Source organism: Pseudomonas marginalis (assembly GCF_008692035.1).
In the GTDB taxonomy this organism is placed as follows: domain Bacteria; phylum Pseudomonadota; class Gammaproteobacteria; order Pseudomonadales; family Pseudomonadaceae; genus Aquipseudomonas; species Aquipseudomonas marginalis.
On record NZ_VTFG01000001.1, the window covers coordinates 4,117,210 to 4,172,855 of the forward strand.

Consider the following 55,646-nt stretch of genomic DNA (forward strand, 5'->3'; position numbering starts at 1 on the left):
TGAACCTGGCGAGATCACAGTACCCGCGCGCAAGCTGATGGACATCTGCAAAAGCCTGCCGAACGACGCGCTGATCGACATCAAGGTTGATGAGCAGAAGTTGGTGGTCAAGGCGGGTCGCAGTCGTTTCACGCTGTCTACGTTGCCGGCCAATGATTTCCCGACTGTGGAAGAAGGCCCTGGCTCACTGACCTGCAGCCTGGAGCAAAGCAAACTGCGTCGTCTGATTGAGCGCACCAGCTTCGCCATGGCCCAGCAGGACGTACGTTACTACCTCAACGGTATGTTGCTGGAGGTGTCGGAAGGCATCATTCGCGCCGTGGCCACTGACGGTCACCGTCTGGCGATGTGCTCGATGCGCGCCGATATCGGTCAACCTGACCGTCACCAGGTGATCGTGCCGCGTAAGGGTATTCTCGAACTGGCGCGCCTGCTCACCGAGCCGGATGGCAATGTCAGCATCGTGCTGGGTCAGCACCATATCCGCGCGACCACCGGCGAGTTCACCTTCACCTCCAAGCTGGTCGACGGCAAGTTCCCGGATTACGAGCGCGTTCTGCCTAAAGGCGGCGACAAGCTGGTGATCGGTGATCGCCAGGCCCTGCGTGAAGCGTTCAGCCGTACTGCGATCCTGTCCAACGAGAAGTACCGGGGCATTCGTCTGCAGCTGGCCAACGGTCAGTTGAAAATCCAGGCCAATAACCCGGAGCAGGAAGAAGCGGAAGAGGAAGTGGGCGTCGACTACAACGGCGGTTCTTTGGAAATCGGCTTCAACGTGAGCTACTTGCTGGACGTGCTGGGTGTGATGACCACCGAACAGGTTCGCCTGATCCTGTCCGACTCCAACAGCAGTGCCCTGGTGCAGGAATCCGATAATGACGACTCGGCTTACGTTGTTATGCCGATGCGCCTGTAATCATGCCCAGCAGAAGCTAGATGTCCCTTAGTCGCGTCTCGGTCACCGCGGTGCGCAATCTGCACCCGGTGACCTTCTCCCCCTCCCCCCGCATCAATATCCTCCACGGCGCCAACGGCAGTGGCAAAACCAGCGTGCTGGAAGCCATCCACCTGCTCGGGCTTGCCCGTTCCTTTCGCAGTGCCCGCTTGTTGCCGGTGATTCAGTACGAACAACTGGCTTGCACGGTATTTGGCCAAGTCGAACTGGCAGAGGGTGGGCACAGCAGCCTGGGGATTTCTCGTGATCGCGGCGGTGAGTTCCAGATTCGCATCGACGGGCAAAATGCTCGCAGTGCCGCACAACTGGCAGAGATCCTGCCGTTGCAACTGATCAACCCTGACAGCTTCCGCTTGTTGGAAGGCGCGCCGAAGATCCGCAGGCAGTTCCTCGACTGGGGAGTGTTCCACGTGGAACCGCGATTCATGGCCACGTGGCAGCGCCTGCAGAAGGCCCTGCGGCAGCGGAACTCATGGCTGCGGCATGGTACACTTGACGCCGCTTCGCAAGCGGCCTGGGACCGGGAATTGTGCCTGGCCAGCGATGAAATAGATGAATACCGCCGTGCCTATATCAAAGCCTTGAAACCAGTCTTTGAGCAGACCTTGAGTGAGTTGTTGGATCTCGAGGGGCTGACGCTGAGTTACTACCGTGGCTGGGACAAAGACCGTGAGCTGAGTGCAGTGCTCGCGACGTCCCTGCAGCGGGATCAGCAAATTGGCCATACCCAGGCCGGACCCCAACGGGCTGATTTGCGTCTTAGATTAGGCGCACACAATGCTGCGGATATCTTGTCCCGCGGCCAGCAGAAGTTGGTGGTGTGTGCACTGCGGATCGCCCAGGGGCATCTGGTTAGCCAAGCCCGACGTGGTCAGTGTATTTATCTGGTGGATGACTTGCCGTCTGAACTCGACGAGCAACACCGCCGTGCGTTATGCCGCTTGTTGGAAGATTTACGCTGCCAGGTGTTTATCACCTGTGTAGACCACGAATTATTGAGGGAAGGCTGGCAGACGGAAACGCCAGTCGCTTTGTTCCACGTGGAACAAGGCCGTATCACCCAGACCCACGACCATCGGGAGTGAAGGCATGAGCGAAGAAAACACGTACGACTCGACCAGCATTAAAGTGCTGAAAGGTTTGGATGCCGTACGCAAACGTCCCGGTATGTACATTGGCGACACTGATGACGGTAGCGGTCTGCACCACATGGTGTTCGAGGTGGTCGACAACTCCATCGACGAAGCTTTGGCCGGTCACTGCGACGACATCAGCATCATCATCCATCCGGACGAATCCATTACCGTGCGCGATAACGGTCGCGGCATCCCGGTAGATGTGCACAAAGAAGAAGGTGTTTCGGCGGCAGAGGTCATCATGACCGTGCTCCACGCCGGTGGTAAGTTCGACGACAACTCCTACAAAGTCTCCGGTGGTCTGCACGGTGTGGGTGTGTCGGTGGTGAACGCTCTGTCCGAAGAGCTGATCCTGACGGTTCGCCGCAGTGGCAAGATCTGGGAGCAGACCTACGTCCACGGTGTACCGCAGGAACCGATGAAAATCGTTGGCGACAGCGAAACCACTGGTACCCAGATCCACTTCAAGCCCTCGGCTGATACCTTCAAGAACATCCACTTCAGCTGGGACATCCTGGCCAAGCGGATTCGTGAATTGTCCTTCCTCAACTCCGGTGTCGGCATCGTCCTCAAGGATGAGCGCAGCGGCAAGGAAGAGCTATTCAAATACGAAGGTGGCTTGCGTGCGTTCGTTGAATACCTGAACACCAACAAGACTGCGGTCAACCAGGTGTTCCACTTCAACATCCAGCGTGAAGACGGCATCGGCGTGGAAATCGCCCTGCAATGGAACGACAGCTTCAACGAGAACCTGTTGTGCTTCACCAACAACATTCCACAGCGTGACGGTGGTACTCACCTGGTGGGTTTCCGTTCGGCGCTGACGCGTAACCTGAACACCTATATCGAAGCCGAAGGCCTGGCGAAGAAGCATAAGGTCGCCACCACCGGTGACGATGCCCGTGAAGGCCTGACCGCAATCATCTCGGTGAAAGTGCCGGACCCTAAGTTCAGCTCCCAGACCAAAGACAAGCTGGTGTCTTCCGAAGTGAAAACTGCGGTTGAACAGGAGATGGGTAAGTACTTCTCCGACTTCCTGCTGGAAAACCCGAACGAAGCCAAGCTGGTTGTCGGCAAGATGATCGACGCCGCACGTGCCCGTGAAGCGGCGCGTAAAGCCCGTGAGATGACCCGCCGTAAAGGTGCGCTGGATATTGCCGGCTTGCCAGGCAAACTGGCTGACTGCCAGGAGAAGGACCCTGCCCTCTCCGAACTGTACCTGGTGGAGGGTGACTCTGCTGGCGGTTCCGCCAAGCAGGGTCGTAACCGTCGCACCCAGGCCATCCTGCCGTTGAAGGGTAAGATCCTCAACGTCGAAAAGGCTCGTTTCGACAAGATGATTTCCTCCCAGGAAGTCGGCACCTTGATCACGGCACTCGGCTGCGGTATTGGCCGAGACGAGTACAACATCGACAAGCTTCGCTATCACAACATCATCATCATGACCGATGCTGACGTCGACGGTTCGCACATCCGTACCCTGCTGCTGACCTTCTTCTTCCGTCAGTTGCCCGAGCTGATCGAGCGTGGCTACATCTACATCGCCCAGCCGCCGTTGTACAAAGTGAAGAAAGGCAAGCAAGAGCAATACATCAAAGACGACGACGCCATGGAAGAGTACATGACGCAGTCGGCCCTGGAAGATGCCAGCCTGCACTTGAACGACGAAGCCCCGGGTATCTCCGGCGAGGCGCTGGAGCGTCTGGTTAACGACTTCCGTATGGTGATGAAGACACTCAAGCGCCTGTCGCGCCTGTACCCACAGGAATTGACCGAGCACTTCATCTACCTGCCGTCCGTAAGCCTGGAGCAGTTGGGCGACCACGCACACATGCAGGAATGGCTGGCCCAGTACGAAGTGCGCCTGCGCACTGTCGAAAAATCCGGCCTGGTGTACAAAGCCAGCCTGCGTGAAGACCGTGAACGTAACGTCTGGCTGCCAGAGGTCGAATTGATCTCCCACGGCCTGTCGAACTACGTCACCTTCAACCGCGACTTCTTCGGCAGCAACGACTACAAGACCGTTGTGACCCTCGGCGCGCAACTGAGCACCCTGCTGGACGACGGTGCTTATATTCAGCGTGGCGAGCGTAAGAAAGCGGTCAAGGAGTTCAAGGAAGCCCTGGACTGGTTGATGGCGGAAAGCACCAAGCGCCACACGATCCAGCGATACAAAGGTCTGGGCGAAATGAACCCGGATCAGCTGTGGGAAACCACCATGGACCCAGCTCAGCGTCGTATGCTGCGCGTAACCATCGAGGACGCCATTGGCGCAGACCAGATCTTCAACACCCTGATGGGTGATGCGGTCGAACCTCGCCGTGACTTCATCGAGAGCAATGCCCTGGCAGTGTCTAACCTGGACTTCTGATTCCGGTGTAGGTTGAAAGGATAGTTGCGATGTTTCACAAATAAATGTTCGACCAGCCCCTAGGGTTAGGTTGCCATTTTTGAAAAGGGCCCGCTTACAGCGGGCCTTTTTTTTGGTTCACGGAATCCTGGGAAACACAGAAACAAGAACGCCGATCTGATTGATGAACCCCGGCTAATCCAAAGAATTCAAAACCCAGGCAGTTATAACAGCGCCACCTTGTTTACTGCGCTGGACCATCTTCAGGGACGCTTGATCAGTTGCATAAAGTGCCAACGCTGCTATCAGTAAGGCTCCTCGGGTGCGAGCGCGCTACACTGGCAAAAATAGCTCGGGACGGGGTTCTGGAAGATGACGCTGGTAACGGATGAAGAGTTTGATGCTGCTTTGGCTGTGATGCAAAAGCTGCTTTGGGCTGATCCCCAGGATAGAGAGCGACTGCAAACGCTTGGCCTTAATCTCATCCCTTGCAATTTTTACTCAAGTACACCATCGATTTCCGAAACGTATAGCTCCTATGAATACAACGAATCAGAACCACCGTATCTGCACAGTGTCCTGTTTGATCAGGAAAAACTCCGGGCGGAGTTGATCAAGCTGATTCCGTACGCGGTGGATTTCAATCCTGCTGAAGTGGATGATCACGAAACTTGTACCTCCTATTTCTGGAAAAACGGCCAATTCACATGCAGTGATGCCATGGCCTATTACGCCTATGTCAGGCAGATCCGCCCGAAGACCATTGTGGAGATAGGCAGTGGGTTCTCATCACTGATTGCCCTGGAGGCGCTGGGCAAAAACGGAACGGGACGGTTGCACTGCATAGAACCTTTTCCGAGGCCCTTTATCACGTCGCTGAGCAACGAGGGCGCCCTTCAATTGGAAACGATACGTGCCCAGGATTTGACCGTTGAGATGTTGAATTCCACGCTGCAAGATGGCGATATCCTGTTTATCGATTCCACCCACACGGTCAAAACAGGTAGCGATTGCCTGCATATTTACCTTCGCTTGCTACCGAAAATAACCAGGAAAATATTTGTCCATGTTCATGATGTTTTTCTGCCCTTTGGTCTTCCACAGAAGTGGTTGATCGATCACCAGATCTACTGGACCGAACAGTATTTACTGCTGGCGCTGTTGATTGACAACCCACGCACGAAACTGTTGTTCGGCAATGCGTACCACAAACATTTCAACGATGATCTTTTGACCAAACTCATGCAGGGTCGATCTGAAAGCGGCGGGGCCAGTTTCTGGTTTGAGTTTGATGGGCGCATATCCACTACGGATTTAACCAGAGCAGGCGTCGAAGACCTCTAGAGTTGCGTATCCAGCGCCTTGAGTGGCTTTCGAACACTGAGGGCTCATCATCTATTTTGTGAGTCCACACCAGGCACAACACCAAAATAAAAAAGGCCAAAGCATAACGTTGGCCTTTTTTATTGCGTGGGAAATCAACTTCTGCAAAATGCTCCACGTGGAACATCGTGGTTTTTATCCATGAGAAGAAGCCGCCGCCACACTCTCCAACCGATACCCATACCCATAGATCGTCAACAGCTGCCAACCCCTGTCAGCAGTAAGCCCCAGCTTGTTGCGTAGCCGATAGATATGCGTATCCAGTGGCCGCGAGGACACCATTTCTTCATGGGTCCAGAACCGCTCATAAAGGTACTCGCGTGACAGCGGCCGAGCCAGGTTGGCGAACAAGCAGCTCGCCAGGCGGTATTCGCGCTCGGTAAGGTTGATCGGTTTGCCTGCGCGTGTGACGGTCAACTCTGCATCGTCGAAGGTCAGGTCGTTGAAACTCTGCACTTCAGGGGTTGCCGATCTCTGCAGGCCATGCCGACGTAGAACGGCTGTCACTCGTGCCTTCAGTTCGTTAGGTCGAAAGGGTTTGCTGACGTAGTCGTCGGCCCCGCTGTTCAATGCGCTGACGATATCGCTTTCGGCATCACGGCTGGTGAGCATGATGACTGCAGGTGGCGACTCCATGTGTTCACGGGTCCAGCGCAATAAGGCAATACCGGTGATGTCGGGCAGTTGCCAGTCGAGTATCAGCAGGTCGAAGGTCTCCCGGCGCAATTGTCGCAGCAGGTCTTCGCCGCGCTCGAAGCAATGCAGTGTCCAGGGTTGTTCGGCGGTGCTGGGGATTTGTCGCAGTGTCTGTTCCACCCGTCGCAATTCAGCGGGTTCGTCATCCAGTATTGCGACACGCATGGGGGGGTCCTTTCTTCTTGAAGAGTACGGCAGTCGTATTGAGGGGCACGTACTGCGCAGATGCCGGTCAATGAATCTGAAGAATTGTGCTCAGGTTCGTCGACCCCTTGGATCTCTCGGTACGCTGGGATCAATAAGCGAATACGCCATTGAAAGCCCTCCATACCTATGTGGGAAAGATACCGGCTCCAGGCGTTAAGGAAAAGGATCAGCCGACGCATGCGCTGTCGTAAACTCCTGTGCCCCGATAGTGGATGCCCTTTGGACTCCCCGCCGTTATGAACATCCAGCAGGAAATTTTTTCCACCGTGTCGAAAATGAGCTTCACTGGGCTCAATGCGTCGTTCTATCACGTACGCGTGTCGGCTTACGCCGTGCAACGCCTGAGGAGGAATCGGGGGTCTATGCCATCTTCTATCGCACGCCAACAACTCAAGCGCGTTGATCCATGATGCTCTGGGGAAAGGCCGAAAAGCGCCAACCCACCCATGCCCAGCGCCTGTTCCACGGTCTGGTACGTGAGTGGTTATGGATCGGTTTGCTGCTGTTGCCAATCACTGCCTACCTCTCGATGAGTCCTGGCCTGGCCTTGAACAACCCGCTATACGACAGCCTTCGACGTCTGGCGCCCCTGCCGGTGGATCCGCGCATCCTGCTGGTAACCATCGATGACCCTAGCCTGAAGAAACTCGGCCAGTGGCCCTGGCCGCGCAGTGTGCACGCCGACCTGATCGATCGCCTGAGCGCGGCGCAGCCGGCCGGTATCCTGTTTGATGTGATCTTCAGCGAGCCCGGTAACCCGGTCAATGACAAGCGCCTGGCCGACGCGGTGTGCAACGCCGGCAACGTATTGTTGCCCTTGGCTCGTGACGATTCGGCCAGCTACAGCCAGTCTGGGGCACAAATGCTGTCGCTGCTCAAATGTGCCAAGGGTGTCGGGCATATCAATGTGGAGGCGGATAGCGATGGCGTGGTCCGCAGGCTGTATATGCGCGAGGGGCCAGCCGGTGCCACGGCGCTTCAGTTAGCGTGGCTGGCTTTCGCGATGAGCGGGCAATCGGCCGAGATGCCCGGGGAACCTCTGCCATCGATCACCCAGGATTGGCACCGGGAGCATGCGGTCCGTATCCCGTTTATTGCTGCCGACACCCATTTCCCGAGCGTCTCTTATGTCAGCGTATTACGTGGTGAGGTCCCTCCTGAGCGGTTGCGGGGCCGTCTGATTCTGGTGGGGGCGACAGCGTCGGGCATGGGCGATCGCTTTGTCACACCGCTCTCTCCTATGGCTGGCACCACAGCAGGTGTGGAGATCCAGGCCAATGTGCTCAATGGCTTGCTGCAAGATCGAAGTATTGTGGACTTGCCCGGCTGGCTGGCCGCACTGATCGCAACGTCCCTGGTGGCGATGTTGCTGGGCCTGCTGCTCTACCGCCCACGCTATGCGCTTTGGATGACCCTGGGGTGCATGTGCATGGCCTTGGTGGGTTCAGCGGCCTTGTTGCGCCTGGGCTACTGGTGGTCGCCTGCGGCCTGCTTGATCGGTTTGCTGCTCAGCTACCTGATCTGGAACTGGCGGCGTCTCAGCGTGATCCTGGCCTACTTCGGCTGGGAATTGGCGCGCCTGGATAACGAACCCAAAGTCTTGCCCGAGCGCCGCCGTGCACCCGCCAATAAGGGTGACGTATTGCAGGGCCGTATCTTTGCCTTGGAGCAAGCCGTCAGTCGTACGCGGGACACGCGACGGTTTATGGCTGATGGATTGGAATGCCTGCCGGTGGCGACACTGATCACAGACACCCAGGGTAATGTCCTGTTGGCCAACCGCATCGCCCGGGAAGTGTTCGGCAATGACTTGATCAACCATAACCTTCTGGAGCAACTGGCCGACCTGGGTTATCCGCCGCTGCACAATGGCGTACGCCCTACCCTCTCGACACTGGAACTCGTTGAGTTTCGTGATATCCACCAACGCAGCCTGCGCATGGAGCTTGCCCCCTTGCTGCCGGCCGAAGGGGATGTCGCGCTGGGATGGCTGCTGAGCCTCACCGACCTGAGCAAGGAGCGCGAGGCCCAGCAGCATCGGGAAACCATGCTGCGCTTCCTCTCCCACGACTTGCGCGCCCCCCACTCGGCGATCCTCGCCCTGTTGGATGTGCACGACAGTGAGTCGCCGATATTTGCACAGATAGAGCAACAAGTACGCCGCGCCTTGAGCCTGACCGAATCATTTGTGCAACTGGCGAGGGCTGAGGCCGATGGCTACCAGTTCGAGCCTACGCTGTTCGCCATGTTGGTAATGGATGCCTTTGATCAAGTGGCCGTGATCGCCCAGCTCAAGGGGATTCACCTGGTCCACGATCTGGACGAGGCCGACGAAGGGATGGTGTCAGCCGATCAATCGCTGCTCACCCGCGCATTGTTCAATGTGCTGGAGAACGCGATCAAATATTCCCCGTCCGGTACCACTGTCCGGCTGCGACACAGCAGCGCGCAAGGCTGGCTGGAATGCCGCATCAGCGACCAGGGCCCAGGCATAGCCGCCGAGGATTTGCCTGAACTGTTCAGCCAGTACAAGCGCTTTGACTCGGCCCAAGGCAGCGAAGGGCTGGGGTTGGGACTGAGCATGGTCAAGGCGGTGGTGGAGCGTCATGGGGGCCGTATCGAGTGTGAAAGCACCGTGGGCAAAGGCACCACTTTCCGCCTGCAGTTGCCCTTGCTGGACGACTGCTAAAACGTACTTTTCCGCTGTGCATAAAAAACCGGTCTCAAGGACCGGTTTTTTAATGAAGGAAAAAACTTATGCACGTTTTTTGCGATTTTAATGGATTTGGAAATATCTAACTAAATCAACTTATTAGGACCAAAAAAAGCCAATTCGCCAACAAAGCGTACACAGGTTATCCACAGATGCTCATACCACCGGCGTCTCCACCACAATCGGCTCTGGCGGTAGGGAACCCATGGCCCGCTGCTGCTCTTCATTCCATGCCTGGGCACGGTCATTCAGCGCGGCAATGGCGCGTGGGCCTTCCCCTTCTGCGTACATTGGCTCGCCTATCACCACAGTGATGGTGCCTGCGCGTTTTGCCCAACCCGCCTTCGGCCAGAACTTGCCGGCGTTATGCGCAATCGGCAGCACCGGCAGGTTGGCGTTAACTGCCAATGCGGTACCGCCGCGAGAGAACTTGCCTACTGTCCCAAAGGGTACCCGCGTACCTTCCGGGAAGATCAGCACCCACACGCCATCCTTGAGCAGTTCATCGCCCTTCTTGGCGACGTGCTTGAGCGCCGCCTTGGGGTTGTCACGGTCGATGGCGATCGGGCGCAACATGGCCATGGCCCAGCCGAAGAACGGCACGTACAGCAGCTCGCGCTTGAGCACCTGGCTCAACGGCGAGAAGTAAGCCGAGAGGAAGAAGGTCTCCCAGGTGCTCTGGTGGTTCGACAGAATCACGCATGGCTGGTCCGGTACGTTTTCAGCGCCCTTGATCTCGAAACGAATGTTCAGGAACACCTTGGTCAGCCACAACGCGCAGCGGCACCAATAGACGTTGATAAAGCGATAGCGCGCCTTGAACGGCAGGAACGGCGCAATAAAAAAGCTCAGGGTGCACCAGAGAAACGAACTGGTGCCCAGCAGCAGGTAAAAGAAAAAGGTTCTGATGGCCTGCAAAATCGACATGGCGGCATTTACCGTTGCGGGACATGGCCCGCCTGTTAAAAGCGCACTCCCGAACAGTCCTTGGCCAGGAAGTCGAGGGCGGCTAGTTGTTGATAAGTTCTGCGGCAACCGCCGCCAGATCGTCAAAAATCAAGGTGCCTACCGGCAGGTTTTTCGCCTGGGTCTTTTCGCCTTTCCCGGTCTTTACCAAAACTGGCTGAGAGTCGACGGCTTTGGCCGCCTCCAGGTCACCGAGGCTGTCCCCGACGAACCATATCCCAGCCAAGGGCACCTTGTAATGTTCTGCAATGGTTTTCAACATGCCAGGCTTGGGTTTGCGGCAATCGCAGCCCTCATCCGGCCCGTGAGGGCAGTACACCACCAGCCCCACTTCCCCGCCCTGCTCCGCCACCAGCGTGCGCAAGCGCGTGTGCATGGCGTCCAGGGTGGCGATGTCGTAATAGCCGCGGGCGATGCCGGACTGGTTGGTGGCGATGGCCACCGTCCAGCCGGCTTTGCTCAACTGCGCGATGGCCTCGATCGAACCGGGCAGTGGAATCCATTCCGCCACCGACTTGATGTAAGCGTCGGAGTCGTAGTTGATCACCCCGTCCCGATCGAGAATCAGCAGTTTCAACATGGTCAGCTCAGTGTCGAAATGTCAGCGATGTTGACGAACAGGCCACGCAGACGCGCCAGCATGGCGTAGCGGTTTTTCCGCACGCCGGCATCTTCGGCATTGATCATCACCGCTTCGAAGAACGCATCCACCGGCTCACGCAAGGTCGCCAGGCGTGCCAGGGCTTCGGCGTAATTGCGTTCGGCGATCAGCGGCTTCACCGCGTTCTCTGCCTTGGCAATGGCAGAATTCAGCGAGAACTCCTTGGCGTCGGCGAACAGGCCTGGGTCGACATCGGCGTTGCCCAGGCCTTCGGCCTTGCCCAGCAGGTTCGACACACGCTTGTTCACAGCGGCCAGGGCGTCGGCTTCCGGCAGCTTACGGAACGCCTGTACGGCTTGTACGCGTTGATCGAAGTCCAGCGCCGAACCCGGTTGCAGGGCACGTACCGACAGGTAGACGGAAACGTCCACGCCTTCGTCTTCATAACGCGCACGCAGGCGGTCGAACACGAACTCCAGCACTTGCTCGGCCAGGCCGGCTTGCTTGACCTTGCCACCGAACTGGCCGACCGCGAACACCACGGCCTGGGTCAGGTCGAGGTCGAGTTTCTTGTCGATCAGGATACGCAGCACGCCGAGGGCCGCGCGACGCAGGGCATACGGGTCTTTGCTACCGGTAGGCAGCATGCCGATACCGAAGATACCGACGAGGGTATCCAGCTTGTCGGCGATGGCCACGGCCGCACCGGTCAGGGTGGTCGGCAGCTCGGCGCCGGCGCCACGCGGCATGTACTGCTCGTTCAGCGCCAGCGCGACATCGTCCGCCTCGCCATCGTTGAGGGCGTAGTAGTAACCGGCAACGCCCTGCATCTCCGGGAACTCGCCGACCATTTCGGTGGCCAGGTCGCACTTGGACAGCAAGCCTGCACGCGCAGCCCAGGCGGCATCACCGCCGATGCGTGGGGCAATGTAGGCCGCCAGCTTGGAAACGCGCACGGCCTTGTCGTAGACGCTGCCAAGTTTTTCCTGGAACACCACGTTCTGCAGGCGCAGGTTGAAGTCTTCCAGCTTCTGCTTCTTGTCTTGCTTGAAGAAGAACTCGGCGTCAGTCAGGCGCGGACGCACGACTTTCTCGTTACCGGCGATGATCTGCTGCGGGTCCTTGCTTTCGATGTTGGCCACGGTGATAAAGCGCGGCAGCAACTTGCCGTCCACGTCCAGCAGGCAGAAATACTTCTGGTTGTCCTGCATGGTGGTGATCAGCGCTTCCTGCGGCACATCGAGGAAACGTTCTTCGAACGAGCACACCAGCGGCACCGGCCATTCAACCAGCGCGGTCACTTCGTCGAGCAGGCTTGGCGGCACGATGGCGGTGCCTTCCTGCAGGCGGGCGAGTTCTTCGGTGCGTTTGCTGATCAGCTCGCGACGCTCGTTGGCATCGGCCAGCACGTAGGCAGCACGCAGATCGGCGGCATAGTTAGCCGGCGAAGTGATGCGCACCGCTTGTGGATGGTGGAAGCGATGGCCACGGGAATCACGGCCAGCTTTCTGGGCGAGGATGGTGCAATCGATGACCTGGTCACCGAGCAGCATCACCAGCCACTGGGTCGGGCGCACGAACTCTTCCTTGCGCGCGCCCCAGCGCATGCGCTTGGGAATCGGCAGGTCGTTCAGGGAGTCTTCGACGATGGTCGGCAACAGGCTGGCGGTGGGCTTGCCTGTGATGACCTGGCTGAAACGCAGTTTCGGGCCGCTCTGATCAATCTCGCTCAGCTCGACGCCACACTTCTTGGCGAAGCCCAGTGCGGCTTGGGTCGGGTTGCCTTCGGCGTCGAAAGCCGCCTGGCGTGGCGGGCCGTCGAGGTTGATGCTGCGGTCCGGCTGCTGGGTTTCCAGCGCGGTCAGCAACACGGCCAGGCGGCGCGGTGCGGCGTAGACTTTTTTCGCTTCAAATTTCAGGCCGGCGCTCTGCAGGCCTTTTTCGATACCGGCCAGGAACGCATCGGCCAGGGTATTGAGTGCCTTGGGTGGCAGCTCTTCGGTGCCCAGTTCAACCAGGAAATCTTGAGCACTCATTGTGCAGCCTCCAGCTTAGCCAACACTTCATCACGCAGGTCCGGGGTGGCCATCGGGAAGCCCAGCTTGGCGCGAGCCAGCAGGTAGGCTTGAGCGACGGAACGCGCCAGGGTGCGTACACGCAGGATGTATTGCTGGCGCGCGGTTACCGAGATGGCACGACGGGCGTCCAGCAGATTGAAGGTATGGGAGGCCTTCAACACCATTTCATAGCTCGGCAACGGCAGCGGCTGGTCGAGTTCGATCAGGCGCTTGGCTTCGCTTTCATAGAAGTCGAACAGTTCGAACAGCTTGTCGACGTTGGCGTGTTCGAAGTTGTAGGTCGATTGCTCCACTTCGTTCTGGTGGAACACATCGCCATAGGTCACTTTGCCGAACGGGCCGTCAGCCCACACCAGGTCGTAGACCGAATCCACGCCCTGCAGGTACATGGCCAGGCGCTCGAGGCCGTAGGTGATCTCACCGGTTACCGGGTAGCACTCGATGCCACCGGCCTGCTGGAAGTAGGTGAACTGGGTGACTTCCATGCCATTGAGCCAGACTTCCCAGCCCAGGCCCCAGGCGCCGAGGGTGGGCGACTCCCAGTTGTCTTCGACGAAACGGATGTCGTGCACCAGCGGGTCGAGGCCCACGTGCTTGAGCGAGCCCAGGTACAGTTCCTGGAAGTTGTCCGGGTTCGGCTTCAGGACTACCTGGAACTGATAGTAGTGCTGCAGACGGTTCGGGTTTTCGCCGTAGCGGCCGTCAGTCGGGCGACGACTGGGCTGCACATAAGCGGCGTTCCAGGTTTCCGGGCCGATGGCCCGCAGGAATGTAGCGGTGTGGAAAGTGCCGGCGCCTACTTCCATATCGTAGGGCTGAAGTACCACACAACCTTGCTCGGCCCAGTATTGCTGGAGGGCGAGGATCAAGTCTTGGAAGGTACGCACGGCTGGCGTAGGCTGGCTCACGAAATTCACCTGTTACTTGGGCTGCGATTTAAAGAGCGGGAGTATACCCGATTCGGCCGCGCCACCATCCCCTGGAGCCTTATGCCACGCTGCTTTTGGTGTTCTGAAGATCCGCTGTACATGGCTTATCACGATCAGGAGTGGGGAACGCCGCTGCGCGATGCGCAGGGTTTGTTCGAGTTGCTTTTGCTCGAAGGGTTCCAGGCGGGCCTGTCCTGGATCACCGTTTTACGCAAACGCGAGCATTATCGAAAGGTCTTGTTTGGTTTTGATGCCCTGCGTCTGGCACAGCTGACCGATGCCGAGATCGAAGCGCTGATGCTTGACCCTGGCATTGTGCGTAACCGCCTCAAGCTCAATGCCACCCGGCGCAACGCCGCAGCCTGGCTGGCGCTTGAAGATCCGGTGGGGTGGCTCTGGTCGTTTGTCGGCGGCGTGCCCAAGGTCAACCATTTCAAGGACCGCAGCGAAGTGCCGGCTATTACGCCGGAGGCTGAAGCCATGAGCAAAGCACTCAAGAAAGCCGGCTTCACCTTTGTCGGCCCGACCATCTGTTACGCGTTCATGCAGGCCTCGGGCATGGTCATGGACCATACCCAGGACTGCGACCGTTACGCGGACTTGGTCAACGCCGGTTAGAATGGCGGCTTTGCGCACCACACACGATCAGGAGTGACCTGTGGAAAAGTTTAAAGGCGCCTTGCTGGTAGGCGCTCTTCGGTTGTTTGCCCTATTGCCCTGGCGCGCGGTTCAAGCGGTCGGCACGGCCATCGGCTGGATCATGTGGAAAACCCCTAACCGCTCCCGTGACACGGTGCGGATCAACCTCTCTAAATGCTTCCCGGACATGGACCCCGACGCGCGCGAGCGCCTGGTTGGCCAGAGCCTGAAGGACATCGGCAAGTCCCTGACCGAAAGCGCCTGCGCCTGGATCTGGCCAGCCCAGCGCTCCATCGACCTGGTGCGTGAAGTCGAAGGCCTCGAGGTGCTGCACGAAGCCCTGGCCTCGGGCAAAGGTGTGGTCGGCATCACCAGCCACCTGGGCAACTGGGAGGTGTTGAACCACTTCTATTGCAGCCAGTGCAAACCGATCATTTTTTACCGTCCGCCCAAGCTCAAGGCGGTGGATGAATTGCTGCGCAAGCAGCGCGTACAACTGGGTAACCGCGTGGCGGCGTCCACCAAGGAAGGCATCCTCAGTGTGATCAAGGAAGTGCGCAAAGGCGGCCAGGTGGGTATTCCGGCCGACCCGGAGCCCGCGGAGTCCGCCGGGATCTTCGTGCCGTTCTTCGCCACCCAGGCGCTCACCAGCAAGTTCGTGCCGAACATGCTCGCCGGCCACAAGGCGGTCGGTGTGTTCCTGCATGCCCTGCGGCTGCCGGACGGTTCGGGCTACAAAGTGATCCTGGAAGCGGCGCCGGAAGACATGTACAGCACCGACACCGCCACGTCCTGCGCGGCGATGAGCAAAGTGGTGGAGCGTTATGTCGGCGCCTACCCGAGCCAGTACATGTGGAGCATGAAGCGCTTCAAGAAACGCCCGCCGGGTGAGGCGCGGTGGTACTGACCCAGAGCCAATCCAAAACCAAATGTGGGAGGGGGCTTGCTCCCGATAGCAGTGTGTCAGCCAATGCATAGTTGACTGAACCACCGCTATCGGGAGCAAGCCCCCTCCCACATTTTCGATCTGCTTAGCTTTGGCGCTCGAGTTTCTTCAGGAACACCGTCATCTCTTTCTCGGCCTGCTTGTCGCCATGGGCCTGGGCCGCTTCGATGCCCTTCTCCCACGCCTGTCGCGCCGCGGCGTTATCACCCTGCCCCAGCTGCGCCTTGCCCAACAACTTCCACGCCGCCGAATACTTCGTATCGAACTCGACGCATTTGTGCAAATGCTCCGCCGCCTTGGCATTGTCCTTCAGGTCCAGATAACCCTTGCCCAACCCAAAGCGCAGCAGGGAATTATCCACACCCTTGGCGAGCATTTTTTCCAGGGATTCGAGCATGTCGGTCACTCCGGTTGATCAGAAAAAGCTCAATCCCACGTGGAACAGCTTCTCCACATCGCGGATATGTTTTTTATCCACCAGGAACAGGATCACGTGGTCACCCGTGGCGATCACCGTGTCGTCGTGGGCGATGATCACTTCCTCATCACGAATGATTGCGCCAATGGTGGTGCCCGGCGGCAGGCCTATATCGCGGATGGCCTTGCCGATCACTTTGCTCGACTTCGAATCACCGTGGGCAATCGCTTCGATGGCCTCCGCCGCGCCCCGGCGCAGGGAGTGCACGCTGACGATATCGCCACGGCGCACGTGGGCAAGCAAGGTGCCGATGGTGGCCAGTTGCGGGCTGATGGCGATGTCGATATCGCCGCCCTGGATCAGGTCGACGTAGGCCGGGTTGTTGATGATGGTCATGACCTTCTTGGCCCCCAGCCGCTTGGCCAGCAGCGACGACATGATGTTGGCCTCGTCATCGTTGGTCAGGGCCAGGAAAATATCCGCATCGGCGATGTTTTCTTCCATCAGCAGGTCGCGGTCCGAGGCACTGCCTTGCAGTACGACCGTGCTGTCCAGGGTGTCGGACAAATGCCGGCAGCGTGCCGGGCTCATCTCGATGATTTTCACCTGGTAGCGACTCTCGATCGCTTCGGCCAGACGCTCGCCAATCTGCCCGCCGCCGGCGATGACGATGCGTTTGTAGCTCTCATCGAGCCGACGCATTTCACTCATGACGGCACGAATATTCGCTTTGGCAGCGATGAAGAATACTTCGTCATCGGCCTCGATCACCGTATCGCCCTGGGGCAGGATCGGCCGGTCACGTCGGAAAATCGCGGCTACGCGGGTTTCCACATTCGGCATGTGTTCACGCAGTTGACGCAACTGCTGACCCACCAGCGGCCCACCGTAGTAGGCCTTCACGGCCACCAGTTGCGCCTTGCCGCCGGCGAAGTCGATCACCTGCAAGGCGCCGGGGATTTCGATCAGGCGCTTGATGTAGTGGGTGACGACCTGTTCCGGGCTGATCAGCACGTCCACGGGGATAGCGTCGTTATCAAACAGACCGGCGCGGGTCAGGTAGGCGGCTTCACGCACCCGGGCGATCTTGGTCGGGGTGTGGAACAGGGTGTGGGCGACCTGGCAGGCGACCATATTGGTCTCGTCGCTGTTGGTGACCGCGACCAGCATGTCGGCGTCGTCGGCACCCGCCTGACGCAGCACGGTGGGAAACGACGCCCGGCCTTGTACGGTGCGGATATCCAGGCGGTCGCCCAGGTTGCGCAGGCGCTCGGCATCGGTGTCGACCACGGTGATGTCATTGGCTTCACTGGCCAAATGTTCGGCCAGTGTGCCGCCAACCTGCCCTGCTCCAAGGATGATGATTTTCATCCGGTCACTCCCTTAAACCCGTTCAGCCGCGCGCGGCGGCGATCTTGATCAGTTTGGCGTAGTAGAAACCATCATGCCCGCCTTCCTGCGCAAGTAACTGGCGGCCATGGGGCTGCTTGATACCGGCGGCCGTGGCGAGGTCCAGTTCCCGTGCGCCGCTGGTGCGGACGAGAAAGGCTTCGATCACCTCGGTGTTTTCGGTGGGCAAGGTGGAGCAGGTGGCGTAAAGCAGGATGCCGCCGACTTCGAGGGTCGGCCACAGTGCGTCGAGCAGTTCGCCTTGCAGCACCGCCAGGGCGGCGATGTCGTCGGGTTGGCGGGTGAGCTTGATGTCCGGGTGACGGCGGATCACACCGGTGGCGGAACACGGCGCGTCAAGCAGGATGCGTTGGAACGGTTTGCCGTCCCACCAGGTGGCGGTGTCGCGGCCGTCGGCAGCGATCAGCTCGGCGCTGAGGCCCAGGCGCGCGAGGTTCTCCCGTACACGCACCAGACGCTTGGCTTCCAGATCGACCGCCACTACACCGGCCAGGTCCTTTTCGACTTCGAGGATGTGACACGTCTTACCGCCCGGAGCACAGCAGGCGTCCAGTACACGCTGACCGGGAGCCAGGTCGAGCAGGTCGGCGGCCAGTTGCGCGGCCTCGTCCTGCACACTGATCCAGCCTTCGGCGAAGCCCGGCAGACTGCGCACGTCGGTGGCCGCTTCCAGCACGATGCCGTCGCTGCTGTACACGCATGGCGTGGCGTTGATCCCTGCGCTCGTCAGCAAGTGCAGGTACGCATCACGGCTGTGATGGCGACGGTTGACCCGCAGGATCATCGGAGGGTGGGCGTTGTTGGCCGCGCAAATGGCTTCCCATTGCTCTGGCCAGAAGGCCTTCAGGGATTTTTGCAGCCAGCGCGGGTGAGCAGTGCGCACCACCGGGTCATGTTCCAACTCGGCCAGCAGCGCTTCGCTTTCGCGCTGGGCGCGGCGCAGTACCGCGTTGAGCAGGGCCTTGGCCCAGGGCTTTTTCAGCTTGTCGGCGCAACCGACGGTTTCACCGATGGCGGCGTGGGCCGGCACGCGGGTGTAGAGCAGCTGATAGAGACCGACCAGCAGCAGCGCCTCGATATCAGCATCGGCCGCCTTGAAAGGTTTTTGCAGCAGCTTGGCTGCCAGCGCCGACAACCGTGGTTGCCAGCGGGCGGTGCCGAAGGCCAGGTCCTGGGTGAAACCACGATCGCGGTCTTCGACCTTGTCCAACTGCGTGGGCAGCGAACTGTTCAGCGAAGCCTTGCCGTTGAGTACGGCGGCCAGGGCCTTGGCGGCGGCCAGACGCGGGTTCATTGGGCTGCCACCCCGAGGATCGTGCCCAGGGAAAATTTCTCACGGCGACTGTTGTACAAATCGCTGAAATTAAGCGCCTTGCCACCGGGCAATTGCAGACGGGTCAGGCACAGCGCCTGTTCGCCGCAAGCGACCAGCAGCCCCTCCTTGCTGGCACCGATGATTTCACCGGGTGCGCCTTTGCCGTCGGCCAAGGTCGCGGCCAACACTTTCAAGGCTTCGCCATTGAGGGTGCTGTGGCAGATCGGCCACGGGTTGAAGGCACGCACCAGGCGTTCCAGCTCCACAGCCGGGCGGCTCCAGTCGATGCGGGCTTCGTCCTTGTTCAGCTTGTGGGCGTAGGTGGCCAGGCTGTCGTCCTGCACCTCACCTTGCAGGGTGCCAGCGGCGAGACCGGCAATGGCCTGGATCACGGCGGGCGGGCCCATCTCGGCGAGGCGGTCGTGCAGGCTGCCACCGGTGTCTTGGGCCGTGATCGGAGTGGTGACTTTGAGCAGCATCGGGCCGGTGTCCAAACCCGCCTCCATGCGCATCACCGTCACGCCGCTTTCGCTGTCGCCTGCCTCCACGGCACGCTGGATCGGCGCCGCACCGCGCCAGCGTGGCAGCAGTGAGGCGTGGCTGTTGATACAGCCCAGGCGTGGAATATCCAGCACGACCTGGGGCAGGATCAAACCGTAGGCCACCACCACCAGCAAGTCCGGTTGCAGCGCCGCCAGTTCAGCCTGGGCCTCGGCGTTGCGCAGGGTCGGCGGTTGCAGCACGGGGATGTTGTGCTCAAGCGCCAACTGCTTGACCGGGCTCGGCATCAGTTTTTGCCCGCGACCGGCCGGGCGATCCGGCTGGGTGTACACCGCGACGATGTCATAAGGGCTGGCAAGCAGGGCCTTGAGGTGTTCGGCGGCAAATTCAGGCGTGCCGGCAAAAACAATGCGCAATGGCTCGGTCATGGGAGGTCTCGGTTAAAAGCAGTCACAAAAGAAAAAGGCTTGCCGCAGCAAGCCTTTGGAAGGAGGGCATCAAGCTTGCTGGCGATGCTTTTTTTCCAGCTTCTTCTTGATCCGGTCGCGTTTGAGCGTGGACAGGTAATCGACAAACAGCTTGCCATTGAGGTGGTCGCATTCGTGCTGGATGCACACGGCCAGCAGGCCTTCGGCAATCAGTTCGAACGGTTTGCCGTCGCGGTCGAGGGCCTTGATCTTCACGCGCAGCGGGCGCTCGACGTTCTCGTAGAACTCCGGTACCGAGAGGCAGCCTTCCTGGTATTCGCCCATCTCGTCGGTCAACGGTTCGAACTCGGGGTTGATATACACCCGCGGTTCGCTGCGATCTTCCGACAGGTCCATGACCACGACGCGCAGATGCACGTTGACCTGGGTGGCGGCGAGGCCGATACCAGGCGCTTCATACATTGTTTCAAACATGTCATCGACCAGCTGACGAACCTTGTCGTCCACTACGGCCACCGGCTTGGCGATTGTGCGCAGGCGCGAGTCGGGGAATTCGAGGATGTTCAAAATAGCCATAAGCGTAATTGCTGCACATGTGAGGTAAAGGCAAATCGGCAGTGGGAATGGACCCATACGGCCGGTGTGAAACGCCCGAAAGCCGCGAAGGCCCTGGCATTTCACGCGAACGCACATAATAAAGGAGATTCACCCCATGAGGAAATCGCTACTTATCCCCCCATTTCGAGACTGCCCCTCGACCGTAATAAATAGCCTGCTAAATAAGTTACCAACAGAGTTATCCACAGCTTGTTCCGGTCAAGGATGATCAGATGCTTTCGAAAAACTGCAATGAAATTTCCCCTTCAGAACTGGAAGCCCGCCTACGCCTGCACAGGCTGCCGGAGGTAGGCCCGAAGCGTTTTAGGTTGTTGATCGAAGCGTTCGGCAGCGCTTCAAAGGCCATCGGTGCCCCGGCCAGCGCGTGGCGCTCCTTGGGGTTGTCACCCATCAGCGCCGATGCCCGTCGTAGCCATGAGATCCGCGACGGCGCCAGTGAGGCGTTGGCCTGGTTGGAACGTCCGGACCAGCATTTGCTGATGTGGGACCAACCTGAGTACCCGGCACTGCTCGCCCAGATAGATGATGCCCCGCCGCTTTTATTTGTCGCCGGCGACCCCGGGATCCTGGAAAAACCGCAACTGGCGATGGTCGGCAGCCGCCGTGCATCCCGCCCCGGCATGGACACGGCCGCCGCATTTTCCCGCAGCCTGGCGAGGGCCGGTTTTGTCATCACCAGTGGCCTTGCGCTGGGAATCGACGGTGCGGCCCATCAAGCCGCTTTGGATGTGGGGGGTCATACAATCGGCGTACTCGGCACGGGCCTGGAAAATCTTTATCCACAGCGCCATCGACGGCTTGCGGCGGCGATGATTGCCCAAGGCAGCGCCGTGGTTTCCGAGTTTCCGCTGGACGCCGCGCCCCAGGCCGGTAACTTCCCCCGGCGCAACCGCATCATCAGCGGCCTGTCCCTGGGCGTGCTGGTGGTGGAGGCCAGCATGGCCAGCGGCTCGCTGATCACCGCCAAGCTCGCGGCCGAGCAAGGGCGCGAGGTGTATGCAATCCCGGGCTCCATCCATCATCCGGGGGCCAAGGGATGTCACCAGTTGATCCGTGATGGGGCGATGCTGGTGGAAACCATTGAACACATCCTCGAAGGCTTGCGTGGCTGGCAGGCATTGTCGCGCCCGGCGCCGATGCCTGTGATACATCCGTTGGTGGCGCTGTTGCACGCGGCGCCCCATACCAGCGAAGCCCTGGCGCTTGCCAGTGGGCGGCCGTTGGCCCAGGTGTTGGCGACCCTCACGGAGTTGGAGCTTGAGGGCCTGGTGATCTGCGAAAGCGGGCGCTGGCTTGCGCGTGGCCAGCTTTTGTAGCGGCCAGTTTTTTGGAACTAGGTTTTGTAAAGAAGATCGGTAAACTGCCCAGAGCTTTAGTCCGGAGAGTAAACAATGGTCAACAGGTGGCGTGTGCTGGAAGCCGCACGAGAAATTCGCGCAGGCGCGGTGATTGCCTATCCAACCGAAGCGGTCTGGGGCTTGGGTTGCGATCCCTGGAACGAAGAAGCGGTGGATCGGCTGCTGGCGATCAAGAACCGTTCGGTGGACAAGGGCCTGATCCTGGTGGCAGACAATATTCGCCAGTTCGACTTTCTGTTCGAAGACTTCCCGGATACCTGGATCGAACGCATGGCCAGCACCTGGCCCGGGCCGAATACGTGGCTGGTGCCGCATCAGGATTTGTTGCCGGAGTGGGTCACCGGTGTGCACGACACGGTGGCGCTGCGGGTGAGCGATCATCCGCTGGTACGGGACTTGTGCGCGCTGGTGGGACCGTTGATTTCCACCTCAGCCAACCCCCAGGGCCGCCCGGCGGCGCGCACGCGGATTCGTGTGGAGCAGTACTTCCGCGGGCAGGTGGATCTGGTGCTGGGTGGTGCCCTGGGTGGGCGCAAGAACCCGAGCCTGATTCGCGATTTGGCAACGGGTGAGGTGGTGCGGCCTTCCTGAGACCGCGTCGCACCCATCGCGGGCAAGCGCCCTCTCACATTTGAACCGTGTCCGTCATGACAACACGGTCAAATGTGGGAGGGGGCTTGCCCCCGAAGAGGCCCTCAAGGCAACAGAATGGTCGACCCAGTGGTACGCCGCCCCGACAACTCCGTCTGTGCCTTCGCCGCGTCTGCCAGCGAATACCGCTGGTTGATATCAATGCGCACCTTGCCGCTCTTGATCATCGAAAACAGATCATCCGCCATCACCTGCAGGTTCGCCGGATTGTTGGCGTAGGTCGCCAGGGTCGGCCGTGTCACGTATAGCGAGCCTTTGGCCGCGAGTATCCCCAGGTTCACCCCATCCACCGCGCCCGACGCATTGCCAAAGCTCACCACCAGGCCACGTGGCGCCACGCTGTCCAATGAGGTCAGCCAGGTGTCCTTGCCGACCCCGTCGTAGACCACGGGCACCTTTTTGCCGTCAGTCAACTCCAGCACGCGCTGTGCGACATTTTCCTTGCTGTAGTCGATGGTTTCCCATGCGCCGAGGGATCTGGCCAGGGCGGCTTTTTCTGGCGAGCTCACGGTACCGATCAGCTTCACACCCAGTGCCTTGGCCCATTGGCAGGCCAGGGAGCCCACGCCACCGGCGGCGGCGTGGAACAGGATGGTCTCGCCACCTTTGAGCTCATAGGTCTGGCGCAGCAGGTATTGCACGGTCAGGCCCTTGAGCATCGCGCCGGCGGCTTGTTCGAAGCTGATGTCGTCCGGCAGGTGCACCAGGTTGGCGGCGGGCAGCACGTGCAACTCGCTGTAGGCCCCAAGTGGGCCGCTGCCGTAGGCCACGCGGTCACCGACTTTAAATTGCGTGACTTCGCTGCCCACCGCATCAACCACACCGGCGCCTTCTGCGCCCAGCCCCGATGGCAGGGCCGGCGGCGCGTAAAGGCCACTGCGGAAATAGGTATCGATGAAATTCAGGCCAATCGCCTCGTTACGCACTCGAACCTGCTGCGGGCCGGGCTCTGCCGGTGTGTAGTCCACATATTCAAGTACGTCGGGGCCGCCATGGGCGCTGAACTGGATACGTTTGGCCATCTGCACTTCTCCTGAGGTCGAATTCGCGTAGCCCCCTATCGGACTCCTAAGCTTGATCTTCGTCAACTGCGGCGCTCCTAAGTGCAGTGCTATCCAAGTGCAGTGGTATCCTGTGCGCCCATTTGCCGCCGACGCCCCACGGCTTCGCGTAGCTTTGCCCGATTCAAGGTGATGTCATGACTACTCGCACCGAGGCTGTCAAAGCCTACCTGCTCGACCTGCAAGACCGCATTTGCAGCGCCCTGGAAACCTTCGAGACGGACACTCGCTTTATCGAAGACGCCTGGACCCGGCCTGCCGGCGGCGGCGGTCGCACCCGTGTGATCGAGAACGGCTCGGTCATCGAAAAGGGCGGCGTTAACTTTTCCCACGTGTTCGGCAGCGGCCTCCCACCGTCAGCCAGTGCGCATCGCCCCGAGCTGGCCGGTCGCGGGTTTGAAGCCCTGGGCGTGTCGCTGGTGATTCATCCGCACAACCCACACGTGCCGACGTCCCACGCCAACGTGCGTTTTTTCATCGCCGAAAAAGAAGGCGAAGAGCCGGTGTGGTGGTTCGGTGGCGGCTTCGACCTCACGCCCTACTATGGCAACGAAGAAGACTGCATTCACTGGCACCGCGTGGCCGAGCAGGCCTGCGCGCCGTTTGGCCCGGACGTTTACTCGCGCTACAAGGCCTGGTGCGATACCTACTTCCACATCAAGCACCGCAACGAGCCCCGTGGTATTGGCGGCCTGTTTTTCGATGACTTGAACGAGTGGGACTTCGACACCTGCTTCGCGTTTATCCGCGCCATCGGCGATGCCTACATCGACGCCTACCTGCCGATTGTGCAGCGCCGCAAAGCCGCCGCGTATACCGAACAGCAACGCCAGTTCCAGGAATTCCGTCGCGGCCGCTACGTTGAATTCAACCTGGTGTATGACCGTGGCACCCTGTTCGGCCTGCAGTCGGGCGGGCGCACAGAGTCGATCCTGATGTCGCTGCCACCCCAGGTGCGCTGGAGCTACGACTGGAAAGCCGAGGCCGGCAGCGAAGAAGCGCGCCTCACCGACTACTTCCTGCAAGACCGCGACTGGCTGGGCATCGCCGCGCCCAAGGCGGCTGTTTGATGGATCGTTATGTGGTGTTCGGCAACCCCATCGGCCACAGCAAGTCGCCGCTGATTCACCGTATGTTCGCCGAGCAGACTGGCGAACTACTGGACTACAGCACCTTGCTCGCGCCCCTTGAGGATTTCACCGGCTGTGCCCGTGAATTTTTCCAACAGGGCCGAGGTGCCAACGTCACCGTGCCGTTCAAGGAAGACGCCTACCGCCTGGCCAACAGCCTCACCGAACGGGGCCAGCGCGCCGGGGCGGTGAACACCTTGAGCAAACTGGCCGACGGTACGTTGCTCGGCGACAACACCGACGGCGCCGGCCTGGTGCGTGACCTGACGGTAAACGCCGGCTTGAATCTGCAAGGCAAACGCATCCTGTTGCTGGGCGCGGGTGGCGCGGTAAGGGGCGCGTTGGAGCCGTTGCTGGCTGAACGGCCCGCTTCGTTGATCATCGCCAACCGCACCGTGGAAAAAGCCGAATTGCTCGCCGAGCTGTTCGACGACCTAGGCCCGGTGTCCGCCAGTGGTTTCGACTGGCTGCGTGAGCCGGTGGACGTGATCATCAATGCCACGTCCGCCAGCCTGTCAGGCGATGTACCGCCGATTGCCGGCAGCCTGATCGCACCGGGCAAGACATTTTGCTACGACATGATGTACGCCAAGGAACCCACCGCGTTCTGCCGTTGGGCCAGTGAGCAAGGCGCAGCCGTGGCGATGGATGGCCTGGGCATGCTGGTGGAGCAGGCAGCCGAAGCGTTCTTCCTGTGGCGCGGTGTGCGCCCGGATTCGGCGCCGGTGTTGGCTGAACTGCGCCGGCAGTTGGCGCAGTAATCAATCTTCAAACTGGATGGGGCATTTGTCGGCCCCCTCCAGTTTTTTCAACTCTTCCACCACCTGCGGCCTGGCGCGGCGCAATGTCAGGCTACGGCCCAGCCCGCTTAAACGACGCGCCTCCTGGTGCAGCATCTCCACCCCGGAATAGTCGATAAAGTTGATCTGCTGCGCCTCGATCACCACCCGCTCACCCTGCAAGCTTTGCAGGCGCACTTGCAGGTAATGGCTGGCGCCAAAGAAGATCGACCCACCGACGCGCAACACATCCTCTTCCCCATCACGCCATTGCTGTACCCGTGGCTGCGACGTGCGCTTAAGGTAGAAAAACAACGACGCCAACACCCCCGCATAAATCGCCGTTTGCAACTCCAGCAACAAGGTGGCGACACAGGTCAGACTCATCACTACGAACTCTGCGCGGCTCACGCGGAACAACGCACGAATACCCCGACGATCCACCAGGCCCCAGGAAATCAGCAAGATGCTGGCGGCCATGCTCGGGATCGGAATATGTGCGATCAATGCCGCGCCAAACAGCGCAAACAAGGCCACCCATACTGCGGAAAACACCCCGGCCAACGGCGAACAGGCACCCGCCTCATAGCTGAGGCCGGAGCGGGTGAACGACCCTGCCGACAGATACCCGGAGAAAAATCCGCCAACGATATTGGATAAACCCTGGGCGCGAACTTCCTGGTTGGCATCGAGCAATTGTTGCGAACGGGCCGACAGCGAACGGGCAATCGACAGGCTGGTCACCAGCCCCAGCATGCCCACCGCAACGGCGCTGGGCAGCAGGCGCAGGATCATGTCCGGATCCAGCGGCAACGGGCTGAACGGTGGCAGCTTGCCGATAAACGAACTGACCAGCACCACATGCCCGAACATCGTCGGCCACAGCCACGTTGCCAGGCTACCCAGGGTCAGTGCGATCAGCAGCGTTGGCCAGCGAGGCACAAGGTATTTGAGCAACACGCCCACCAGCAAAGTACCGAGCCCAAGGGCAAGGGATGCATGGTCCCACTCGCCAGCGTGGTCGATCAGCGCCAGCAGGCTATTGATCGCTGTGGCCTGGCTCGGTAAATCCAGGCCAAGCAGATTGGGCAGCTGCCCGAGGGCAATCACCACGGCGGCACCGAGGGTGAAACCCAGCACCACCGAATGCGAGACGAAGTTCACCAGCGCGCCAAAGCGCAGCATGCCCAGCAGCCACTGGAATACCCCGGCGAGGAATGTCAGCAACAGGATCAGGGTGATGTAGTCCTGAGACCCCGGCACGGCCAACGGGCTGACGCTGGCGTACAGCACGATGGAAATCGCTGCCGTGGGGCCACAGATCAGGTGCCAGGATGAACCCCACAGGCAGGCGATCAGCACCGGGATGATGGCGGCATACAGACCGTACTCCGGTGGGAGACCGGCGATCAGCGCGTAGGCAATCGACTGGGGCAGCGCGAGCACGGCGCCGCTGAGGCCGACCAGCGCGTCCCGGCCGACGCTGGCGCGGGTCTGGCGCGGCAGCCAGCTGAGGAACGGGAAGAGTGTATGGCGGTTGGGCCGGGGCATTTATAACTCGGCTGAAAAGGTTTGACTCAGGGTATCAGTACACACTGGTCCTTGTGGGAGGGGGCTTGCTCCCGATATAGGTGGACCCGTCGAAATCTCTCTGACTGGCACTCCGCTATCGGGAGCAAGCCCCCTCCCACATTGGAATAGCGCAAGGCCCTAGAGTTTGGCCTTTACTGCCGGCAACGCGTCCTTGCCATCCACGGTTTTCACACCGTCCAACCATTTATCCAGCACCGCCGGGTTCGCCTTGATCCACGCCTTCGCCGCGTCGGCATTGCTGACCTTGTTGTTGGCCACCTCAGCCATGATGCTGTTCTCCATTTCCTGGGTGAAGCTCAGGTTGGTCAGCAGTTTGCCGACGTTAGGGCAGGCCTGCGCATACCCTTTGCGGGTCAAGGTATACACACTGCCGGTGTCACCGAAGTATTTCTCGCCGCCTTTGAGATAGTGCATTTTCAGTTGCACGTTCATTGGGTGTGGCGTCCAGCCGAGGAAGGTGACGAAACGCTGTTTCTTCACCGCCCGTGAGACCTCGGCGAGCATCGCCTGTTCACTGGACTCGATCAGCTTCCACTGGCCCAGGTCGAAGTCATTCTTCTTGATGATCTCCTGCAGCGAGATATTTGCCGGCGCGCCGGAACCGATGCCATAGATCTTCTTGTCGAACTTGTCGGCGAATTTGTTCAAGTCGGCAAAGTCATGCACCCCGGCATCCCACACATAATCCGGCACGGCGAGGGTGAACTCGGTGCCGTCGAGGTTCTTCGCCAACTGCACCACATCGCCGTTGGCCACGAATTTGTCGTAGAAGCCCTGCTGCGCCGGCATCCAGTTACCCAGGAACACATCCACCTGGCCGTCCTTGAGCCCGCCGAAGGTGATCGGCACCGCCAGGGTGTCGACCTTGGCCTTGTAGCCCATGCCGTTCAGCAGGAAACCGGTAATGGCGTTGGTGGCGGCAATGTCGCTCCAGCCTGGATCGGCCATCTTCACGGTCTCACAGCGGGTGTCCGCATACGCATTGGCGCTACTCAGCACCAACATGCCCACTACTGCAGTTAACTTTTGCATGGCCTTCCCTCTGTACTTATTGGTTTTGGCAGGGTTGTGGATAACGTGCCTTGCGCTCCAGGTCGTCGAGGTCGATGTGGTTGCGCATGTATTGCTGACTGGCGTCCACCAGTGGCTGGTGATCCCAGCTCTTCAGCTTGCCTTGGGTCAGCGCCTCGAACACCAGGCGACGACGGCGTTGGCTGGCGAGCACCTGCTGGTGGATCGCCGGGATGTCCCACTTGGCCCGCGCCTCATTCAAAAACGCCTCTAACAGTGGCCGGTGTTCCGGTGACTGGCTGAGGTCTTCCCGCTCGTGCGGGTCGTTGTGCACATCGAACAGTAGACAAGGGTCGTCTTCGCTGTAGATGAATTTGTAGGCGCCACGGCGAATCATCATCAATGGGCTGATGGTGCCTTCGGCCATGTATTCGCCAAAGACTTCGTCATGCCCGCCCTGCCCCTGCAAGTGCGGGACCAGCGAGCGACCGTCCAGTGGCAGGCGCGGGTCCAGCTCGCCGCCGGCCAGTTCCACCAGGGTGGGCAGCAGGTCGGCGGTGGACACGGCCTGGGTCACCCGGCCCGGTGCAAATTGCCCCGGCGCACTGACCAGCAGCGGCACGCGGGCGGCCATTTCAAACCAGTGCATTTTGTACCAGAGGCCGCGCTCACCGAGCATGTCGCCGTGGTCGCCGGAGAAAACGATGATCGTGTCGTCGGCCAGGCCGGTGTCTTCCAGGGTCTGCAGCAGCTTGCCGACATTGCTGTCGATGTAGCTGCACGCGCCGAAGTAGGCGCGGCGGGCGTCGCGAATCTTATCCACAGGCAGCGGCTTGTCCCATAGGTCATAGACCTTGAGCAGACGCTGGGAATGCGGGTCGAGATCTTCCTGGTTCGGCGTTGCGGGCAACGGGATGTCGTTGTCGTCGTACAGATCCCAGAACGGCTTGGGAATGGTGTACGGGTCGTGGGGATGGGTCATCGACACGGTCAGGCAGAACGGCTGGTCACCGTCTTCGCGGATGTGGTCGAACAGGTATTGCTGGGCCTTGAACACCACCTCTTCGTCGAAATCCAGCTGGTTGGTACGCACGCACGGGCCGGCTTGCAGCACCGAGGACATGTTGTGGTACCAGGAGGGGCGTACGTCCGGCTCATCCCAGTTCACTGCCCAGCCATAGTCGGCGGGGTAGATGTCGCTGGTCAGGCGTTCTTCATAGCCGTGCAGTTGGTCGGGGCCGCAGAAGTGCATCTTGCCCGACAGCGCGGTGCGATAACCGAGGCGCCGCAGGTAGTGGGCATAGGTCGGCACATCGGCGGGAAAATCCGCCGCGTTGTCGTAGGCGCCGATCTTGCTCGGCAATTGGCCGCTGACCAGGGTGAAGCGTGAGGGCGCACACAGCGGGCTGTTGCAATAGGCCGCGTCGAACACCACGCCCTGTGCGGCGAGGCGGCTCAAATTCGGCAACTTGATCGGAGAAGGTCCGTAGAACGGAAGCAGCGGCGCGGCCATTTGATCGGCCATGATGAAAAGAATGTTCTTGCGCTTCATGGGGCTTCGGCATTCCATAGGCAGTGTTTATGCGAATGAGCATGCAGCCCATTGAAAATGGGGTAAAGCCCATGACGAGCAATGTCTAGGATAAGCACAGCTTATGTATGAAGCCCTTGGAGACCTGTCCCTCGACCTGCTACGCGCATTCGAGGCGGCCGCGCGCCATCGCAGCTTTACCGCCGCTGCGATGGAGCTGGGCACCACTCAGCCGGCGATCAGCCAGCAGATCAAGCGCCTTGAAGAACAACTGACGATCCGCCTGTTTGACCGCATCTATCGGGGCATCGAACTGACCGACGCCGGCGCCCTGCTGTTCGAGCATGTGCAAGGCGGTTTGCAGAGCATCAACCAGGGCCTCAGTGTGATCACCCAGCAGGACCAGCACGAAGTGCTGCAAGTGGCCACAGACTTTGCGTTCGCCGCCTACTGGCTGATGCCGCGCCTGCATCGCTTCCACGCCGCCAACCCCCAGGTAGACGTGAGCCTGGTAACCAGCGAGCGCAACCACGCCACCTTGCGCAGCGACATCGACGTGGCGGTGCTGTTTGGCGATGGCCGTTTCAAGCAGGGCGACAGCCTGTGGTTGTTCAACGAGGAGGTATTCCCGGTGTGCAGCCCGCAATGGCTCAAGGAGCAGGCCAGTCCTTTGACTGTGCACACCTTGCCCGACTACCCGTTGCTGCACCTGCGCCAGGAAAACAACAGTCAGTGGTTCGACTGGAGTGGCGTATTTCGCGAGCTGGGTATCACCGCCGCGCCCACGCCCGGCCAGCTGCGATTCGACAACTACACTTTATTGATCCAGGCAGCGATTGCCGGCCAAGGGGTGGCGATCGGCTGGCGCCATTTGGTGGATAACTTGCTGGAACAGAACTGGTTGTGCCGACCGATCGGCAATACGGTGATTTCGCGCTTTGGCTATTACGTGGTGCAGCCCCAGCGCAAGCGGCGTGGGCAGTTGGTCGAACGTTTCGTCGACTGGTTGCAGGCAGAACAGGCCAGCAGCGCGCAGTCCCTGACCGGACTGGCCCTGCCGTCGATTGCGGTCTAGGATTTGCCGCACATTGGATCCGGAGTCCGTCATGCAACGTATCAAGGGCTACCACGCCCATATCTACTTTGACGCCAGCACCATCGACCAGGCGCGCACCCTATGTGAAGACGGCGCGAAACTGTTCCCGCTGCGCATGGGCCGTGTGCATGAACGGCCCGTAGGCCCGCACCCGGACTGGAGCTGCCAGCTGGCGTTCGATGCCGAATACATTGGCGTGGTGCTGCCGTGGCTGGCGCTGCATCGCAATGGGCTGGTGGTGTTCCTGCACCCCGAAACCGGCGATGAGCTGAAGGATCACACCGATCACGCGATCTGGATGGGTGCGATGCGCGAGCTGGATCTGTCGGTTTTTTAACCTCTCTTTATCAGATAAAACCCGCTTCTTCCCGCAGTAAAAGGCGAGGAAGTTGTAGGATTTATCTTGTTTCGTCTCACTATATGGGACTGTTATTTATATATTGAGATATTGCCGGCCATAGGTTTATATTCGCCCATCTGCTTTTTTCAGCACCCACTCATTTCAGGTGAAGCGATGCAGGCGCAATTGATCGCGCTCGATTGGGGGACCAGCTCCCTTCGTGCTTATAAACTCGGGCCCGCAGGCGTCGTGCTGGAACAGCGCTCGCTGGCGTCGGGCATCATGCATTTGCCCAGTGAGCCCCGGGACATCGGCGGTGTGCACTGCAGCGATGGCTTCGAGTTGGCGTTCGATGCGGCATGCGGCGACTGGCTCGAGGCCCAACCCCATCTTCCAGTGATCGCCTGCGGCATGGTCGGCAGCGCCCAGGGCTGGAGCGAGGCGGCATATCGCAATACGCCGGTCGACGTCGCCAGCCTGGGCCAGGCGTTGCACACGGTGCGCAGCCTGCGCGGCGTCGATGTGCATATCGTGCCCGGCGTGATCGAGCAGGTCGGTTTGCCCAATGTGATGCGCGGTGAAGAAACCCAGGTGCTGGGTGTGCTGCAAAGCCTCTCGGCCAACGGTGAAATGTTGATCGGCCTGCCCGGCAGCCATTCCAAATGGGTCGAGGTGGTGGAAGGTTGCATCACCCACTTCGATACCTTCATGACCGGTGAACTGTTCGCGGTGCTGAGCAAGCACAGCCTGCTGGGACGTACGCAAAAGGTATCCGCGCAGTTCCAGGCCGAGGCTTTCGACCGCGGCGTTCAAGTGGCGCTGTCGAAAGAGGGTCAGCGCGGCGTGCTGTCGACCCTGTTCAGTGCGCGCACCCTTGGGCTGACTGCCGAACTTACCCCTGAGCAGCAGCCCGATTACCTGTCCGGCCTGCTGATCGGCCATGAACTGGCCGGTCTGCCAGCCAGTGCGCGGCTCGTCCCCATCATCCTGGTGGGCGCCGGCCCGCTTTGCGTGCGCTACCAACGCGCCCTCGCCCTCTGCGGTTTCGCCCACGTCAGCCTGGCGCAGGAAGCGACCGAGCGCGGCCTGTGGCAACTGGCAGTGGCCGCCGGGCTCACTCAACCTGCAACGGAGGTCTGACATGCTCAAGCAAGCACTGGCACAAAACGGTTTGATCGCAATCCTGCGCGGTGTGCGCCCGGACGAAGCCCAGGCGGTCGGCCAGGTGCTGTACGACGCCGGCTTTCGCGTGATCGAAGTCCCGCTCAACTCGCCGGACCCTTACACCAGCATCCGCATCCTGCGCGACAGCCTGCCCGCCGATTGCCTGATCGGCGCCGGTACGGTGTTGACGCCTGCGCAGGTCGAGCAGGTGAAGGCCGCTGGTGGCCAAGTGATCGTAATGCCCCACAGCGATGCCAAGGTCCTGCGCGCTGCCAAGGCCGCTGGCCTGTACCTGTCGCCGGGGGTGGCCACGCCCACCGAAGCGTTCGCCGCGCTGGACGAAGGCGCCGACGTGTTGAAGCTGTTCCCGGCCGAGCAAATGGGCCCTTCTGTGATCAAGGCGTGGCTGGCGGTATTGCCGGCAGGCACGTTGCTGCTGCCGGTGGGCGGCATTACCCCGGACAACATGCAGGTGTTTATCGACGCCGGCGCCAAGGGGTTCGGGCTGGGTTCCGGGTTGTTCAAACCGGGTATGACAGTGGATCAGGTAGCGAGCCGCGCCCAGGCTTATGTCGCCGCCTGGAAAGCCCTGAGCTGAGATCAAGTTCCGCGCCCCTGGCGCTGCATCTATAAGAGAGATAACAGATGAAAATCACCAAACTGACGACCTTTATCGTCCCGCCGCGCTGGTGCTTCCTCAAGGTCGAGACCGACCAGGGCGTGACCGGCTGGGGTGAGCCCGTAGTCGAAGGCCGCGCTCACACCGTGGCCGCGGCGGTCGAGGAACTGTCCGATTACCTGATCGGCAAGGACCCACGCAATATCGAGGATATCTGGACCGTGCTCTACCGCGGCGGCTTCTACCGTGGCGGCGCCGTGCACATGAGCGCCCTCGCCGGCATCGACCAGGCGCTGTGGGACATCAAGGGCAAGGCCCTGGGCGTATCGGTCAGCGATCTGTTGGGTGGCCAGGTACGCGACAAGATCCGCGTGTACTCCTGGATCGGTGGCGACCGCCCGGCCGACACCGCCCGCGCCGCCAAAGAGGCCGTAGCCCGTGGCTTTACCGCGGTGAAAATGAACGGCACCGAAGAGTTGCAGTTCGTCGACAGCTTCGAAAAAGTCGACCTGGCCCTGGCCAACGTCGCGGCCGTGCGCGATGCGGTCGGCCCTAACGTCGGCATCGGCGTCGACTTCCATGGCCGTGTGCACAAGCCCATGGCCAAGGTGCTGATGAAAGAACTCGACCCGTACAAACTGATGTTTATCGAAGAGCCGGTGCTCAGCGAAAACTACGAAGCCCTCAAGGAACTGGCGCCCCTGACCAGCACCCCGATTGCCCTGGGCGAGCGCCTGTTCTCGCGCTGGGACTTCAAGCGCGTGCTCAGCGAAGGCTACGTCGACATCATCCAGCCGGACGCTTCCCATGCGGGCGGTATCACCGAAACCCGCAAGATCGCCAACATGGCCGAAGCCTACGACGTGGCCCTGGCCCTGCACTGCCCGCTGGGCCCGATTGCGTTGGCGGCGTGCCTGCAACTGGATGCGGTTTGCTACAACGCGTTTATCCAGGAGCAAAGCCTGGGTATTCACTACAACGAGAGCAACGACCTGCTCGACTACGTGCGCGACCCGGGCGTGTTCGACTATGACCAAGGCTTTGTGAAGATCCCCAACGGGCCGGGCCTGGGCATCGAGATTAATGAGGAATACGTGATCGAACGCGCAGCCATCGGCCACCGCTGGCGCAACCCGATCTGGCGCCACGCCGACGGCAGCTTTGCCGAGTGGTGATGTCTGCCTGAAAGAACACGGTCAGACATGTGGGAGAGGGCTTGCCCCCTCCCACATGTTGATCCGGTTTCTGCAGAAGTCCCTTCCTCAACAAATATAAGAAGAGGCACCTACCATGCAACCTGAATCCTTGAGCGGGCAGGCTTCTTTAGTCACGCCTACCCGAAAGCGCTACTTCATCATGGTGCTGCTGTTTATCACCGTGGTGATCAACTACCTCGACCGCAGCAACCTGTCGATTGCCGCCCCGGCGCTGACCAGCGAACTGGGTATCGACCCGGTACATGTCGGGCTGATTTTCTCCGCGTTCGGCTGGACGTACGCCGCCATGCAGATCCCCGGCGGCTGGCTGGTGGACCGGGTGCCGCCGCGTATCCTCTACACCGCCGCCCTGTTGCTGTGGTCCATCGCCACCGTGATGCTCGGTTTTGCCGCCAGCTTCATTGCGCTGTTTGTTCTACGCATGGCGGTGGGTGCCCTGGAAGCACCGGCTTACCCCATCAACAGTCGCGTGGTCACCAGCTGGTTCCCCGAGCGTGAGCGCGCCACGGCCATTGGCTTCTACACCTCCGGGCAGTTTGTCGGGCTGGCGTTCCTGACGCCGGTCCTGGCCTGGTTGCAGCACCATTACGGCTGGCACATGGTGTTTGTCGTGACCGGTGGCGTGGGCATTCTGTGGGCGGCGATCTGGTATGCCCTGTATCGCGAGCCTCGGGACTTCAAAGGCGTCAACGCCGCTGAAATCGAGTTGATCCGCGAAGGCGGCGGGCTGGTGGACTTGAGCGCACAAGCGAGCAAGAGCAAGGCGCCCTTCAGTTGGGTCGACCTGGGCATTGTCCTGAGCAAGCGCAAGTTGTGGGGTATCTACCTGGGGCAGTTCTGCCTGAACTCCACGTTGTGGTTCTTCCTGACCTGGTTCCCGACCTACCTGGTGAAATACCGCGGCATGGACTTCATCAAGTCCGGCATGCTCGCGTCACTGCCCTTCCTCGCGGCTTTCGTCGGCGTGTTGTGTTCGGGGTTGTTTTCCGACTGGCTGATCCGCCGTGGCGCTTCGGTGGGGTTTGCCCGCAAGTTGCCGATCATCAGCGGCCTGTTGATCTCGACGGCGATCATTGGCGCCAACTTCGTCGAATCGACACCGTTGGTCATCGCTTTCCTGGCCCTGGCGTTCTTCGGTAATGGCCTGGCCTCGATCACCTGGTCGCTGGTCTCGACCCTTGCCCCGGCACGTCTGCTGGGACTGACCGGCGGGGTGTTCAACTTCATCGGCAACCTGGCGGCGATTGCCACGCCGATCGTCATCGGTTTCCTGGCCAGTGGCGATTCGTTTGCGCCGGCGATCACCTACATCGCCGTGCTGGCGCTGTTGGGCGCACTCTCCTATGTGCTGCTGGTGGGCAAGGTCGAGCGGATCGAGCTGTAAGCCGTGGGCGGCCTGCGGGCCGCCCGTTGGCCGGGCTCAGGGCACCGACATTTCGTTACGGAACACATTCGAAGGATCCCAGCGTTGCTTGGTTCGGCGCAGGCGGTTCTCGATGATCGTGTTGGGGAAGAAAATTCCATACCACAGAGGGTTCCTGGGGTTCGCGGGATTGCCACCGAGGTGGGTCATGTCCAGGTCGGGGTAGTTGATGTAGCAGCCCTCGAACTCCGGGTCATTGGGAGCACCGTTGGTGAATGCAGCGTAATAGAGGCCGCGGATCCAGTCGGCATGGGCGCGGTCGATGGCGTCATCGTCGGCGTGCCAGTAACACTGCGGTTGCCATTTGAGGTACGAGGAGCGTTGCGCGGCTGACGTCTGCGCCAGGATCGGGCCGTCCATCTGGTTGATGCGCCCTCCGAACGACTGGATCTGGATCAGGCTCTGGGTCAGGTATTGCTCGGGGTCCGGCAAGGTCAGCGTCGTCCAGATCGCGTCCAGCACGCGTTGCGTAAATCTGCCTTTCTGATACGCCGATTTATACCGGCCGCGCTGATTGTCGCCGGAACCGTTGAGCGATTGGGTGGCGTACAACCAGTCCAAACGCCTGGCGGCCTCATGGGCACTCTGCAGGGAATCGATCCGGCGGCCCTTTTGCCCGCCACGTGGCTGATGCACGACGTGGAACGGCAGGAGCGACTCTGTCGCACTGACGCCCACCGCGGCCTGCATGCTGCTGACAAAGTCGTCGAAAGGCGCCAGGTCATCGAGCTTCCCGTCCTTGTCGACGTAGTGAATGCCCAGGGTCACGTTGCCAGTATTGAGGTGGCGCATTTCCAGTTTGGTGGCCAGGCCCCAGGTTGCCGGGTCGGCCTGATGGTCCACGAACCAGTTTTGATAGGCGTGCAGCAAACGTTCGAGGGCGGCGCGTGTGAGGTCTGACCAGTCCCATTCCAATGGCAGCCAAAGCACTTCGTCCGGGGCTGGCGGCAGCGTCTTGAAATAGTAACTGGTGATGATGCCGAACTGCCCACCACCGGCGCCGCAACAGGCGGCGAACAGGTCCAGCTCATCGGTGTCGAGGCTGTTACGGGACACATGGACAGGTTCAAGACCCGGGCCGGGTCCATTGGCGACCAGCAGGTCGACGCCGTCCAGCCAGTCGCAGACCAGCCCGTATTTACGCGACAACAACCCATAGCCGCCGCCGCAGATATGCCCGCCCAGTCCCACCGAATAGCAGGATCCACTGGGCAGCGCCTTACCTGCCAATTTGTACAGCGCGACGCTGGTGTCCCAGTTCTGGCAGCCGGGCTCCAGGCGGAATGCATAGCGATGGGGCGACGCGGGTACCAGCACGGAGCCGATTTGCCCGTTGGGGTCGTAGGCCAATTGGTTCATCTGGCCGATGTCCAGGATCGACAACACCTCGCCTGGCGCATCCGGCATCTTGTTAGAGACAAATCCTTCATAGCAATGCCCGCCGCTGCGCACCGTGATACGGCCATTGGGCACAGCCAGGGCCTGGGCGGCTGCGTCGAGGATGTCTTGTGGGTTGCGGCAGAGGTAGATCTGGCTGGCGCCGTTGGGTGAAGACTCGCCCTGGACGTTGCCCAATGGCCAGCGCAGGTTGAAACCCTTTTGCAACGTGGAATGACGACGGTCCGAGGGGGTGATGAGATCAAATGCCATGATGGACTCCTGAGAGACGATAATGACTTCTGATGCAGCTAACTTAACGACCGGCAACGCAAGAAGGCGTGACTTGCAGAGGTGGTTAGACGGCAATAGGCACGAAGTGTGTTGAGGGGGTGTGTGTTCCCCCCTCAAGCCTAGCCTATATGGAAAAAGCCCGGATCAGTTCAGCACGCCGTCCAGAATTTCATAGACGATACCGGTACCCACCGCGATCAACACCACATCCGGCCCCGAACGGCGCCACTCATAACCCGGGTACACCGGCAGGCGCGCCAGCGCACGGTTGTCCAGGCGTTCGCCGTAGTAGCCGCGCGGCAGGGGTTGGCCGCGCACCAGGCGCACATTCGGCGGCGGCGGTGCGCCACGGGAGAACTGGCCGTGGTTGTCGTGAATGATCTGGCGTACCGGGCCGAAGTCCTGGGGTGGGCCGCCGCGACGATTGTCCTGCGGGCCACGATGCTCGTCGCCACGTTGCTCGTGCTGGCCTTGCGGGCCGCCACGGTCGTCACCCCGCTGGTCAGGCGGCGCGGCTTGCACCAGGGCGCTGGCGCCAAGCACCAGCACACCAAGACCTGCAATCACGGATTTAGGCATTTTCATCGGGTATTCCTCAGGGCACACATACAAAAAAGGGATCTCGAACGCGGTTCGAAATCCCTTGGTCTTGCTGTTTAGGCCGTGATTGCGCGCGTTGATTCCTCTGTATCAGGAACTTTACCTCTCGCTACATGGCGCTTACTTACGGGCGTTGCGCACACCTTCCGACAGCGCCGCGCACAGGCTCAATACGCCATCGATTGCTTGTTGATCGTTACTGGCATTGGCGATGTGATCGATCAGGGCCGAGCCCACCACCACGCCATCGGCCAGGCGCGCGATGGCTGCCGCCTGTTCCGGTGTGCGGATACCAAAACCGATGCTGATCGGCAGGTCGGTATGCCGACGCAGGCGGGTCACGGCTTCCTCGACGTGTTCCAGGGTCGCGGCGCCGGCGCCGGTCACACCGGCCACGGATACGTAGTACACGAACCCGGAACTGCCGTTGAGCACGGTCGGCAGGCGCACGTCATCGGTGGTCGGCGTGGTCAGGCGGATAAAGTCGATACCTGCGGCCTGGGCCGGGTCGCACAGCTCGCCGTTATGTTCTGGCGGCATGTCGACCACGATCAGGCCGTCGACGCCGGCCTCTTTGGCGTCAGCGATGAACTTAGGCACACCGTATTTGTGGATCGGGTTGAAGTAGCCCATCAACACCAGTGGGGTATCGTTATTGTCCTTGCGGAACTCACGCACCATCTGCAGGGTTTTCAGCAGGTTCTGTTTGGCTTCCAGCGCGCGGATGTTGGCCAGTTGGATGGCCGGGCCGTCGGCCATCGGGTCGGTGAAGGGCATGCCCAACTCGATCACATCGGCGCCCGCAGCGGGCAAGCCCTTGAGGATCGCCAGCGAGGTGTCATAACCCGGGTCGCCGGCCGTGACGAAGGTCACCAGGGCGGCGCGGTTTTGTTCCTTGAGTTGCGCAAAGCGGGTTTGCAGGCGGCTCATTTAGTGTTTCTCCTGCTGAGACTGTTCCATGTGGTGCATCACGGTCTGCATGTCTTTGTCGCCCCGGCCGGACAGGTTGACCACCATCAGGTGATCCTTCGGCAGGGTCGGCGCGCGCTTGAACACTTCGGCCAGGGCGTGGGCGCTTTCCAGGGCAGGAATGATCCCTTCCAGGCGGCAGCATTTGTGGAACGCGTCCAGGGCTTCATCGTCGGTCACCGAGGTGTACTGGACGCGGCCGATATCGTACAACCAGGCGTGTTCCGGGCCGATGCCGGGGTAGTCGAGGCCGGCGGAAATCGAGTGGGCGTCGATGATCTGGCCGTCGTCGTCCTGCAGCAGGAAGGTACGGTTGCCGTGCAGCACGCCCGGTACGCCGCCGTTGAGGCTGGCGGCGTGCTTGCCGGTCTCGATGCCGTGGCCGGCCGCTTCAACACCGATGATCTCGACGCTGGTGTCGTCCAGGAACGGGTGGAACAGGCCCATGGCGTTGGAGCCACCGCCGATGCATGCCACCAGGCTGTCCGGCAGGCGGCCTTCCTGGGCTTGCAGCTGGGTGCGGGTTTCCTTGCCGATCACGGCCTGGAAGTCGCGCACCATCGCCGGGTACGGGTGCGGGCCGGCCACGGTGCCGATCAGGTAGAAGGTGTCGTCGACGTTGGTCACCCAGTCGCGCAGGGCTTCGTTCATGGCGTCCTTGAGGGTGCCGGTGCCGGCGACCACGGGGATCACTTCAGCGCCCAAAAGCTTCATGCGGAACACGTTGGCCTGTTGGCGCTCGATGTCGGTGGTGCCCATGTAGATCACGCACTGCAGGCCGAAACGCGCGGCCACGGTGGCCGTGGCTACGCCGTGCATACCGGCGCCGGTCTCGGCGATGATGCGTTTCTTGCCCATGCGCCGCGCCAGCAGGATCTGGCCGATGCAGTTGTTGATCTTGTGCGCGCCGGTGTGGTTCAGCTCTTCGCGCTTGAGGTAGATCTTGGCGCCGCCGCAGAACTCGGTCAGGCGCTCGGCGAAATACAGCGGGCTGGGGCGGCCGACGTAGTCGCGCTGGAAGTAGGCCAATTCTTCGTTGAACGCCGGATCGATCTTGGCCGCTTCGTATTCGCGGGCCAGGTCGAGGATCAACGGCATCAGGGTTTCGGCGACGTAGCGGCCGCCAAACGCGCCAAACAGGCCGTTGGCGTCAGGGCCGTTGCGCAGATCGGTCTGGGACTGAGTCATGGGACGCTCCAGGTAGGAATTCTGTATGGGAAGCAATGACGGCCACTCTACCCCTCACATCCGGCGCTGAAAACCGATAAGATCGCTGCAACCTGTCAGGAAAACTCACAGATGAGCCGCGACCTCCCGCCCCTCAATGCCCTGCGCGCATTTGAAGCCACTGCCCGCCTCAACAGCGTCAGCCAGGCTGCCGAGCAATTGCACGTGACCCACGGTGCGGTCAGCCGTCAGTTGAAAGTGCTGGAGGAGCATTTGGGTGTCAGCCTGTTCATCAAGGACGGGCGCGGCCTTAAACTCACAGATGCAGGTGTGCGGTTGCGAGATGCCAGCGCCGAGGCGTTCGAGCGCTTGCGGGACGTGTGTGCCGAACTCACCCAGGCCAGCGCCGACGCACCTTTCGTGCTCGGCTGTTCAGGCAGTCTGCTGGCGCGTTGGTTGATCCCGCGCCTGGGACGCTTGAATGCCGACCTGCCGGACCTGCGCCTGCACCTGTCGGCGGGCGACGGCGACCTCGATCCCCGCCGCCCCGGCCTCGATGCCCTGCTGGTCTTCGCCGAACCGCCGTGGCCGGCGGATATGCAGGTGTATGAGCTGGCGAGCGAGCGTATCGGCCCGGTGATGAGCCCGCGTTTTGCCGGCTACGGACGCCTGCGCCAGGCGCCGCCGCACGCCTTGTGTGGCGAAGCTTTATTGCACACCACTTCACGCCCGCAAGCCTGGCCCAGTTGGGCGCAACGGCACGGCATCGAGCCCGGCGCGTTGAAACACGGCCAGGGTTTTGAGCATTTGTATTATTTGCTGGAGGCGGCGGTTGCAGGGTTGGGTGTGGCGATTGCGCCAGAACCGCTGGTAGCAGAGGACCTGCGCGCAGGTCGCCTGGTGGCGCCGTGGGGTTTCAGTGAAACCCCGGCGCACCTGGCGTTGTGGCTACCCAAGCGCGCCGCAGACGGGCGCGCGGGTCAGTTGGCGCACTGGCTCAAGGCTGAGCTGGCGCGCCAGCCGGTGTAGCCGGTCAATCAGTCACCGCGTTTGCACAGCAGGTAAGCGGCCAGCAGGCCCAGTGCGCCAACGGCGACGCCGGCGGTGGTCCATGGGTGCTCTTGTGCGTAATCCCGGGTAGCAACACCGGTTTCGCGGATTTTGACTTTGCTTTCTTCGTAGGCATCGCTGATCAGGTGACGGGAGTGCTTGAGGGCATTCTCGGCATTGCTTTTCAGGGCCTTCAGGGTTTTGCGCGACTCATCCGACGCATCGTCCTTGAGGCTCTCAAGGGACTTGAGCAGGCTCGAAATCTCGGCTTCCATGCTTTCCAGCGACGCTTTGCGTAAAGAAGTGTTGGCCATGTGGATTCTCCTGAAGTGATTGAGTGGCGTGTGTAGATACCGACTCCAGCGGTTTCAGAAAGTGCAGTAAATCTGAACTTTCGGGTAGGAACGGTCGCCAGAAGCAGTATGAACAATGACTGCTAGGCTTTATTGACGACCCTCAGGAGAAACACCATGTCTGATCATCACACCTACAAGAAAGTCGAATTGGTAGGTTCATCCACCACCAGCATCGAAGACGCAATCAACAATGCCCTGGCCGAAGCCAACAAGAGCATCAAGCACTTGGAGTGGTTTGAGGTGACGGAGACCCGTGGTCATATCAAGGATGGCAAGGTTGCCCACTACCAGGTCACGCTCAAGGTGGGGTTCCGAATTGCCAGTAGTTGATCGCGTCGGTTGAACTTGCCGGCTGGCCGATTGCCATAACCTGCGCTACAAACAATGGGTGCCGATGCCTGCAGCGTCGGCACGCTCGTTTCAATCAGCGCAAGGAAAGTGACGGATGAAGAAGTTCCTGTTAGCGGTAGGTTTGTTGAGCATTGCGGGCACGGCCCTGGCGGCGGGCAAGCCTTGTGAAGAGCTGAAAAGTGAAATTGCAGCGAAAATCGACGCCAAGGGCGCTTCGGGTTATTCGCTGGAAGTCGTGGATAAAGGCGCCTCGACCGACGCTAAAGTGGTTGGCACCTGTGAAGGTGGTACCAAGGAAATCGTCTACAAGCGCGGTTAATCCCGTGTGGCAGGCTTGAAGCCGACGCACCTGTGGCTAGGGAGCAAGCTCCCTAGCCACAGGTGCGTCGGTTTTTTTTTCGCCTGGGGGGTTAGCCCTTCATCAACTGCGCCAGCAGCTCGTAGGAATGAATCCGATCGGCGTGCTCGTACAGGTCGCAGGTGAAGATCAATTCGTCGGCGCCGGTCTGTTCGATCAGCACTTCCAGCTTGGCGCGGATCTTCGCCGGGCTGCCCACCATTGCCAGTCCGAGGAAACTGCCGACGGCGTCTTTTTCATGGGGCAGCCACAGGCCGTCCATGGTTTTCACGGGTGGGCGCTGCACCAGGCTTTGCCCGCGCATCAAGGCAAGGATGCGCTGGTACACCGAGGTGGCCAGGTAGTCGGCCTGTTCATCGGTGTCGGCGGCAACCAACGGAATGCCGAGCATCACGTAAGGCTTGTCCAGCACGGCCGAGGGCTTGAAGTGGTTGCGGTACACGCGAATCGCCTCGTGCATCAAACGCGGTGCGAAATGGGAGGCGAAGGCGTAGGGCAAACCGCGTTCGCCCGCCAGTTGCGCGCTGAACAGGCTGGAACCCAGCAGCCACACCGGTACGTTGGTGCCGGTGCCGGGCACCGCAATCACCCGTTGGTCCGGCGTGCGTGGGCCGAGATAGGCCATCAGCTCGGCCACGTCTTCCGGGAAGTCATCCGCACTGCCGGAGCGTTCACGGCGCAGGGCGCGGGCGGTCATCTGGTCGGAGCCGGGCGCGCGGCCCAGGCCCAGGTCGATACGTCCGGGGTAGAGGCTTTCCAGGGTGCCGAACTGCTCGGCGATCACCAGCGGTGCATGGTTGGGCAGCATCACGCCGCCGGAGCCGACGCGAATCGTCGAGGTACCGCCGGCCAGGTAGCCCAGCAATACCGCGGTGGCCGAGCTGGCGATGCCATCCATATTGTGGTGTTCCGCCACCCAGAAACGGTTGTAGCCGAACTTTTCCACATGCTGGGCCAAATCCAGGGAATTGCGCAGCGACTGCGCCGGGCTGCCGTTGGCGCGCACCGGCACCAGGTCGAGGGTCGAGAACTTTACGTCGGACAGCGATTTCATAAGCCTGCTTCTCCAATGGGGGCGCAGGCTTCTTAGACGAACCAAAACCTGCCGCTTCATGTGCATGCTCTATGCAATGAGGGCATATACCCGAGATTCAATAGCGGCAATGAAATTTCCTACTTAATCGCTAGGTTTCTCTTACAACTGAACTTTGCCGGCGCGTCTATCCTCAGAACCTTACCGACGCAAAACCACCGTTCGAGGAGAAAGCTATGAGTATCGTTAAAAAGGCATCCGCGCATTGGGAAGGTGATCTGAAGACTGGCCTGGGCTCCATTTCCACCGAAACCGGCGTGCTGCGCGAAGCGCCCTACGGCTTCAAGGCCCGTTTCGAAGGCGGCAAGGGTACCAATCCTGAAGAACTGATTGGCGCGGCCCACGCCGGCTGTTTCTCCATGGCCTTTTCCATGATTCTCGGCGACGCCGGGCTCAAGGCTGACAGCATCGACACCCAGGCCGAAGTGACCCTGGACCAGGTCGATGGCGGCTTCGCGATCACCGCCGTGCACTTGGTGCTCAAGGCCAAGATCCCGGGTGCCAGCCAGGCGCAGTTCGATGAATTGAGCAAGAAGGCCAAGGAAGGGTGCCCGGTGTCCAAGGTGCTGAATGCGAAGATCAGCCTGGATGCCACGCTGGTCAGCTGACACCGCAGGTCCACTGTGGGAGGGGGCCAGCCCCCTCCCACATTTTGTTCTGCGCTAATCAGAACTCGTGTTTCCCGAATGTGGTCCTATAGCCTATGCAGCCTTAGGCGCACACCCGTGCGCATGCATTCAGGGAGCTTCACACATGAAACGTTTTGCTTTGGCGATCATTTGCGGTGTGTTGGCCACATCGGCTGTGGCCGCACCAAAAGACTGCGAAGAGCTCAGGAAAGAGATTGAGGTCAAGATCCAGGCGAACGCGGTTCCGTCCTACACCTTGGAAATTGTCAGCAAGGAAGAGGCTGACAAGCACGACGTCGCCATGGTCGTCGGCAGCTGTGAGAACGGTACCAAAGCCATCATCTATCAGAAGAACAACGATTGATCAGAGACAGTTGACGCTGCGTTCTTCCGCCAGCAATTGGCGAGCGGCGTTATACAGCCGGATATTCGGCGTGAAGGCCAATGAGCGCCCTTCGAGGCGATAGCGTTGGCCAGCCTCGAAATGGTCGTACTGCAGCGTGATGAAACAGGTGCGGTCGGCCGTTTGCCCAAAGCCATTGAGGCTGCCGCCGGTCGGCACCTCGAAATCAAAGCGCACCATCAACTCGTGACTGCCCGGTGGCACCTGGAAGTAGCGTCCGTCCGGCAGGTTCTTACCATCCAGGCGCTGCGCCATCACCAGCTTGGCTCCCGGCGTCGGCGTAGCGAAATCGACCCAGGCCTGGTGCGGGTCGACCGGCGGCAGGGGGGTCGAAGCGCAGGCGCTGAGCAACAGGGCGACGGTGGGAAGCAGGAGCTGGCGCATGGCAGGTACTCAACGCAAGGAGAGGTTTGAGTATAAACACGCCACGCCATGGAAAAATCCCCTTCAGGCGCGATAGTCTGGCGAACACATCACCCAGGAGCGGTCGGGGCATGGTCAGGCGTTTTCTTCCAGGGTTGATAGTCGTGCTGCTCAGTGGCTGTTCCAGCGTCAGTTACTACAGCCAATTGGCAGGTGGTCAGTGGCAGCTGTTGCGAGCCCGGGAACCGGTTGCCGAGGTCATCGCCGATCCGTCGCGGCCGCAGGGGCTGCGTGATCATCTGGCTCAAGCACAGAAAGCCCGGACCTTCGCCAGCGAACACCTGCATCTGCCGGACAACCAAAGTTACCGGTTGTATGCGGATATTGGTCGACCCTATGTGGTCTGGAATGTCTTCGCCACGCAGGAATTTTCCCTGGCGCCTCAAACCCATTGCTTCCCCATTGCCGGTTGCGTGGCCTATCGCGGCTATTACCGCCAGGGCGCGGCACGGGGTGAGGCGGCATTGTTGCGCCAGCAAGGCATGGACGTATCGATGGGTGGCGTCGAAGCCTATTCCACCCTGGGTTGGTTCAACGACCCGATCATGAATTCGATGATGAACTGGGGCGACGAACGCCTGGCCACGCTGATCTTCCATGAGCTGGCGCACCAGCGGTTCTACGTGCAGGACGACACCGAATTCAACGAGTCGTTTGCCAGCTTCGTCGAGCAGGAAGGCACCCGCCAGTGGCGCGCGGCCCAGGGCCTGGCGCCGCTTGGCAGCTCGACGCGGCAGCAGCGGGACCAATTTACCCAGTTGATCCTCGATACCCGTAAGCGCCTGGAAAAACTCTACGTGCAACCGCTGTCCGTCGAGGCGATGCGCCAGGCCAAGGCGGCCGAATTCGAGGCGTTGCGCCGTGAGTACCGTCAGATGCGCGATAGCCAATGGGGTGGGGACAAGCGTTATGACGCCTGGATGAACCTTCCGATGAACAATGCGCGGTTGTTGCCGTTCGGGCTGTATGACCGGTGGGTGCCGGCGTTTGCGGCGTTGTTCAGGCAGGAAGGCGGGGATTGGCGCAAGTTTTACGCCGCAGTGGAGAAGATGGGCGAGTTGCCGGTGGGGCAGCGCAAGGCTGCGTTGAGGCGGTTGGAAGGTACTGATCTGTAGAGCCTCATCGGGGGCAAGCCGCTCCCAATGTGGGAGGAGGCTTGCCACCGATGGCGGCCTCAGGGCCGCTGCAAAAACGCCTGATGCATCTGCGCCAACGTCTCGAAATGCCAGGTCGGCGCCTCGGCGTTCAACTCTTCGAAACTGCCAAACCCGTAACCGACGGCGGCCGAATCAAGCCCATTGCTGCGCGCCCCGATCAGGTCGTGCTTACGATCACCGATCATCAAGGTAGTGGCCGGATCCAGGCCTTCTTCGCGGAGCACATGCGCAATCAACTCGACCTTGTTGGTGCGTGTCCCGTCCAGTTCGCTGCCGTAGATCACCTTGAAGTGCCTGGCAAAATCGAAATGCCGCGCGATCTCGCGGGCAAACACCCAGGGCTTGGACGTGGCGACGTACAACTGGCGGCCCTGCTTGCCCAGGTCTTCGAGCAGCGGCATCACGCCGTCGAATACGCGGTTTTCATACAGCCCGGTGACCTTGAAGCGCTCGCGGTAGAAATTCACCGCCTCCCAGGCCTTGGCCTCATCGAAGTCGTAGAACTGCATGAAGGCTTGCAGCAACGGCGGGCCGATGAAGTGTTCGAGTTTGCTCAGGTCGGGTTCGTCAATGCCCAGTTTGCCTAGGGCGTACTGGATCGAGCGGGTGATGCCCTCGCGTGGGTCGGTGAGGGTGCCATCCAGGTCGAACAGCACGGTTTGGTAAGGGAGGGTCATTGGTCGAATCCTTCAGCCAGGTGCAGGTCTTTGAGCTTCACGTAGTTGGCGGCGCTGTAGGTGAAAAAGGCGCGTTCCTTGTCAGTCAGCGGGCGGATTTGTTTAACCGGGCTGCCCACATACAAAAAACCGCTGTCGAGTTTCTTGCCCGGTGGCACCAGGCTGCCGGCGCCGATGATGACGTCGTCTTCCACCACGGCGCCGTCCATCACGATGCTGCCCATGCCGATCAAAATCCGATTGCCCACCGTGCAGCCATGCAGCATGACCTTGTGGGCGATGGTCACGTCATCGCCGATCAGCAGCGGGAAACCGTCAGGATTGAACGGTCCGGCATGGGTAATGTGCAGCACGCAGCCGTCCTGCACGCTGGTGCGCGCGCCGATACGGATGCGGTGCATGTCGCCGCGAATCACGGTCAGCGGCCAGACCGAGCTGTCGGTGCCGATTTCGACATCGCCGATCACCACCGCCGAAATATCGACAAAAGCCCCGGCGCCCAGGGTTGGCGTGTGGTTCTGATAGGTGCGAAGGGTCACGATAGCCTCTCTCTTATGTGCTGATAGCTGCGGTGGGCGTTGATTGTAATTAAGATGGCCCCATCTTTGTTCTTACATGTTTCTTCAGCCAAGGTGCCAACCGTGAGCGCGAACAACCCTCTTCTGCAGTCCTACGACCTGCCGCCGTTCTCGGCGATCCGTGCCGAGCACGTGCAACCGGCCATCGAACAGATCCTCGCCGACAACCGTGTTGCCATCGAAGGCATCCTGCAAAGCCAGGGTAAAAATCCGACATGGGCCGGCCTGGTGCTGGCCATGGACGAATTGAATGATCGCCTGGGCGCCGCCTGGAGCCCGGTCAGTCACCTCAACGCCGTGTGCAACAGCGCCGAGCTGCGCGAAGCCTATGAGGCGTGCCTGCCGGCGTTGAGCGCCTACTCCACCGAGATGGGCCAGAACCGCGCGCTGTTCCAAGCCTTCGAAGCCCTGGCCAACAGCCCGGAAGCCGCCGGTTTCGACGTGGCGCAAAAAACCATCCTCGAACATTCCCTGCGCGACTTCCGCCTCTCGGGTATCGATCTGCCGCCTGAGCAGCAAAAACGTTACGCCGAGGTGCAGAGCAAGCTTTCCGAACTGGGCAGCAAATTCTCCAACCAACTGCTGGACGCCACCCAGGCGTGGACCAAGCACGTCACCGAGGAAGCCACCCTCGCCGGCCTGACCGATTCGGCCAAGGCGCAGATGGCCGCTGCCGCGCAGGCCAAAGGACTCGACGGTTGGCTGATCACCCTGGAGTTTCCGAGTTACTACGCGGTCATGACCTACGCCCAAGACCGCGCCCTGCGCGAAGAAATCTACGCGGCCTACTGCACCCGTGCGTCAGACCAAGGCCCGAATGCCGGTCAGAACGATAACGGCCCAGTGATGGAACAGATCCTCGACCTGCGTCAGGAACTGGCCAAGCTCCTGGGTTACGCCTCGTTCTCCGAGCTGAGCCTGGCCACCAAGATGGCCGAGTCCAGCGACCAGGTGCTGGGCTTCCTGCGTGACCTGGCCAAGCGCAGCAAGCCGTTCGCTGCCCAGGACCTGCAACAGCTCAAGGCCTACGCCGCCGAACAAGGCTGCGCCGACCTGCAAAGCTGGGACAGCGGTTTCTACGGCGAAAAGCTGCGTGAGCAGCGCTATAGCGTGTCCCAGGAAGCCCTGCGCGCCTACTTCCCGATCGACAAGGTGCTGGGCGGCCTGTTCGCCATCGTGCAGCGTTTGTACGGCATCGAGATTGCCGAGCAAAAAGGCTTCGACACCTGGCACCCGGATGTTCGCCTGTTTGAAATCAAGGAAAACGGCCAGCACGTCGGGCGCTTCTTCTTCGACCTCTACGCCCGCGCCAACAAGCGTGGCGGTGCCTGGATGGACGGCGCGCGCGACCGTCGTCGCACCATCGACGGCGTGCTGCAAAGCCCGGTGGCGAACCTGGTGTGCAACTTCACCCCAGCCGACAGCGGCAAACCTGCCCTGCTGACCCACGATGAAGTGACCACCCTGTTCCACGAATTCGGCCATGGCCTGCATCACCTGCTGACCCGCGTCGAGCATGCCGGCGTGTCCGGTATCAATGGCGTGGCGTGGGATGCGGTGGAATTGCCAAGCCAGTTCATGGAGAACTGGTGCTGGGAGCCGGAAGGCCTGGCGCTGATCTCCGGCCACTATGAAAGCGGCGAGCCACTGCCCCAGGACCTGCTGGAAAAAATGCTCGCGGCGAAGAACTTTCAGTCCGGCCTGATGATGGTGCGCCAGTTGGAGTTCTCGCTGTTCGACTTCGAGTTGCATGCCACCCATGGCGATGGCCGCAGCGTGGCGCAGGTGCTCGAAGGTGTGCGCGATGAGGTGTCGGTGATGCGTCCGCCAGCCTACAACCGCTTCCCCAACAGCTTTGCGCACATCTTCGCCGGCGGTTATGCCGCGGGCTACTACAGCTACAAATGGGCCGAAGTGCTGTCGGCGGACGCCTTCTCCAAATTCGAAGAAGATGGTGTGCTCAATGCCGAGACCGGCCGTGCCTTCCGCGAGGCGATCCTGGCGCGCGGCGGTTCCCAGGCGCCGATGGTGCTGTTCGTCGACTTCCGCGGACGTGCCCCGTCGATTGACGCACTCTTGCGCCACAGCGGCCTGAGTGAGGACGCAGCAGCATGAGTGAAGGGCCTGTGATTACCAAAAAGCAATTTATCGCCGGGGCGGTCTGCCCCGCGTGCAGCGAGCCGGACAAGTTGAAGATGTGGACCGAGGACAGCGTGCCGCATCGTGAGTGCGTGGCCTGCGGGTATACCGATACGCTGAATGATCAAGGCCTGTCGGTGCCCAAGGAGTTGGGCACGCGGGTCAATACATCGGCGTTGAAAGCGCCGGATCCGAAGGTGCAGGCGGTGCAGTTTTTCCCTAACCCGAAGCTGAAGAAAGACTGATTCGTCTACCCCCTGGGAGTGCGTCTCAGGGGGTAACCAGCAGTGCGGTTTTTTCCTCGGCGGGCTCCTGATTCTTGCTCGCCGGGTTCAGCCAGCTGTTCATCGAGCACAGGGCAAAGGCGCTGGTGCTGCAATCGCCATTCGCCAAGGCTGTGCGTAACTTGTCGATATCGGCCCTCATCATGTAGCGAACGCCGTCCTTGAAGCCGTTACTGGTGCCGAAACCGCCCAGGGTCATCTCGTTCAACGCATCCTCCTTGCTCCATCCCTGGATCACCACGCGATACATCGCCGCCATCAGGCCGGTGCGGTCAGAGCCGTGCTTGCAATGCATCAGCACCGGGCCGTCAGCTTCCGCTTCCTTGATCGCCCTGAGTGCCGCCAGCACGTCAGAGTCATCCACATGGTTGGTGCGATAACTCAACTGAACCTGACGGATGCCTGGCGCCTTCAGCCAGTTGCTATCGGACTCGGGCAGGAAGTTGATCACGGTGCCGATCTTGAGCTGTTCCAGCAACGGCGCTGCCTTGCTATCCGGCAATGCGCTGCGATAGAGCGTGGGCGTCATTTGATGCAGGTTGTAGCGGTCGCCCACTGGCTGCGCCCATTCTGGAGAACGAAGGGACGTAGCGTCATCGGCCCGCGCAAAAGCTGTGGTGAACAGTGCCATGAACGCCAGGCCCAGGGCCGGCAACCAATGATGCTTGTACATGGGCGACGTCACCCTATAGGGAGTGGTTGATGGCGCCCAGAGTCGGTCACGGCGGGTCAAGGAGGTGTGAGGTGTGCGTCAAAGAATCGTGAATCCTCAATCTTTAGTCGCTGAAGCGATTCTCTCGATGCTTAGGCTGCTATCATTTGTAACTATTGTTTGCGCGCTGCGCTCTATCTCCCTGGATCACCTGGATCCAGTTCGCCGCCCGACAACGCCAAGCCACTACCTAGAAGCGGCTGATAACCCCGTGACCACATGATGAGGTGCCACCATGTCTGATCAAGATCAAGACAACCCCCGGCGTGACTTTCTACGCAAATCCTTGACCTTGATCCCGGTGGTCACGGTTGCCAGCACCGGTCTTGGCGGTTCGATGCTGATGGCTACGCCTGCGCCGGTCGAGGCCGCGCCGGCTAAGCCTGTAGCCAGCGAGAAAGCCTACGAGCCAAGCTATTTCACTGCCGAGGAATGGGCGTTTATCAACGCTGCCGTCGAGCGTTTGATCCCGGCCGATGCCCAAGGCCCCGGCGCCCTGGAAGCTGGCGCGCCGGAGTACATCGACCGGCAGATGAACACGCCTTACGCCAGCGGTGCCCTGTGGTTCATGCAAGGCCCGTTTAATGCCGATGCGCCGCCGGAGATGGGCTGGCAGAGCAAATTGGTGCCCAAGGACATCTATCGCCTGGGTATTGCCGCGACGGATGCCTGGTCGAAGGCGTTCAACGGCAAAGTTTTTGCTGCGCAAGACAGCGCTACCCGAGACGATATGTTGCGGCGCCTGGAGGCGGGCGGCAGTGAGGTTACGGCACATTTTGACGCGGTGCCGCCGAAGATGTTCTTCAACCTGCTGCTGCAAAACACCAAGGAAGGCTTCTTCTGCGACCCGATCCATGGTGGCAACAAAGGCATGGTCGGCTGGACCATGATCGGCTTCCCCGGCGCCCGCGCCGATTTCATGGACTGGGTGGAACGCAACGAGCAGTACCCCTTCCCGGCAGTATCCATTCGCGGCGAGAGGGCATAAACGTGGCGACCATCATGAAGAAAGTGGATGCGGTGATTGTCGGCTTCGGCTGGACCGGCGCGATCATGGCCAAGGAGCTGACGGAAGCCGGACTGAACGTGGTAGCGCTGGAGCGCGGCCCGATGCAGGACACTTACCCGGACGGCAACTATCCCCAGGTCATCGACGAACTGACCTACAGCGTGCGTAAAAAACTCTTCCAGGACATCTCCAAGGAGACAGTGACGATTCGCCATAGCGTGAATGACGTTGCCTTGCCTAACCGTCAGCTCGGCGCGTTTTTGCCGGGTAACGGCGTGGGCGGTGCGGGCTTGCACTGGTCGGGCGTGCATTTCCGTGTCGATCCGATTGAACTGCGCATGCGCAGCCATTACGAAGAGCGCTACGGCAAGCATTTCATTCCCAAGGACATGACCATCCAGGACTTCGGCGTGAGCTACGAAGAGCTGGAGCCGTTTTTCGACTATGCAGAAAAAGTCTTCGGTACCTCAGGCCAGGCCTGGACCGTGAAAGGCCAGGTGGTGGGCGAAGGGCGTGGCGGCAACCCCTATGCGCCGGACCGTTCCAACCCGTTTCCGTTGGAAGCGCAAAAGAACACAGTCTCCGCACAGCTGTTTCAGAAAGCCGCCGCCAGCGTCGGGTACAAGCCCTACAACCTGCCGTCAGCCAATACCTCCGGGCCTTACACCAACCCCTACGGCGCGCAGATGGGCCCGTGCAACTTCTGCGGTTTTTGCAGCGGCTACGTGTGCTACATGTACTCCAAGGCCTCGCCGAACGTGAACATCCTGCCGGCGCTGCGCCAGGTGCCGAATTTCGAGCTGCGGCCCAACTCCCACGTGCTCAAGGTCAATCTGGACAGCACCAAGAGCAAGGCCACCGGCGTGACCTACATCGACGCCCAGGGCCGAGAGTGCGAACAACCGGCAGACCTGGTGATCCTCGGCGCGTTCCAGTTCCACAACGTGCGGTTGATGCTGCTGTCGGGCATCGGCAAGCCTTACGACCCGATGACCAATGAGGGTGTGGTGGGCAGGAACTTTGCCTACCAGAACATGGCCACCATCAAGGCGTTCTTCGACAAGGACACCCATACCAACAACTTTATCGGTGCCGGCGGCAATGGCGTGGCCATCGATGATTTCAACGCCGACAACTTCGATCACGGGCCCCATGGCTTTGTGGGCGGTTCGCCGATGTGGGTCAACCAGGCCGGCAGCCGGCCGATTGCCGGTACGTCCAACCCGCCCGGCACACCGGCCTGGGGCAGTGCCTGGAAGCGCGCCACCGCCGATTACTACACCCACCAGGTGTCGATGGATGCTCACGGTGCCCATCAATCCTACCGGGGTAACTACCTGGATCTGGATCCGGTCTACCGCGATGCCTACGGCCTGCCGCTGCTGCGCATGACGTTCGACTGGCAGGAAAACGACATCAAGATGAACCGCTTCATGGTCGAGAAAATGGGCAAGGTCGCCGAAGCGATGAACCCCAAGGCGATTGCGGTGCTGGGCAAAAAAGTCGGTGAGCACTTCAACACCGCGTCGTACCAGACCACCCACCTCAACGGTGGCGCGATCATGGGGACCGACCCGAAGACCAGTGCGCTGAACCGCTACTTGCAGTGCTGGGATGTACACAACGTGTTTGTCCCCGGCGCATCTGCTTTCCCACAGGGCTTGGGCTACAACCCTACAGGCCTGGTGGCGGCATTGACCTACTGGTCGGCCCGGGCGATCCGCGAGCAATACCTGAAAAACCCCGGCCCGCTGGTTCAGGCATAAGGAGCGATGACCATGAAAGCATTTGTTATCGCGACGTTTGCCCTGCTCAGCAGCTGCTCGATCAGTGCCGCCGAAACCGACCTGATCAAGCAGGGCGAATACCTGGCCCGCGCCGGCGACTGCGTGGCCTGCCACACCGCCAAGGGCGGCAAACCGTTCGCCGGTGGCCTGCCGATGGAAACCCCCATCGGTGTGATCTATTCCACCAACATCACCCCGGACAAGACCGGCCTGGGCGACTACAGCTTCGAGGACTTCGACAAGGCCGTGCGTCACGGTGTCGCCAAGAGTGGTAGTACGCTTTACCCGGCGATGCCCTACCCGTCCTATGCGCGTGTCAGCGAAAGCGATATACAGGCGTTGTATGCGTACTTCATGAAGGGCGTGGAACCGGTCGCCCAGGTGAACAAGGACAGCGACATTCCGTGGCCGTTGAGCATGCGTTGGCCGCTGGCGGCGTGGCGCTGGATGTTTGCCCCTGAGGTGGTGGATAAGCCTGTCGTGGCCGACGCAGACCCGGTGATCAGCCGTGGCGCCTACCTGGTGGAAGGCCTTGGCCACTGTGGCGCGTGCCATACACCACGCGCCCTGACCATGCAGGAAAAAGCCCTGAGCGCGACTGACGGCAAGGCCTTCCTGTCCGGCAGCGCGCCACTGGAAGGCTGGATCGCCAAGAGCCTGCGCGGTGACCACAAGGACGGCCTCGGCAGTTGGAGCGAGGCGCAGCTGGTGCAATTCCTCAAGACCGGTCGCAGTGATCGCAGTGCGGTGTTTGGCGGTATGAGCGACGTGGTCGTGCATAGCATGCAGTACATGTCCCAGGACGACCTGACCGCTATCGCCCGTTACCTCAAGAGCCTGCCGGCGGTGGACCCGCAGGACCAGCCGCACCAGTATGACAAGCAGGTGGCCGAGGCGCTGTGGAAGGGCGATGACAGTAAGCCCGGCGCCTCGGTGTACATCGACAACTGCGCGGCCTGCCACCGTACCGACGGCCATGGTTACACGCGGGTGTTCCCGGCGTTGGCGGGCAACCCGGTGGTGCAGACTGCGGACGCCACGTCGTTGATCAACATCGTGTTGAACGGCGGCACATTGCCGGCCACTCACACGGCACCGTCGACCTTTACCATGCCGGCGTTCGCCTGGCGTCTGTCGGACCAGGAAGTGGCGGATGTGGTCAGCTTCATCCGTGGCAGTTGGGGTAACCAGGGGGCCGCGGTGAAAGCCAGTGACGTGGCCGACCTGCGCAAGAACGACATGCGCACCACCTCGGGCGATGACCTGGGGCAGGTCACCCAAAAGCACTGACCGCCAGACGGCACTGGTCAGGAACCTCGCGCCTCGGTACTGTATATAAAAACAGTGTCGAGGCGCTTTCATGTCTACTCCGCTGCCGCCCCGTGGTCGGGGCACGGCCACCAACCTGCACAACCGCTTTGCGCCCACCGTCAGCGTGGCCGAGGACGACGGCTGGTACCAGGAAGTGCCGCCGACCCAGGGCACCGAAGTGCGCATCGAAACGGCCAAGACCATCATCACCCGCAACAACTCGCCGGACCTGCCGTTCGACCGCTCCATCAATCCTTACCGTGGCTGCGAACATGGCTGCATTTACTGCTATGCACGGCCCAGCCATGCCTATTGGGACATGTCGCCGGGGCTGGATTTCGAAACCAGGCTGATCGCCAAGAGCAACGCGGCCGACGTGCTGGAGCAGCAGTTGTCGAAGCCGGGCTATGTGTGTGCGCCGATCAACCTGGGTTCCAACACCGACCCGTACCAGCCTATCGAGCGCGAGTACAGGATCACCCGGCAAACCCTCGAGGTGCTGCTGCGTTATCGGCACCCGGTCACCATCATTACCAAGGGCTCGTTGATCCTGCGCGACCTGGACCTGCTGGCGGAGCTGGCCAGGCAACGCCTTGTGGCGGTGATGATCAGCCTCACCAGCCTGGATGATGAGCTCAAGCGCATCCTGGAGCCGCGCACCGCCGCGCCCAAGGCGCGGTTGCGGGCCATACGGGTGATGCGCGGGGCGGGCATCCCGGTGGGCGTGCTGTGCTCGCCGATGATCCCGATGATCAACGACAGCGAGTTGGAAAGCCTGCTCACCGAAGCCCATGCCGCCGGTGCGCAGAGTGCGGCGTACATGATGTTGCGCCTGCCGCTGGAGGTGGCGCCGCTGTTCGAGGAGTGGCTGGCGGCGCATTACCCGCAGCGTGCGGCCCATGTCATGAGCCTGGTGCGCCAGGTGCGCGGTGGTGAGGTCTACGACAGTCGGTTCGGCGTCCGCATGCGGGGCGAGGGGCCGTTCGCCTACCTGCTGGCCCAGCGCTTCAGCAAGGCGATCAAACGCCTGGGGCTCGATCGCAGAGAAGGCTTCAATCTGGATTGCACGGCGTTCTGTCCACCGGGCAGACAGATGGCATTGTTGTAGACTGAAAAGGCAGAATGCACCGTTCCTGTAGGAATAGTCGCGTTTTGATATCACTGAAACCCGCGATCTAGAGCGGTTCATTCAGTTTGAGTTAAGTTTCGGTGGTTACCTTGTTCAGCGAGTGACTGATGAGTCGGCAGCCTGGTTTGTGGCTTTTACAACTATTTCACTGGCCTGGCGTCGAACTGACCTGAAAACTCCCCTGCATTAATCAAGAGGATGAATCATGAGTGACAAGGATAAACAGCCGTTGGCTGCGTCGGCTTCAGCCCCTCAGGTGGCAGAGTCTGCCGATGCAGCGCTAAAACATATCGTTGACGGCTTTTTGCATTTCCATCACGACGTCTTCCCTCAGCAGGAAGAACTCTTCAAGAAACTCGCCACGGCCCAGAGCCCACGGGCGATGTTCATTACCTGCGCCGACTCGCGCATCGTGCCTGAGCTGATTACCCAAAGCTCTCCCGGCGACCTGTTCGTGACCCGCAACGTCGGTAACGTCGTGCCGCCTTATGGGCAGATGAACGGCGGTGTCTCCACTGCCATCGAGTACGC

General features: G+C 60.7%; 54 protein-coding genes (2 of these 54 only partly in view). 30 read left to right on the forward strand and 24 right to left on the reverse strand.

Annotation, left to right across the window (positions count from 1 at the left end):
* The 4 genes from dnaN to FX984_RS19305 all read left to right on the forward strand — a co-directional run.
* Positions 1 to 916: the 3' portion of a DNA polymerase III subunit beta gene (gene dnaN / locus FX984_RS19290; protein ID WP_005783345.1), read on the forward strand. Its footprint begins 188 nt before the window's first position; only the last 916 of its 1,104 coding nucleotides appear in the window; the start codon falls outside the window, past its left edge; it ends in the stop codon at positions 914 to 916.
* 20 nt (positions 917 to 936) lie between these two features.
* On the forward strand, positions 937 to 2,040 hold the full coding sequence (gene recF, locus FX984_RS19295; protein ID WP_027608164.1) for a DNA replication/repair protein RecF: 1,104 nt from the start codon (positions 937 to 939) through the stop codon (positions 2,038 to 2,040).
* Positions 2,041 to 2,044: 4 nt separating this feature from the next.
* The gene (gyrB, locus tag FX984_RS19300; RefSeq protein ID WP_027608163.1) at positions 2,045 to 4,462 is read left to right on the forward strand and encodes a DNA topoisomerase (ATP-hydrolyzing) subunit B; all 2,418 of its coding nucleotides are present in this window, start codon (positions 2,045 to 2,047) and stop codon (positions 4,460 to 4,462) included.
* A 351-nt stretch (positions 4,463 to 4,813) separates the two neighbouring features.
* Positions 4,814 to 5,785, forward strand: a complete 972-nt coding sequence (locus FX984_RS19305; protein WP_027608162.1) for a class I SAM-dependent methyltransferase — start codon at positions 4,814 to 4,816, stop codon at positions 5,783 to 5,785.
* 174 nt (positions 5,786 to 5,959) lie between these two features.
* Here the strand turns inward: FX984_RS19305 and FX984_RS19310 are convergent, their stop codons facing one another.
* Entirely contained in the window at positions 5,960 to 6,685 is a 726-nt protein-coding gene (locus FX984_RS19310; protein ID WP_027608161.1) for a response regulator transcription factor, read from the reverse strand.
* A 448-nt stretch (positions 6,686 to 7,133) separates the two neighbouring features.
* On the opposite strand from FX984_RS19310, the gene FX984_RS19315 reads away from it, so the two are divergent.
* Entirely contained in the window at positions 7,134 to 9,416 is a 2,283-nt protein-coding gene (locus tag FX984_RS19315) for a CHASE2 domain-containing protein (RefSeq protein ID WP_092355994.1), read from the forward strand.
* 180 nt (positions 9,417 to 9,596) lie between these two features.
* Here FX984_RS19315 and FX984_RS19320 read toward each other — a convergent pair whose 3' ends face one another.
* The 4 genes from FX984_RS19320 to glyQ form a co-directional block, all read right to left on the reverse strand.
* The gene (locus FX984_RS19320; protein ID WP_146476894.1) at positions 9,597 to 10,367 is read right to left on the reverse strand and encodes a lysophospholipid acyltransferase family protein; all 771 of its coding nucleotides are present in this window, start codon (positions 10,365 to 10,367) and stop codon (positions 9,597 to 9,599) included.
* A gap of 82 nt (positions 10,368 to 10,449) precedes the next feature.
* The gene (gene gmhB, locus FX984_RS19325; RefSeq protein WP_166655292.1) at positions 10,450 to 10,986 is read right to left on the reverse strand and encodes a D-glycero-beta-D-manno-heptose 1,7-bisphosphate 7-phosphatase; all 537 of its coding nucleotides are present in this window, start codon (positions 10,984 to 10,986) and stop codon (positions 10,450 to 10,452) included.
* 2 nt (positions 10,987 to 10,988) lie between these two features.
* Positions 10,989 to 13,043: a glycine--tRNA ligase subunit beta gene (gene glyS / locus FX984_RS19330; RefSeq protein WP_074848083.1), complete on the reverse strand. Its 2,055-nt coding sequence runs from the start codon at positions 13,041 to 13,043 to the stop codon at positions 10,989 to 10,991.
* The gene (glyQ, locus tag FX984_RS19335) at positions 13,040 to 13,993 is read right to left on the reverse strand and encodes a glycine--tRNA ligase subunit alpha (protein WP_003187265.1); all 954 of its coding nucleotides are present in this window, start codon (positions 13,991 to 13,993) and stop codon (positions 13,040 to 13,042) included. The genes glyS and glyQ overlap by 4 nt, the downstream gene beginning before the upstream one ends.
* Positions 13,994 to 14,074: 81 nt before the next feature.
* Here glyQ and FX984_RS19340 point away from each other — a divergent pair, with 81 nt between their 5' ends.
* Both FX984_RS19340 and FX984_RS19345 read left to right on the forward strand, forming a co-directional pair.
* Positions 14,075 to 14,632 carry a DNA-3-methyladenine glycosylase I gene (locus FX984_RS19340; RefSeq protein ID WP_027608156.1) on the forward strand — a complete coding sequence of 186 codons (558 nt, stop codon included), beginning with the start codon at positions 14,075 to 14,077 and terminating at the stop codon, positions 14,630 to 14,632.
* A gap of 40 nt (positions 14,633 to 14,672) precedes the next feature.
* Positions 14,673 to 15,560: a lysophospholipid acyltransferase gene (locus FX984_RS19345; RefSeq protein WP_098480671.1), complete on the forward strand. Its 888-nt coding sequence runs from the start codon at positions 14,673 to 14,675 to the stop codon at positions 15,558 to 15,560.
* Between the two features lie 124 nt (positions 15,561 to 15,684).
* On the opposite strand, the gene FX984_RS19350 is transcribed toward FX984_RS19345, so the two are convergent.
* The 5 genes from FX984_RS19350 to def form a co-directional block, all read right to left on the reverse strand.
* Positions 15,685 to 15,996 carry a tetratricopeptide repeat protein gene (locus tag FX984_RS19350; protein WP_146476892.1) on the reverse strand — a complete coding sequence of 104 codons (312 nt, stop codon included), beginning with the start codon at positions 15,994 to 15,996 and terminating at the stop codon, positions 15,685 to 15,687.
* 18 nt (positions 15,997 to 16,014) lie between these two features.
* Positions 16,015 to 17,388: a Trk system potassium transporter TrkA gene (gene trkA, locus FX984_RS19355; protein WP_027608153.1), complete on the reverse strand. Its 1,374-nt coding sequence runs from the start codon at positions 17,386 to 17,388 to the stop codon at positions 16,015 to 16,017.
* Positions 17,389 to 17,410: 22 nt separating this feature from the next.
* On the reverse strand, positions 17,411 to 18,721 hold the full coding sequence (gene rsmB, locus FX984_RS19360) for a 16S rRNA (cytosine(967)-C(5))-methyltransferase RsmB (protein ID WP_146476890.1): 1,311 nt from the start codon (positions 18,719 to 18,721) through the stop codon (positions 17,411 to 17,413).
* On the reverse strand, positions 18,718 to 19,671 hold the full coding sequence (fmt, locus tag FX984_RS19365) for a methionyl-tRNA formyltransferase (protein ID WP_027608151.1): 954 nt from the start codon (positions 19,669 to 19,671) through the stop codon (positions 18,718 to 18,720). The genes rsmB and fmt overlap by 4 nt, the downstream gene beginning before the upstream one ends.
* Before the next feature lie 69 nt (positions 19,672 to 19,740).
* A complete protein-coding gene (gene def, locus FX984_RS19370; RefSeq protein WP_005783383.1) occupies positions 19,741 to 20,247 on the reverse strand; it encodes a peptide deformylase in 507 nt (168 codons plus the stop codon).
* 254 nt (positions 20,248 to 20,501) lie between these two features.
* Here def and dprA point away from each other — a divergent pair, with 254 nt between their 5' ends.
* Entirely contained in the window at positions 20,502 to 21,605 is a 1,104-nt protein-coding gene (dprA, locus tag FX984_RS19375; RefSeq protein ID WP_146476888.1) for a DNA-processing protein DprA, read from the forward strand.
* Between the two features lie 75 nt (positions 21,606 to 21,680).
* Entirely contained in the window at positions 21,681 to 22,238 is a 558-nt protein-coding gene (gene tsaC, locus FX984_RS19380; protein WP_027608149.1) for an L-threonylcarbamoyladenylate synthase type 1 TsaC, read from the forward strand.
* Between the two features lie 104 nt (positions 22,239 to 22,342).
* On the opposite strand, the gene FX984_RS19385 is transcribed toward tsaC, so the two are convergent.
* Positions 22,343 to 23,320, reverse strand: a complete 978-nt coding sequence (locus FX984_RS19385) for a quinone oxidoreductase family protein (protein WP_027608148.1) — start codon at positions 23,318 to 23,320, stop codon at positions 22,343 to 22,345.
* A 176-nt stretch (positions 23,321 to 23,496) separates the two neighbouring features.
* Between FX984_RS19385 and hemF the strand changes: the two genes are divergently transcribed.
* Entirely contained in the window at positions 23,497 to 24,429 is a 933-nt protein-coding gene (gene hemF, locus FX984_RS19390; RefSeq protein WP_027608147.1) for an oxygen-dependent coproporphyrinogen oxidase, read from the forward strand.
* The gene (gene aroE, locus FX984_RS19395) at positions 24,429 to 25,250 is read left to right on the forward strand and encodes a shikimate dehydrogenase (RefSeq protein ID WP_108573528.1); all 822 of its coding nucleotides are present in this window, start codon (positions 24,429 to 24,431) and stop codon (positions 25,248 to 25,250) included. The genes hemF and aroE overlap by 1 nt, the downstream gene beginning before the upstream one ends.
* Here the strand turns inward: aroE and FX984_RS19400 are convergent, their stop codons facing one another.
* The 3 genes from FX984_RS19400 to betC all read right to left on the reverse strand — a co-directional run bounded on the left by FX984_RS19400 (position 25,251) and on the right by betC (position 29,424).
* Positions 25,251 to 26,819, reverse strand: a complete 1,569-nt coding sequence (locus FX984_RS19400; RefSeq protein ID WP_108573530.1) for a SulP family inorganic anion transporter — start codon at positions 26,817 to 26,819, stop codon at positions 25,251 to 25,253.
* 159 nt (positions 26,820 to 26,978) lie between these two features.
* Positions 26,979 to 27,893, reverse strand: a complete 915-nt coding sequence (choX, locus tag FX984_RS19405; RefSeq protein WP_027608144.1) for a choline ABC transporter substrate-binding protein — start codon at positions 27,891 to 27,893, stop codon at positions 26,979 to 26,981.
* A 16-nt stretch (positions 27,894 to 27,909) separates the two neighbouring features.
* Positions 27,910 to 29,424 carry a choline-sulfatase gene (betC, locus tag FX984_RS19410; RefSeq protein ID WP_108573532.1) on the reverse strand — a complete coding sequence of 505 codons (1,515 nt, stop codon included), beginning with the start codon at positions 29,422 to 29,424 and terminating at the stop codon, positions 27,910 to 27,912.
* Positions 29,425 to 29,527: 103 nt separating this feature from the next.
* Between betC and FX984_RS19415 the strand changes: the two genes are divergently transcribed.
* The 6 genes from FX984_RS19415 (at position 29,528) to FX984_RS19440 (ending at position 35,223) form a co-directional block, all read left to right on the forward strand.
* Positions 29,528 to 30,478, forward strand: a complete 951-nt coding sequence (locus tag FX984_RS19415) for a choline sulfate utilization transcriptional regulator (protein WP_092356016.1) — start codon at positions 29,528 to 29,530, stop codon at positions 30,476 to 30,478.
* 31 nt (positions 30,479 to 30,509) lie between these two features.
* On the forward strand, positions 30,510 to 30,836 hold the full coding sequence (locus FX984_RS19420; protein ID WP_027608141.1) for a DOPA 4,5-dioxygenase family protein: 327 nt from the start codon (positions 30,510 to 30,512) through the stop codon (positions 30,834 to 30,836).
* 177 nt (positions 30,837 to 31,013) lie between these two features.
* Complete coding sequence (locus FX984_RS19425) at positions 31,014 to 31,979, forward strand: 2-dehydro-3-deoxygalactonokinase (RefSeq protein WP_146476886.1); 966 nt, start codon at positions 31,014 to 31,016, stop codon at positions 31,977 to 31,979.
* A 1-nt stretch (position 31,980) separates the two neighbouring features.
* Positions 31,981 to 32,601 (forward strand): 2-dehydro-3-deoxy-6-phosphogalactonate aldolase, encoded by a 621-nt coding sequence (locus FX984_RS19430; RefSeq protein WP_027608139.1) that lies wholly within the window; start codon positions 31,981 to 31,983, stop codon positions 32,599 to 32,601.
* 47 nt (positions 32,602 to 32,648) lie between these two features.
* Positions 32,649 to 33,797 (forward strand): galactonate dehydratase, encoded by a 1,149-nt coding sequence (gene dgoD / locus FX984_RS19435; protein WP_003170741.1) that lies wholly within the window; start codon positions 32,649 to 32,651, stop codon positions 33,795 to 33,797.
* Between the two features lie 115 nt (positions 33,798 to 33,912).
* A complete protein-coding gene (locus tag FX984_RS19440; protein WP_027608138.1) occupies positions 33,913 to 35,223 on the forward strand; it encodes an MFS transporter in 1,311 nt (436 codons plus the stop codon).
* Between the two features lie 36 nt (positions 35,224 to 35,259).
* Here FX984_RS19440 and FX984_RS19445 read toward each other — a convergent pair whose 3' ends face one another.
* From FX984_RS19445 to trpB, 4 genes are all read right to left on the reverse strand, one after another.
* Positions 35,260 to 36,912 (reverse strand): FAD-binding oxidoreductase, encoded by a 1,653-nt coding sequence (locus tag FX984_RS19445; RefSeq protein ID WP_146476884.1) that lies wholly within the window; start codon positions 36,910 to 36,912, stop codon positions 35,260 to 35,262.
* Between the two features lie 165 nt (positions 36,913 to 37,077).
* Positions 37,078 to 37,518 (reverse strand): anti-virulence regulator CigR family protein, encoded by a 441-nt coding sequence (locus tag FX984_RS19450; RefSeq protein ID WP_098480661.1) that lies wholly within the window; start codon positions 37,516 to 37,518, stop codon positions 37,078 to 37,080.
* A gap of 135 nt (positions 37,519 to 37,653) precedes the next feature.
* Positions 37,654 to 38,463 (reverse strand): tryptophan synthase subunit alpha, encoded by an 810-nt coding sequence (trpA, locus tag FX984_RS19455; protein WP_065926830.1) that lies wholly within the window; start codon positions 38,461 to 38,463, stop codon positions 37,654 to 37,656.
* Positions 38,464 to 39,690 (reverse strand): tryptophan synthase subunit beta, encoded by a 1,227-nt coding sequence (gene trpB / locus FX984_RS19460; RefSeq protein ID WP_146476882.1) that lies wholly within the window; start codon positions 39,688 to 39,690, stop codon positions 38,464 to 38,466. It abuts the gene before it with no gap.
* A gap of 111 nt (positions 39,691 to 39,801) precedes the next feature.
* Here trpB and FX984_RS19465 point away from each other — a divergent pair, with 111 nt between their 5' ends.
* Entirely contained in the window at positions 39,802 to 40,698 is an 897-nt protein-coding gene (locus tag FX984_RS19465) for a LysR family transcriptional regulator (protein ID WP_146476880.1), read from the forward strand.
* Positions 40,699 to 40,706: 8 nt separating this feature from the next.
* Here FX984_RS19465 and FX984_RS19470 read toward each other — a convergent pair whose 3' ends face one another.
* Positions 40,707 to 41,033: an ElaB/YgaM/YqjD family protein gene (locus FX984_RS19470; protein ID WP_003170746.1), complete on the reverse strand. Its 327-nt coding sequence runs from the start codon at positions 41,031 to 41,033 to the stop codon at positions 40,707 to 40,709.
* 156 nt (positions 41,034 to 41,189) lie between these two features.
* Here FX984_RS19470 and FX984_RS19475 point away from each other — a divergent pair, with 156 nt between their 5' ends.
* Positions 41,190 to 41,405, forward strand: a complete 216-nt coding sequence (locus tag FX984_RS19475; protein WP_027608132.1) for a dodecin — start codon at positions 41,190 to 41,192, stop codon at positions 41,403 to 41,405.
* Between the two features lie 115 nt (positions 41,406 to 41,520).
* Positions 41,521 to 41,745: a DUF1161 domain-containing protein gene (locus tag FX984_RS19480; RefSeq protein ID WP_005783407.1), complete on the forward strand. Its 225-nt coding sequence runs from the start codon at positions 41,521 to 41,523 to the stop codon at positions 41,743 to 41,745.
* A gap of 91 nt (positions 41,746 to 41,836) precedes the next feature.
* Here the strand turns inward: FX984_RS19480 and FX984_RS19485 are convergent, their stop codons facing one another.
* Positions 41,837 to 42,838, reverse strand: a complete 1,002-nt coding sequence (locus FX984_RS19485) for an LLM class flavin-dependent oxidoreductase (protein WP_146476878.1) — start codon at positions 42,836 to 42,838, stop codon at positions 41,837 to 41,839.
* A 215-nt stretch (positions 42,839 to 43,053) separates the two neighbouring features.
* On the opposite strand from FX984_RS19485, the gene FX984_RS19490 reads away from it, so the two are divergent.
* Positions 43,054 to 43,485: an OsmC family protein gene (locus FX984_RS19490; RefSeq protein WP_027608131.1), complete on the forward strand. Its 432-nt coding sequence runs from the start codon at positions 43,054 to 43,056 to the stop codon at positions 43,483 to 43,485.
* A gap of 145 nt (positions 43,486 to 43,630) precedes the next feature.
* Entirely contained in the window at positions 43,631 to 43,870 is a 240-nt protein-coding gene (locus FX984_RS19495; RefSeq protein WP_017734725.1) for a DUF1161 domain-containing protein, read from the forward strand.
* On the opposite strand, the gene FX984_RS19500 is transcribed toward FX984_RS19495, so the two are convergent.
* On the reverse strand, positions 43,871 to 44,293 hold the full coding sequence (locus tag FX984_RS19500) for a PA0061/PA0062 family lipoprotein (RefSeq protein WP_065937883.1): 423 nt from the start codon (positions 44,291 to 44,293) through the stop codon (positions 43,871 to 43,873).
* 110 nt (positions 44,294 to 44,403) lie between these two features.
* Here FX984_RS19500 and FX984_RS19505 point away from each other — a divergent pair, with 110 nt between their 5' ends.
* Positions 44,404 to 45,447, forward strand: a complete 1,044-nt coding sequence (locus tag FX984_RS19505; RefSeq protein WP_146476877.1) for an aminopeptidase — start codon at positions 44,404 to 44,406, stop codon at positions 45,445 to 45,447.
* 59 nt (positions 45,448 to 45,506) lie between these two features.
* On the opposite strand, the gene FX984_RS19510 is transcribed toward FX984_RS19505, so the two are convergent.
* Complete coding sequence (locus FX984_RS19510; protein WP_098480659.1) at positions 45,507 to 46,166, reverse strand: HAD family hydrolase; 660 nt, start codon at positions 46,164 to 46,166, stop codon at positions 45,507 to 45,509.
* A complete protein-coding gene (locus tag FX984_RS19515) occupies positions 46,163 to 46,705 on the reverse strand; it encodes a gamma carbonic anhydrase family protein (RefSeq protein ID WP_027608127.1) in 543 nt (180 codons plus the stop codon). Before FX984_RS19515 ends, FX984_RS19510 begins: the two co-directional genes overlap by 4 nt.
* Before the next feature lie 54 nt (positions 46,706 to 46,759).
* On the opposite strand from FX984_RS19515, the gene prlC reads away from it, so the two are divergent.
* Together prlC and FX984_RS19525 are read left to right on the forward strand one after the other, a co-directional pair.
* Positions 46,760 to 48,859: an oligopeptidase A gene (gene prlC, locus FX984_RS19520; RefSeq protein WP_186511884.1), complete on the forward strand. Its 2,100-nt coding sequence runs from the start codon at positions 46,760 to 46,762 to the stop codon at positions 48,857 to 48,859.
* On the forward strand, positions 48,856 to 49,128 hold the full coding sequence (locus FX984_RS19525) for a YheV family putative zinc ribbon protein (RefSeq protein ID WP_027608125.1): 273 nt from the start codon (positions 48,856 to 48,858) through the stop codon (positions 49,126 to 49,128). Before prlC ends, FX984_RS19525 begins: the two co-directional genes overlap by 4 nt.
* Before the next feature lie 25 nt (positions 49,129 to 49,153).
* On the opposite strand, the gene FX984_RS19530 is transcribed toward FX984_RS19525, so the two are convergent.
* The gene (locus tag FX984_RS19530; protein WP_146476875.1) at positions 49,154 to 49,840 is read right to left on the reverse strand and encodes a phosphatase domain-containing protein; all 687 of its coding nucleotides are present in this window, start codon (positions 49,838 to 49,840) and stop codon (positions 49,154 to 49,156) included.
* 274 nt (positions 49,841 to 50,114) lie between these two features.
* Here FX984_RS19530 and FX984_RS19535 point away from each other — a divergent pair, with 274 nt between their 5' ends.
* From FX984_RS19535 to FX984_RS19555, 5 genes are all read left to right on the forward strand, one after another.
* Positions 50,115 to 50,867: a gluconate 2-dehydrogenase subunit 3 family protein gene (locus FX984_RS19535; protein WP_141605196.1), complete on the forward strand. Its 753-nt coding sequence runs from the start codon at positions 50,115 to 50,117 to the stop codon at positions 50,865 to 50,867.
* Between the two features lie 2 nt (positions 50,868 to 50,869).
* Complete coding sequence (locus FX984_RS19540) at positions 50,870 to 52,654, forward strand: GMC family oxidoreductase (RefSeq protein WP_065946460.1); 1,785 nt, start codon at positions 50,870 to 50,872, stop codon at positions 52,652 to 52,654.
* Between the two features lie 12 nt (positions 52,655 to 52,666).
* Entirely contained in the window at positions 52,667 to 53,965 is a 1,299-nt protein-coding gene (locus tag FX984_RS19545; protein ID WP_108573553.1) for a cytochrome c, read from the forward strand.
* Between the two features lie 70 nt (positions 53,966 to 54,035).
* A complete protein-coding gene (locus FX984_RS19550) occupies positions 54,036 to 55,094 on the forward strand; it encodes a PA0069 family radical SAM protein (protein ID WP_108573555.1) in 1,059 nt (352 codons plus the stop codon).
* Positions 55,095 to 55,320: 226 nt separating this feature from the next.
* On the forward strand, positions 55,321 to 55,646 hold the beginning of the coding sequence (locus tag FX984_RS19555; protein ID WP_027608119.1) for a carbonic anhydrase. 406 nt of this gene lie beyond the right edge of the window; 326 of the gene's 732 nt are visible here — the first part of the coding sequence; the start codon lies at positions 55,321 to 55,323; its stop codon lies off the right edge, out of view.

What these genes read in the sequence shown, in the direction of transcription:
- recF (WP_027608164.1), top strand. Translation starts at nt 937, where the DNA reads ATGTCCCTTAGTCGCGTCTCGGTCACCGCGGTGCGCAATCTGCACCCG.
- gyrB (WP_027608163.1), top strand. Translation starts at nt 2,045, where the DNA reads ATGAGCGAAGAAAACACGTACGACTCGACCAGCATTAAAGTGCTGAAA.
- FX984_RS19305 (WP_027608162.1), top strand. Translation starts at nt 4,814, where the DNA reads ATGACGCTGGTAACGGATGAAGAGTTTGATGCTGCTTTGGCTGTGATG.
- FX984_RS19310 (WP_027608161.1), bottom strand. Translation starts at nt 6,685, where the DNA reads ATGCGTGTCGCAATACTGGATGACGAACCCGCTGAATTGCGACGGGTG.
- FX984_RS19315 (WP_092355994.1), top strand. Translation starts at nt 7,134, where the DNA reads ATGATGCTCTGGGGAAAGGCCGAAAAGCGCCAACCCACCCATGCCCAG.
- FX984_RS19320 (WP_146476894.1), bottom strand. Translation starts at nt 10,367, where the DNA reads ATGTCGATTTTGCAGGCCATCAGAACCTTTTTCTTTTACCTGCTGCTG.
- gmhB (WP_166655292.1), bottom strand. Translation starts at nt 10,986, where the DNA reads ATGTTGAAACTGCTGATTCTCGATCGGGACGGGGTGATCAACTACGAC.
- glyS (WP_074848083.1), bottom strand. Translation starts at nt 13,043, where the DNA reads ATGAGTGCTCAAGATTTCCTGGTTGAACTGGGCACCGAAGAGCTGCCA.
- FX984_RS19340 (WP_027608156.1), top strand. Translation starts at nt 14,075, where the DNA reads ATGCCACGCTGCTTTTGGTGTTCTGAAGATCCGCTGTACATGGCTTAT.
- FX984_RS19350 (WP_146476892.1), bottom strand. Translation starts at nt 15,996, where the DNA reads ATGCTCGAATCCCTGGAAAAAATGCTCGCCAAGGGTGTGGATAATTCC.
- trkA (WP_027608153.1), bottom strand. Translation starts at nt 17,388, where the DNA reads ATGAAAATCATCATCCTTGGAGCAGGGCAGGTTGGCGGCACACTGGCC.
- rsmB (WP_146476890.1), bottom strand. Translation starts at nt 18,721, where the DNA reads ATGAACCCGCGTCTGGCCGCCGCCAAGGCCCTGGCCGCCGTACTCAAC.
- fmt (WP_027608151.1), bottom strand. Translation starts at nt 19,671, where the DNA reads ATGACCGAGCCATTGCGCATTGTTTTTGCCGGCACGCCTGAATTTGCC.
- def (WP_005783383.1), bottom strand. Translation starts at nt 20,247, where the DNA reads ATGGCTATTTTGAACATCCTCGAATTCCCCGACTCGCGCCTGCGCACA.
- dprA (WP_146476888.1), top strand. Translation starts at nt 20,502, where the DNA reads ATGCTTTCGAAAAACTGCAATGAAATTTCCCCTTCAGAACTGGAAGCC.
- tsaC (WP_027608149.1), top strand. Translation starts at nt 21,681, where the DNA reads ATGGTCAACAGGTGGCGTGTGCTGGAAGCCGCACGAGAAATTCGCGCA.
- FX984_RS19385 (WP_027608148.1), bottom strand. Translation starts at nt 23,320, where the DNA reads ATGGCCAAACGTATCCAGTTCAGCGCCCATGGCGGCCCCGACGTACTT.
- hemF (WP_027608147.1), top strand. Translation starts at nt 23,497, where the DNA reads ATGACTACTCGCACCGAGGCTGTCAAAGCCTACCTGCTCGACCTGCAA.
- aroE (WP_108573528.1), top strand. Translation starts at nt 24,429, where the DNA reads ATGGATCGTTATGTGGTGTTCGGCAACCCCATCGGCCACAGCAAGTCG.
- FX984_RS19400 (WP_108573530.1), bottom strand. Translation starts at nt 26,819, where the DNA reads ATGCCCCGGCCCAACCGCCATACACTCTTCCCGTTCCTCAGCTGGCTG.
- choX (WP_027608144.1), bottom strand. Translation starts at nt 27,893, where the DNA reads ATGCAAAAGTTAACTGCAGTAGTGGGCATGTTGGTGCTGAGTAGCGCC.
- betC (WP_108573532.1), bottom strand. Translation starts at nt 29,424, where the DNA reads ATGAAGCGCAAGAACATTCTTTTCATCATGGCCGATCAAATGGCCGCG.
- FX984_RS19415 (WP_092356016.1), top strand. Translation starts at nt 29,528, where the DNA reads ATGTATGAAGCCCTTGGAGACCTGTCCCTCGACCTGCTACGCGCATTC.
- FX984_RS19420 (WP_027608141.1), top strand. Translation starts at nt 30,510, where the DNA reads ATGCAACGTATCAAGGGCTACCACGCCCATATCTACTTTGACGCCAGC.
- FX984_RS19425 (WP_146476886.1), top strand. Translation starts at nt 31,014, where the DNA reads ATGCAGGCGCAATTGATCGCGCTCGATTGGGGGACCAGCTCCCTTCGT.
- FX984_RS19430 (WP_027608139.1), top strand. Translation starts at nt 31,981, where the DNA reads ATGCTCAAGCAAGCACTGGCACAAAACGGTTTGATCGCAATCCTGCGC.
- dgoD (WP_003170741.1), top strand. Translation starts at nt 32,649, where the DNA reads ATGAAAATCACCAAACTGACGACCTTTATCGTCCCGCCGCGCTGGTGC.
- FX984_RS19440 (WP_027608138.1), top strand. Translation starts at nt 33,913, where the DNA reads ATGCAACCTGAATCCTTGAGCGGGCAGGCTTCTTTAGTCACGCCTACC.
- FX984_RS19445 (WP_146476884.1), bottom strand. Translation starts at nt 36,912, where the DNA reads ATGGCATTTGATCTCATCACCCCCTCGGACCGTCGTCATTCCACGTTG.
- FX984_RS19450 (WP_098480661.1), bottom strand. Translation starts at nt 37,518, where the DNA reads ATGAAAATGCCTAAATCCGTGATTGCAGGTCTTGGTGTGCTGGTGCTT.
- trpA (WP_065926830.1), bottom strand. Translation starts at nt 38,463, where the DNA reads ATGAGCCGCCTGCAAACCCGCTTTGCGCAACTCAAGGAACAAAACCGC.
- trpB (WP_146476882.1), bottom strand. Translation starts at nt 39,690, where the DNA reads ATGACTCAGTCCCAGACCGATCTGCGCAACGGCCCTGACGCCAACGGC.
- FX984_RS19465 (WP_146476880.1), top strand. Translation starts at nt 39,802, where the DNA reads ATGAGCCGCGACCTCCCGCCCCTCAATGCCCTGCGCGCATTTGAAGCC.
- FX984_RS19470 (WP_003170746.1), bottom strand. Translation starts at nt 41,033, where the DNA reads ATGGCCAACACTTCTTTACGCAAAGCGTCGCTGGAAAGCATGGAAGCC.
- FX984_RS19475 (WP_027608132.1), top strand. Translation starts at nt 41,190, where the DNA reads ATGTCTGATCATCACACCTACAAGAAAGTCGAATTGGTAGGTTCATCC.
- FX984_RS19480 (WP_005783407.1), top strand. Translation starts at nt 41,521, where the DNA reads ATGAAGAAGTTCCTGTTAGCGGTAGGTTTGTTGAGCATTGCGGGCACG.
- FX984_RS19485 (WP_146476878.1), bottom strand. Translation starts at nt 42,838, where the DNA reads ATGAAATCGCTGTCCGACGTAAAGTTCTCGACCCTCGACCTGGTGCCG.
- FX984_RS19490 (WP_027608131.1), top strand. Translation starts at nt 43,054, where the DNA reads ATGAGTATCGTTAAAAAGGCATCCGCGCATTGGGAAGGTGATCTGAAG.
- FX984_RS19495 (WP_017734725.1), top strand. Translation starts at nt 43,631, where the DNA reads ATGAAACGTTTTGCTTTGGCGATCATTTGCGGTGTGTTGGCCACATCG.
- FX984_RS19500 (WP_065937883.1), bottom strand. Translation starts at nt 44,293, where the DNA reads ATGCGCCAGCTCCTGCTTCCCACCGTCGCCCTGTTGCTCAGCGCCTGC.
- FX984_RS19505 (WP_146476877.1), top strand. Translation starts at nt 44,404, where the DNA reads ATGGTCAGGCGTTTTCTTCCAGGGTTGATAGTCGTGCTGCTCAGTGGC.
- FX984_RS19510 (WP_098480659.1), bottom strand. Translation starts at nt 46,166, where the DNA reads ATGACCCTCCCTTACCAAACCGTGCTGTTCGACCTGGATGGCACCCTC.
- prlC (WP_186511884.1), top strand. Translation starts at nt 46,760, where the DNA reads ATGGCCCCATCTTTGTTCTTACATGTTTCTTCAGCCAAGGTGCCAACC.
- FX984_RS19525 (WP_027608125.1), top strand. Translation starts at nt 48,856, where the DNA reads ATGAGTGAAGGGCCTGTGATTACCAAAAAGCAATTTATCGCCGGGGCG.
- FX984_RS19530 (WP_146476875.1), bottom strand. Translation starts at nt 49,840, where the DNA reads ATGTACAAGCATCATTGGTTGCCGGCCCTGGGCCTGGCGTTCATGGCA.
- FX984_RS19535 (WP_141605196.1), top strand. Translation starts at nt 50,115, where the DNA reads ATGTCTGATCAAGATCAAGACAACCCCCGGCGTGACTTTCTACGCAAA.
- FX984_RS19545 (WP_108573553.1), top strand. Translation starts at nt 52,667, where the DNA reads ATGAAAGCATTTGTTATCGCGACGTTTGCCCTGCTCAGCAGCTGCTCG.
- FX984_RS19550 (WP_108573555.1), top strand. Translation starts at nt 54,036, where the DNA reads ATGTCTACTCCGCTGCCGCCCCGTGGTCGGGGCACGGCCACCAACCTG.